At 36.3% G+C, this 57,671-nt stretch carries 57 protein-coding genes and 2 pseudogenes (2 of these 59 cut by a window edge); 35 read left to right on the top strand and 24 right to left on the bottom strand.

The genetic code is table 11. The features are described 5' to 3' along the window. The 6 genes from HMPREF1052_RS06890 to HMPREF1052_RS06865 form a co-directional block, all read left to right on the top strand. Positions 1-1,374: the 3' portion of a DMSO/selenate family reductase complex A subunit gene (locus HMPREF1052_RS06890; protein WP_005760843.1), read on the top strand. It extends 1,053 nt beyond the left edge of the window; only the last 1,374 of its 2,427 coding nucleotides appear in the window; its start codon lies off the left edge, out of view; it ends in the stop codon at positions 1,372-1,374. 9 nt (positions 1,375-1,383) lie between these two features. Then, positions 1,384-2,001 carry a DMSO/selenate family reductase complex B subunit gene (locus tag HMPREF1052_RS06885; RefSeq protein WP_005760714.1) on the top strand — a complete coding sequence of 206 codons (618 nt, stop codon included), beginning with the start codon at positions 1,384-1,386 and terminating at the stop codon, positions 1,999-2,001. Between the two features lies 1 nt (position 2,002). Then, positions 2,003-2,839: a DmsC/YnfH family molybdoenzyme membrane anchor subunit gene (locus tag HMPREF1052_RS06880; protein ID WP_005760836.1), complete on the top strand. Its 837-nt coding sequence runs from the start codon at positions 2,003-2,005 to the stop codon at positions 2,837-2,839. Positions 2,840-2,925: 86 nt separating this feature from the next. Beyond that, on the top strand, positions 2,926-3,531 hold the full coding sequence (dmsD, locus tag HMPREF1052_RS06875; RefSeq protein WP_005760771.1) for a Tat proofreading chaperone DmsD: 606 nt from the start codon (positions 2,926-2,928) through the stop codon (positions 3,529-3,531). Between the two features lie 6 nt (positions 3,532-3,537). After that, entirely contained in the window at positions 3,538-4,068 is a 531-nt protein-coding gene (gene napF, locus HMPREF1052_RS06870) for a ferredoxin-type protein NapF (RefSeq protein ID WP_005760926.1), read from the top strand. Positions 4,069-4,202: 134 nt separating this feature from the next. After that, positions 4,203-5,099 (top strand): mechanosensitive ion channel family protein, encoded by an 897-nt coding sequence (locus tag HMPREF1052_RS06865; RefSeq protein ID WP_005760845.1) that lies wholly within the window; start codon positions 4,203-4,205, stop codon positions 5,097-5,099. Positions 5,100-5,162: 63 nt separating this feature from the next. On the opposite strand, the gene HMPREF1052_RS06860 is transcribed toward HMPREF1052_RS06865, so the two are convergent. From HMPREF1052_RS06860 to rsmD, 4 genes are all read right to left on the bottom strand, one after another. Continuing rightward, positions 5,163-5,558 (bottom strand): DoxX family protein, encoded by a 396-nt coding sequence (locus tag HMPREF1052_RS06860; protein ID WP_005760721.1) that lies wholly within the window; start codon positions 5,556-5,558, stop codon positions 5,163-5,165. Positions 5,559-5,752: 194 nt separating this feature from the next. After that, positions 5,753-6,892 carry an NADH-dependent flavin oxidoreductase gene (locus HMPREF1052_RS06855; protein ID WP_005760872.1) on the bottom strand — a complete coding sequence of 380 codons (1,140 nt, stop codon included), beginning with the start codon at positions 6,890-6,892 and terminating at the stop codon, positions 5,753-5,755. A gap of 126 nt (positions 6,893-7,018) precedes the next feature. Continuing rightward, complete coding sequence (locus HMPREF1052_RS06850) at positions 7,019-8,950, bottom strand: ABC transporter ATP-binding protein (RefSeq protein WP_005760717.1); 1,932 nt, start codon at positions 8,948-8,950, stop codon at positions 7,019-7,021. 47 nt (positions 8,951-8,997) lie between these two features. Further along, positions 8,998-9,615: a 16S rRNA (guanine(966)-N(2))-methyltransferase RsmD gene (rsmD, locus tag HMPREF1052_RS06845; protein ID WP_005760917.1), complete on the bottom strand. Its 618-nt coding sequence runs from the start codon at positions 9,613-9,615 to the stop codon at positions 8,998-9,000. Positions 9,616-9,713: 98 nt separating this feature from the next. Here rsmD and ftsY point away from each other — a divergent pair, with 98 nt between their 5' ends. From ftsY to HMPREF1052_RS06820, 5 genes are all read left to right on the top strand, one after another. Continuing rightward, positions 9,714-11,174 carry a signal recognition particle-docking protein FtsY gene (gene ftsY, locus HMPREF1052_RS06840; RefSeq protein ID WP_005760868.1) on the top strand — a complete coding sequence of 487 codons (1,461 nt, stop codon included), beginning with the start codon at positions 9,714-9,716 and terminating at the stop codon, positions 11,172-11,174. 69 nt (positions 11,175-11,243) lie between these two features. Next, positions 11,244-11,894: a cell division ATP-binding protein FtsE gene (gene ftsE, locus HMPREF1052_RS06835; RefSeq protein ID WP_005760900.1), complete on the top strand. Its 651-nt coding sequence runs from the start codon at positions 11,244-11,246 to the stop codon at positions 11,892-11,894. Between the two features lie 12 nt (positions 11,895-11,906). Further along, positions 11,907-12,842: a permease-like cell division protein FtsX gene (gene ftsX, locus HMPREF1052_RS06830; protein WP_005760755.1), complete on the top strand. Its 936-nt coding sequence runs from the start codon at positions 11,907-11,909 to the stop codon at positions 12,840-12,842. 174 nt (positions 12,843-13,016) lie between these two features. After that, positions 13,017-14,129, top strand: coding sequence for an aspartate-semialdehyde dehydrogenase (gene asd, locus HMPREF1052_RS06825; RefSeq protein ID WP_005760889.1), 1,113 nt, complete (start codon positions 13,017-13,019; stop codon positions 14,127-14,129). Between the two features lie 136 nt (positions 14,130-14,265). Beyond that, the gene (locus tag HMPREF1052_RS06820) at positions 14,266-15,207 is read left to right on the top strand and encodes an alpha/beta fold hydrolase (protein ID WP_005760796.1); all 942 of its coding nucleotides are present in this window, start codon (positions 14,266-14,268) and stop codon (positions 15,205-15,207) included. Between the two features lie 37 nt (positions 15,208-15,244). Here HMPREF1052_RS06820 and HMPREF1052_RS06815 read toward each other — a convergent pair whose 3' ends face one another. Both HMPREF1052_RS06815 and mutS read right to left on the bottom strand, forming a co-directional pair. Next, on the bottom strand, positions 15,245-15,964 hold the full coding sequence (locus tag HMPREF1052_RS06815) for an MgtC/SapB family protein (protein ID WP_005760915.1): 720 nt from the start codon (positions 15,962-15,964) through the stop codon (positions 15,245-15,247). Positions 15,965-15,979: 15 nt separating this feature from the next. Further along, on the bottom strand, positions 15,980-18,556 hold the full coding sequence (mutS, locus tag HMPREF1052_RS06810) for a DNA mismatch repair protein MutS (RefSeq protein WP_005760793.1): 2,577 nt from the start codon (positions 18,554-18,556) through the stop codon (positions 15,980-15,982). A gap of 211 nt (positions 18,557-18,767) precedes the next feature. On the opposite strand from mutS, the gene recA reads away from it, so the two are divergent. Together recA and recX are read left to right on the top strand one after the other, a co-directional pair. Beyond that, positions 18,768-19,832 carry a recombinase RecA gene (recA, locus tag HMPREF1052_RS06805; protein ID WP_005760727.1) on the top strand — a complete coding sequence of 355 codons (1,065 nt, stop codon included), beginning with the start codon at positions 18,768-18,770 and terminating at the stop codon, positions 19,830-19,832. An 89-nt stretch (positions 19,833-19,921) separates the two neighbouring features. After that, positions 19,922-20,383, top strand: a complete 462-nt coding sequence (gene recX / locus HMPREF1052_RS06800) for a recombination regulator RecX (protein ID WP_005760773.1) — start codon at positions 19,922-19,924, stop codon at positions 20,381-20,383. An 11-nt stretch (positions 20,384-20,394) separates the two neighbouring features. Here the strand turns inward: recX and HMPREF1052_RS06795 are convergent, their stop codons facing one another. Both HMPREF1052_RS06795 and narQ read right to left on the bottom strand, forming a co-directional pair. After that, positions 20,395-20,940 carry a GNAT family N-acetyltransferase gene (locus HMPREF1052_RS06795; protein ID WP_005760881.1) on the bottom strand — a complete coding sequence of 182 codons (546 nt, stop codon included), beginning with the start codon at positions 20,938-20,940 and terminating at the stop codon, positions 20,395-20,397. Between the two features lie 8 nt (positions 20,941-20,948). Beyond that, positions 20,949-22,676 carry a nitrate/nitrite two-component system sensor histidine kinase NarQ gene (gene narQ, locus HMPREF1052_RS06790; RefSeq protein WP_005760856.1) on the bottom strand — a complete coding sequence of 576 codons (1,728 nt, stop codon included), beginning with the start codon at positions 22,674-22,676 and terminating at the stop codon, positions 20,949-20,951. Positions 22,677-23,073: 397 nt separating this feature from the next. Here narQ and napF (HMPREF1052_RS06785) point away from each other — a divergent pair, with 397 nt between their 5' ends. The 16 genes from napF (HMPREF1052_RS06785) to HMPREF1052_RS06710 all read left to right on the top strand — a co-directional run bounded on the left by napF (HMPREF1052_RS06785) (position 23,074) and on the right by HMPREF1052_RS06710 (position 35,360). Then, the gene (gene napF / locus HMPREF1052_RS06785) at positions 23,074-23,598 is read left to right on the top strand and encodes a ferredoxin-type protein NapF (protein ID WP_005760739.1); all 525 of its coding nucleotides are present in this window, start codon (positions 23,074-23,076) and stop codon (positions 23,596-23,598) included. Next, positions 23,595-23,879 carry a chaperone NapD gene (locus HMPREF1052_RS06780; RefSeq protein ID WP_005760940.1) on the top strand — a complete coding sequence of 95 codons (285 nt, stop codon included), beginning with the start codon at positions 23,595-23,597 and terminating at the stop codon, positions 23,877-23,879. Before napF (HMPREF1052_RS06785) ends, HMPREF1052_RS06780 begins: the two co-directional genes overlap by 4 nt. Before the next feature lie 33 nt (positions 23,880-23,912). Further along, positions 23,913-26,420 (top strand): nitrate reductase catalytic subunit NapA, encoded by a 2,508-nt coding sequence (gene napA, locus HMPREF1052_RS06775; RefSeq protein ID WP_005760825.1) that lies wholly within the window; start codon positions 23,913-23,915, stop codon positions 26,418-26,420. A 106-nt stretch (positions 26,421-26,526) separates the two neighbouring features. Next, on the top strand, positions 26,527-27,441 hold the full coding sequence (gene napG / locus HMPREF1052_RS06770) for a ferredoxin-type protein NapG (protein WP_005760729.1): 915 nt from the start codon (positions 26,527-26,529) through the stop codon (positions 27,439-27,441). Continuing rightward, positions 27,428-28,321: a quinol dehydrogenase ferredoxin subunit NapH gene (gene napH / locus HMPREF1052_RS06765; protein WP_005760864.1), complete on the top strand. Its 894-nt coding sequence runs from the start codon at positions 27,428-27,430 to the stop codon at positions 28,319-28,321. The genes napG and napH overlap by 14 nt, the downstream gene beginning before the upstream one ends. A 19-nt stretch (positions 28,322-28,340) precedes the next feature. Next, a complete protein-coding gene (locus tag HMPREF1052_RS11250) occupies positions 28,341-28,784 on the top strand; it encodes a nitrate reductase cytochrome c-type subunit (RefSeq protein WP_005760830.1) in 444 nt (147 codons plus the stop codon). Between the two features lie 12 nt (positions 28,785-28,796). Further along, a complete protein-coding gene (locus HMPREF1052_RS11245; RefSeq protein ID WP_005760774.1) occupies positions 28,797-29,402 on the top strand; it encodes a NapC/NirT family cytochrome c in 606 nt (201 codons plus the stop codon). Positions 29,403-29,507: 105 nt separating this feature from the next. Further along, positions 29,508-29,786 (top strand): cell division protein FtsB, encoded by a 279-nt coding sequence (ftsB, locus tag HMPREF1052_RS06750; RefSeq protein WP_005760949.1) that lies wholly within the window; start codon positions 29,508-29,510, stop codon positions 29,784-29,786. Next, the gene (gene ispD / locus HMPREF1052_RS06745) at positions 29,786-30,484 is read left to right on the top strand and encodes a 2-C-methyl-D-erythritol 4-phosphate cytidylyltransferase (protein WP_005760761.1); all 699 of its coding nucleotides are present in this window, start codon (positions 29,786-29,788) and stop codon (positions 30,482-30,484) included. Before ftsB ends, ispD begins: the two co-directional genes overlap by 1 nt. Before the next feature lie 53 nt (positions 30,485-30,537). Further along, positions 30,538-31,014 carry a 2-C-methyl-D-erythritol 2,4-cyclodiphosphate synthase gene (ispF, locus tag HMPREF1052_RS06740; protein WP_005760764.1) on the top strand — a complete coding sequence of 159 codons (477 nt, stop codon included), beginning with the start codon at positions 30,538-30,540 and terminating at the stop codon, positions 31,012-31,014. Then, positions 31,014-32,027, top strand: coding sequence for a tRNA pseudouridine(13) synthase TruD (gene truD / locus HMPREF1052_RS06735; RefSeq protein WP_005760735.1), 1,014 nt, complete (start codon positions 31,014-31,016; stop codon positions 32,025-32,027). Before ispF ends, truD begins: the two co-directional genes overlap by 1 nt. Before the next feature lie 36 nt (positions 32,028-32,063). Then, the gene (surE, locus tag HMPREF1052_RS06730) at positions 32,064-32,804 is read left to right on the top strand and encodes a 5'/3'-nucleotidase SurE (RefSeq protein ID WP_005760901.1); all 741 of its coding nucleotides are present in this window, start codon (positions 32,064-32,066) and stop codon (positions 32,802-32,804) included. A 41-nt stretch (positions 32,805-32,845) separates the two neighbouring features. Beyond that, entirely contained in the window at positions 32,846-33,421 is a 576-nt protein-coding gene (locus HMPREF1052_RS06725; protein ID WP_005760758.1) for a YqaA family protein, read from the top strand. Between the two features lie 11 nt (positions 33,422-33,432). Then, positions 33,433-33,621 (top strand): hypothetical protein, encoded by a 189-nt coding sequence (locus HMPREF1052_RS06720; protein WP_005760870.1) that lies wholly within the window; start codon positions 33,433-33,435, stop codon positions 33,619-33,621. 19 nt (positions 33,622-33,640) lie between these two features. Next, positions 33,641-34,912 (top strand): murein hydrolase activator NlpD, encoded by a 1,272-nt coding sequence (nlpD, locus tag HMPREF1052_RS06715; protein ID WP_005760782.1) that lies wholly within the window; start codon positions 33,641-33,643, stop codon positions 34,910-34,912. Between the two features lie 55 nt (positions 34,913-34,967). Next, a complete protein-coding gene (locus HMPREF1052_RS06710) occupies positions 34,968-35,360 on the top strand; it encodes a hypothetical protein (RefSeq protein ID WP_040596394.1) in 393 nt (130 codons plus the stop codon). Positions 35,361-35,458: 98 nt separating this feature from the next. Here the strand turns inward: HMPREF1052_RS06710 and HMPREF1052_RS06705 are convergent, their stop codons facing one another. The 7 genes and pseudogenes from HMPREF1052_RS06705 to gpt form a co-directional block, all read right to left on the bottom strand. After that, a complete protein-coding gene (locus HMPREF1052_RS06705; RefSeq protein ID WP_005760909.1) occupies positions 35,459-35,848 on the bottom strand; it encodes a RidA family protein in 390 nt (129 codons plus the stop codon). 123 nt (positions 35,849-35,971) lie between these two features. Then, positions 35,972-37,063 carry a lactonase family protein gene (locus HMPREF1052_RS06700; protein WP_005760898.1) on the bottom strand — a complete coding sequence of 364 codons (1,092 nt, stop codon included), beginning with the start codon at positions 37,061-37,063 and terminating at the stop codon, positions 35,972-35,974. Between the two features lie 5 nt (positions 37,064-37,068). After that, a pseudogene (locus tag HMPREF1052_RS11510) lies at positions 37,069-38,487 on the bottom strand (DASS family sodium-coupled anion symporter). Positions 38,488-38,502: 15 nt separating this feature from the next. Then, positions 38,503-39,378 (bottom strand): amidohydrolase family protein, encoded by an 876-nt coding sequence (locus HMPREF1052_RS06690; protein ID WP_005760801.1) that lies wholly within the window; start codon positions 39,376-39,378, stop codon positions 38,503-38,505. 93 nt (positions 39,379-39,471) lie between these two features. Further along, positions 39,472-40,545, bottom strand: coding sequence for an isocitrate/isopropylmalate dehydrogenase family protein (locus HMPREF1052_RS06685; RefSeq protein WP_005760713.1), 1,074 nt, complete (start codon positions 40,543-40,545; stop codon positions 39,472-39,474). Positions 40,546-40,563: 18 nt separating this feature from the next. Continuing rightward, positions 40,564-41,223 (bottom strand): aspartate/glutamate racemase family protein, encoded by a 660-nt coding sequence (locus tag HMPREF1052_RS06680; RefSeq protein ID WP_005760852.1) that lies wholly within the window; start codon positions 41,221-41,223, stop codon positions 40,564-40,566. Positions 41,224-41,645: 422 nt separating this feature from the next. After that, positions 41,646-42,104, bottom strand: coding sequence for a xanthine phosphoribosyltransferase (gene gpt / locus HMPREF1052_RS06675; protein WP_005760744.1), 459 nt, complete (start codon positions 42,102-42,104; stop codon positions 41,646-41,648). Between the two features lie 230 nt (positions 42,105-42,334). Between gpt and HMPREF1052_RS06670 the strand changes: the two genes are divergently transcribed. Together HMPREF1052_RS06670 and HMPREF1052_RS06665 are read left to right on the top strand one after the other, a co-directional pair. Then, complete coding sequence (locus HMPREF1052_RS06670) at positions 42,335-43,000, top strand: CPBP family intramembrane glutamic endopeptidase (protein ID WP_005760785.1); 666 nt, start codon at positions 42,335-42,337, stop codon at positions 42,998-43,000. Positions 43,001-43,137: 137 nt separating this feature from the next. After that, a complete protein-coding gene (locus tag HMPREF1052_RS06665) occupies positions 43,138-44,592 on the top strand; it encodes an aminoacyl-histidine dipeptidase (RefSeq protein ID WP_005760730.1) in 1,455 nt (484 codons plus the stop codon). Positions 44,593-44,654: 62 nt separating this feature from the next. Here the strand turns inward: HMPREF1052_RS06665 and mioC are convergent, their stop codons facing one another. The 3 genes from mioC to glpX all read right to left on the bottom strand — a co-directional run bounded on the left by mioC (position 44,655) and on the right by glpX (position 48,786). Continuing rightward, positions 44,655-45,098 carry an FMN-binding protein MioC gene (gene mioC, locus HMPREF1052_RS06660; protein ID WP_005760794.1) on the bottom strand — a complete coding sequence of 148 codons (444 nt, stop codon included), beginning with the start codon at positions 45,096-45,098 and terminating at the stop codon, positions 44,655-44,657. A 74-nt stretch (positions 45,099-45,172) separates the two neighbouring features. Continuing rightward, positions 45,173-47,602, bottom strand: coding sequence for a DNA topoisomerase (ATP-hydrolyzing) subunit B (gene gyrB / locus HMPREF1052_RS06655; protein WP_005760765.1), 2,430 nt, complete (start codon positions 47,600-47,602; stop codon positions 45,173-45,175). Positions 47,603-47,772: 170 nt separating this feature from the next. Continuing rightward, positions 47,773-48,786 (bottom strand): class II fructose-bisphosphatase, encoded by a 1,014-nt coding sequence (glpX, locus tag HMPREF1052_RS06650; protein WP_005760951.1) that lies wholly within the window; start codon positions 48,784-48,786, stop codon positions 47,773-47,775. 195 nt (positions 48,787-48,981) lie between these two features. On the opposite strand from glpX, the gene zapB reads away from it, so the two are divergent. Continuing rightward, positions 48,982-49,200 carry a cell division protein ZapB gene (gene zapB, locus HMPREF1052_RS06645; protein ID WP_005760797.1) on the top strand — a complete coding sequence of 73 codons (219 nt, stop codon included), beginning with the start codon at positions 48,982-48,984 and terminating at the stop codon, positions 49,198-49,200. Between the two features lie 317 nt (positions 49,201-49,517). Next, positions 49,518-50,408 (top strand): EamA family transporter RarD, encoded by an 891-nt coding sequence (gene rarD / locus HMPREF1052_RS06640; protein ID WP_005760919.1) that lies wholly within the window; start codon positions 49,518-49,520, stop codon positions 50,406-50,408. Between the two features lie 37 nt (positions 50,409-50,445). Here the strand turns inward: rarD and HMPREF1052_RS06635 are convergent, their stop codons facing one another. The 6 genes and pseudogenes from HMPREF1052_RS06635 to rbsK all read right to left on the bottom strand — a co-directional run bounded on the left by HMPREF1052_RS06635 (position 50,446) and on the right by rbsK (position 56,195). Next, complete coding sequence (locus HMPREF1052_RS06635; RefSeq protein ID WP_005760938.1) at positions 50,446-50,628, bottom strand: DUF1232 domain-containing protein; 183 nt, start codon at positions 50,626-50,628, stop codon at positions 50,446-50,448. Positions 50,629-50,755: 127 nt separating this feature from the next. Further along, the gene (locus HMPREF1052_RS06630; protein ID WP_005760826.1) at positions 50,756-51,127 is read right to left on the bottom strand and encodes a DUF2255 family protein; all 372 of its coding nucleotides are present in this window, start codon (positions 51,125-51,127) and stop codon (positions 50,756-50,758) included. A gap of 176 nt (positions 51,128-51,303) precedes the next feature. Next, positions 51,304-52,542, bottom strand: a pseudogene (gene uhpC / locus HMPREF1052_RS06625) (MFS transporter family glucose-6-phosphate receptor UhpC). A 402-nt stretch (positions 52,543-52,944) separates the two neighbouring features. Further along, positions 52,945-53,958, bottom strand: coding sequence for an aldose 1-epimerase family protein (locus tag HMPREF1052_RS06620; protein ID WP_005760737.1), 1,014 nt, complete (start codon positions 53,956-53,958; stop codon positions 52,945-52,947). Positions 53,959-53,968: 10 nt separating this feature from the next. Next, the gene (gene fucP, locus HMPREF1052_RS06615) at positions 53,969-55,264 is read right to left on the bottom strand and encodes an L-fucose:H+ symporter permease (protein WP_005760823.1); all 1,296 of its coding nucleotides are present in this window, start codon (positions 55,262-55,264) and stop codon (positions 53,969-53,971) included. 10 nt (positions 55,265-55,274) lie between these two features. Next, a complete protein-coding gene (rbsK, locus tag HMPREF1052_RS06610; RefSeq protein ID WP_005760943.1) occupies positions 55,275-56,195 on the bottom strand; it encodes a ribokinase in 921 nt (306 codons plus the stop codon). 169 nt (positions 56,196-56,364) lie between these two features. Between rbsK and deoC the strand changes: the two genes are divergently transcribed. Next, positions 56,365-57,039, top strand: coding sequence for a deoxyribose-phosphate aldolase (deoC, locus tag HMPREF1052_RS06605; protein WP_005760726.1), 675 nt, complete (start codon positions 56,365-56,367; stop codon positions 57,037-57,039). Between the two features lie 20 nt (positions 57,040-57,059). Continuing rightward, a protein-coding gene (gene deoR, locus HMPREF1052_RS06600; protein ID WP_005760950.1) for a DNA-binding transcriptional repressor DeoR crosses the window boundary here: on the top strand, positions 57,060-57,671 show its 5' portion. The gene runs 144 nt beyond the window's last position; 612 of the gene's 756 nt are visible here — the first part of the coding sequence; the start codon lies at positions 57,060-57,062; its stop codon lies off the right edge, out of view.

The raw sequence follows: 57,671 nt of genomic DNA, 5'->3' as shown, positions 1-57,671 counted from the left end.
AAAATTACAGGTATTCCTGCTGAGCGTATTGTGAAATTAGCTCGTGAAATTGGTTTAACAAAACCTGCTTGTATTTCACAAGGCTGGGGACCACAACGCCGTAGTAATGGTGAAATTCTTTCTCGTGCGATAGCAATGCTCCCAATTTTAACTGGCAATGCAGGAATTAGTGGAGGGAATACAGGTGCTCGAGAAAGCTCTTATGGAATTCCTTTTGTGCGCATGCCAACTTTGACAAACCCTGTGAAAGCAAGTATTCCAATGTTTCTTTGGACTGATGCAATTATTCGTGCAACAGAAATGACAGATAAAACAGACGGTATTCGTGGTGTTGAGCGTTTAACAGCACCAATTAAAGTGATTTGGAATTATGCGAGTAATTGCTTAATTAACCAACATGCACAGATTAACCGTACTCATGAAATTTTACAAGATGATACGAAATGTGAGTTGATTATTACGATTGATAATCATATGACATCAACAGCGAGATATAGCGATATTTTGTTACCTGATTGCACGACATCAGAGCAAATGGATTTCTGCTTAGATGCTTTCACTTCTAATATGAATTACGTTATTTTTGCTGATCAAGTAGTAAAACCACCATTTGAGTGTCGTAATATTTACGATATGTTAAGTGATTTATCTGAAAAACTAGGTGTAAAAGAGAAATTTACGGAAGGACGTACACAAGAAGAATGGTTACGCTATATCTATGAACAGTCAAGAGATCATCTTCCTGAATTACCAAGTTTTGAAGAGTTTAGAAAACAGGGAATTTTTAAAAAAGTAGATCCAAAAGGTTTTTATATCGCCTATAAAGATTTTCGTGATAATCCAGAAGCAAATCCACTAGCAACACCATCAGGAAAAATTGAGATCTATTCTGAGCGTTTAGTCGAAATTGCTAAAACTTGGAAATTAAATAAAGATGAGGTTATTCATCCACTTCCAATTCATGTGGACAGCTTTGAACATTACGGTGATCCATTAATGGAAAAATATCCGCTTCAGGTATGTGGTTTTCATTATAAAGCTCGTACCCATTCTACCTATGGTAATGTAGATGTATTAAAAGAAGCGAATCCGCAAGAGGTTTGGATTAATCCTATTGATGCTGAGCAAAGAGGTATTAAAAATGGCGATATGCTGAGAATCTTTAATGATCGTGGTGAAGTTCATATCAATGCAAAAGTTACCCCACGTATTATTCCTGGAGTAGTAGCGTTGAGTGAAGGTGGCTGGTATGCCCCAGATAGTAATGGTATTGACCATGGTGGTTGTGTAAATGTACTCACAACACAACGTCCTTCACCTTTAGCCAAAGGTAATCCTCAACATTCTAACTTAGTTCAAGTTGCAAAATTATAGGAGTGAGCTATGGAACAATATGGTTTTTATTTTGATTCTGAACGCTGCACTGGCTGTAAAACTTGCGAGTTAGCGTGTAAAGATTACAAAGATTTAGGTACAGACGTAAATTTCCGTCGTATTTATGAATATGCGGGTGGAAATTGGGTGCAAGATAATAATGGCTGTTGGAATCAAGATGTATTTACTTATTATATGTCGATTTCTTGTAACCATTGTTCAGATCCTGCTTGTACTAAGGTTTGTCCAAGTGGCGCAATGCATAAAAATGAAGATGGTTTTGTGATTGTGGATGAACAAAAATGTATCGGCTGTCGTTATTGTAGTATGGCTTGCCCATACGATGCACCACAATTTAATGTGAAGAAAGGACATATGACCAAATGTGATGGTTGTTATTCTCGCATCAAAGAAGGATATAAACCTATTTGTGTGGAGGCTTGCCCGTTACGTGCTCTCGATTTTGCTCCAATTGATGAATTACGAGCAAAATATGGCAATCAAGCTTCTATTGCTCCTTTGCCACCATCAGATTTTACCAAACCAAACTTGGTAGTTAATTCGAATAAAAATGCTCGCCCAAGTGGTGATACAACAGGGTTTTTAGCTAACCCAAGAGAGGTGTAAGATGAACGGATTACATGAATTACCACTGATTATTTTTACGGTATTAGCACAATCAGTCGTAGGTGCGTGGCTAATCTTCTCTTTTGTTTTATGCCGTAATAATAGTGAAAAGAGTCGAAATTATCTCTATAAAGCAATGTTTGTATTATTAGCCTTATTAGGTGTTGGGTTCATTGCTTCAGTGTTACACCTTGGTTCTCCACTACGCGCCTTTAATAGCCTAAATCGTGTGGGCAGTTCAATGCTTAGTAATGAAATTGCCAGTGGAGCCGTTTTCTTTGCAATAGCAGGTTTATATTGGCTACTGGCTATTTTAGGAAAAATGCCTCTAGCTTTAAATAAAATTTGGCTAATTTTGACCGCACTTTTAGGGCTAGTGTTTATGTATATGATGAATAATCTTTATCATATTAGTACGGTGCCAACCTGGAATAGTACGATTACCTCTTGGTTATTTTACTTAACAGTGGTTATTGGCGGTTCCGCTTTAGGTTATGCACTTGCTTATGGTAATGCTGATAAAGCGTATCAACTACGCTATATTCCTATTTTATATTGCTTAGGTGTGTTTTTATCTGCAATGGTCGTGATTTATCAAGGCTTTGGTTTAACTCAAATTCATAGCTCGGTTCAACAAGCGGTAAATTTAGTACCAGATTTTGCAATTATGCATTGTATTCGCTTTTGTTTATTAGGGTTAGCGGGTTTCTTATTATTCAAGGGTAAGAATCTAGCCATGCTCATTAGTGCGGCATTTATTGCACTCTTTGCAGAAATGATTGGTAGAACTATTTTCTATGGTTTACATATGACAGTCGGCATGGCTGTGGCGGGTTAAATTAACCGCTGAAATTTTTCTAAAACCCACCGCACTTTTAATAAGTACAATCTCCATAAAAGTGCGGTTGATTTTTAAGGAATAGTATGAATAACGAATTACTGCAATGGATTTCTACGAGTGGACGTTTATTAGGCGCAATGTTTTATTATGAGCCTAAAGATCAACGCGTTGCTTCTATCTTAGATTTTTTTAAACAGCCAGATTGGATTGAAGAATGGGCACCTTTGGCTCAATCAGAACAAATTAGTACTTTAGTAAAAAAAGGCTTACAACAGAATTTGTCTGCAGATTATCAATATTTGTTTATTGGCCCTAATGATTTGCCAGCACCCCCTTGGGGATCGGTGTATTTAGATAAAGAATCAGTTATTTTTGGTGATTCATTATTAGCCTTACGAAGCTTTTTGCAAAGCAACCAAATTAATTTTGTGCAGACCTTGAATGAACCTGAAGATCACTTAGGGTTGATGTTGATGTTAGCCGCTTATTTAGCGGAAAATCGCCCTCAATTATTGAATGAGTTTTTGAGTAAGCATTTACTTACTTGGGGATATCGTTGTCTTGATTTATTGATTGAACAACAAAATTTTCCTTTTTATCAAGGAATTGCTCTTCTTGCTCGAGAAACCTTACAAGGTTGGCAACAACAAGCAGATATTCAACCCGCTCAACTACAACTATATCGGTAATTTGCTATGCAAGGCAAAAATGAACAATATTATCAAGCTTATTTAAGCCATCATCATATTTCTCGTAGAAGGTTATTACGTGGCGTTTTCCATCCTGTTGAAAAGGTCGTGGAAAAGCATATTGTTCGTTTAGCTACTCGACCACCTTTTGCTGCTGAAGAAGCGCTTTTTCTGATTGCTTGCACTGGATGTGGCGATTGCGTTTCTGCTTGTCCTCATCATCTTATTCAGATTCAGCAACATAAAGCCGTGCTTGAAATTGATTATATGAGTTGTAATTTGTGTGGCAAATGTGCAGAAGTTTGTGCAAGACATGCATTACATCCTGCGTTTAAAAAAGATACGGAATTACGACCACACTTTTCTAACCAATGTCTTATAAAGCAGCATCAAGCTTGTTCTAGTTGTCAACAACAATGCCCACAACAAGCGATTTCTGTTGATTTAGTCGTAGATAATGAACGTTGTAATGGCTGTGGTGAATGTAAAATATCTTGTTTCCTTTCAGCCATAAACTTGCAACAGATGCCTGCTTAGCTTGCAACCAATAAAAATTTATGTTGTCATACACCAAGTGCGATGAAATTTTTAATATTTTCACCGCACTTTTTATTTAATTAAGATAGAGTAATCATTTTACTCTTGTTTTTATTGGTTAGAGGAAAGACAAAATGTCAGCACAAGAGACAGCGCAAAATTTAGATGTGGCCGCTGAAACAGATAAAATTATTAATAAAGTTAGTAACATGAACTTTGACACCATGTTAAATGAATGGATTCTGCCTTATGGTACTAAACTATTATTAGCCATTGTTATTTTTATTGTAGGTAAATGGATTGCTCATGGATTGAGTAAATTATTGGGTAAAGCAGCTTTTGCTTCAACCAAAGATGATATGTTACAAAGCTTTGTTTCATCCATTAGTTATTTTTTATTTTTATTGATTGTGGTGATTGCAGCGCTTTCTCAATTAGGTATTAATACTAGTTCATTAGTGGCATTAATTGGTGCCGCTGGTTTGGCGATTGGTTTATCATTACAAAGTTCATTGCAAAACTTTGCTGCGGGTGTCATGTTGCTTATTTTCAAACCCTTCCGTAAAGGCGATTTTATTGAAACTAGTGGTCAAGCTGGAACTGTTGAACAAATGGGATTATTAGTGCTTGAATTACGCACGGCAGACAATAAAACGGTATTAATTCCAAACGCTAAAGTATTCTCTGATAGCATTGTAAATAACAGTGCAAACTCAACTCGTCGTATCGATTTTATTTTTGATATTGCATATGATGCAGATATTGCGAAAGCTAAAGAAATTGTGGCTCAAGTATTAAAATCCGATGTGCGAGTGTTACAAAATCCACAACCAACAATTGCAGTGGGTGCATTAGCAGCAAGCAGCGTACAATTATTTGTTCGTCCTTGGGTAAATACTGGTAATTATTGGGATGTCTATTTTAATATTACTGAAAATGTCAAACTTGAATTTGATAAAGCAGGCATTGAAATTCCATTTAATCAGATGGATATTAATTTCCCCACAGAAAAAATTTCACAAATTAAGTAATTAGTAATCAATAAAAAGGCTGAATCAATCATTCAGCCTTTTTGTTTATCTAAATTTTAAATATTATTTATTTCGGTTATCTACAGAAAATTTCCCTGAGCCTGCAAATATAAAAAAGAAAAATACGAAGCAGTAAAGTGCTGGTAATTCACCACCTTTTAATAAAGGTAATAATGGGTTGGCTCCATGTACAAAGAAGAATGCAAAAGCCATCATGCCTGATAATAAGAAGGCCACAGGGCGAGTAAATAAACCGATGATAAATAAGAAGCCACCAACGATTTCAAGAATACCGCCCACACCATATTGTGAGAATAATGGTACTGAGCCATTACCGTTTGTCATTGACATGGGAAATTCAAAGAATTTTGCCGTGCCATGTAATAAAAACATATAACCAATAATGATACGTAATAACCCTAAAACATAGGGAGAGTATTTTTCTAATTTTTCGTTCATAAAGTTGTTCCTAAATAAAATACTAAATAGACAATAATATTATAAAAGACACACATTAAGCAGTGTCTGATAATTATATTTATCTATTTATTGTTAATAAATATAAAAAATATTGAAACATTATCAACTAATAGTAAATCATTAAAACATAAAAACGTGAATAATAAGATCCATTTTCTTAATTTAATATAAGATTAAATATCTAAAGGGCTCCAGTTTTTATCTTTCACTGGAGGCAGCCAAGCACTACCTTTTACACACATTTCCCATAATAATTGCGGAATACCATAATGGTCGGCTTTTTCAGGATCAAGATGTGTAATGATTTCATTTTCACAGCCCTGTTTAATCAAAGTAGCGATATTGGGATTGATCATTACTGTTTTACCTAAACCAATAAATTCTGCCCAGCCTTTTGCGTAAGCATTGATAATTTGTTCTGCTGTGAATAAGCAACCTACGCCAATCAGTGGTAGTTTACCGGCAATATGATCATGTACTAATTGCATACGAGTTAGGTTGGTATCTGCGCCACGACGAGCTTTTTTGTAGAAATCATGTAATGACATATGTAGATATTGCAATGGTTTTTTCACTAATTCATCAATTAATGCAAAGGTATCTTCCATTGTTAAACCTAATTCTTCAGGTTCTTCAGGTGAGAAACGGTAACCGATCATAAAATCATTACGATTAAATTTTGCTCGAGCAGCAATGACAGCATCTACTACTGCTAATGGGAAACGCATACGTTTTTCACGTGATCCACCCCATTCATCGGTACGTTGGTTGGAATGACCTGAGTAGAATTGTTGAATTAAATAACCATTAGCACCATGGATTTCTACCCCATCAAAACCAGCTTGAATAGCTAATTCTGTGGCATAACCAAAAGCTTTTATTAAATCTTCTATTTCAGTTATGGTTAATGCACGAGCGCCTGATTCTTGATCATCAGAAGGTGCTACTTTGTCGTTTCTTTTTAATAAATCCGCCACTGCAGATTTACCGCCATGGTGGATTTGTAAAATCGCTTTTGCGCCCTGTGCTTTAATTATCTCTGCTGTTTGTTTTAAGCTAGGTAATTGCGATACATGAATCGCTTCAGGTTGACCATAAAAAGCTTTGCCGTTATCAGCTACTAGTGTTGCAGCTAAGATAAACATACCAACATCATTAGCACGATTGCCAATAAAGATACGTTCTTCTTCGCTGAGTGTGCCATTTTCATGAGAGGCAAAATGTGTCATCGGTGCTACGGCTAAACGGTTTTTAATTTCCACACCGTTATTTAAACGGTAAGCTTCAAATAAAGGGGCATATTTTGAATTCATAATAGATCCTTGGTTAAGGAGGGATTTTATGAGAGTAAAACAACTTGCTGAATTAATCAATGATTAGATAGTGAGTTTGTTAACTCACTATCTGGATTAAAAGTGCGGTGAGAAATATAAAAATTTTTATGAATTCAGGATTGCTTCCAATTCTTCCTGAGCGGTTAACCATGCTATTTCTATTTCTTCTAACGTTTTTTTCACTTTGACTTGTTCCGCTAAAAGTGCGGTCATTTTATCTTTATTTTCTGCCGTATAAAGTTCGGAATCACCTAGTTGAGTTTCAATATCATTGAGTTGCTGATGGCATTTATCCATGTTTATTTCAAAGGTGCTAATTCGTTTACGTAAAGGAGCTGTTTGTTGGCGTAATTCTGCCTCACGACGTTTTTGCTCTTTGCGATTAGCACTCGTATTTTCATTGGCAGATGATTGTTCAGAAATTTCGGTATTTTTGACCGCACTTTTTCCTTGAGCATTAATTTCATTTAGCCATTTTGCATAGTCTTCTAAGTCACCATTAAATTCTTCTACTTGTTTATCATGTACCAAATAGAATTCTTCTACGGTGTTACGTAGTAAGTGACGGTCGTGGGAAACGACAACTAATGAGCCTTGATAATCCACTAAAGCTTCTGTTAACGCTTGACGCATATCTAAGTCAAGATGGTTGGTGGGTTCATCCAATAATAGTAAATTTGGGCGTTGCCATACGATCAGCGCTAACACTAAACGGGCTTTTTCGCCGCCAGAGAATTGTTTTACTGGATCATTCACTTTATCACCGTGGAAAGCAAAACTACCAAGATAATTACGCAGCTCTTGCTCTGTCTGCATCGGTGCAAGTTTTTGTAAATGCCATAAGGCACTTTCATCAGCACGTAAAGTATCTAATTGATGCTGTGCAAAATAACCTAATTGTACGCCTTTAGCTAATTGCACTACGCCAGAACGAGCCTGCAGTTCGCCTGCTAATAATTTAATTAAGGTAGATTTCCCTGCTCCATTTTTGCCTAGTAAACCGATACGTGAACCAGGCACTAAATTCAGCTTAATTTTTTGTAGAATTTCTGCCGCATTTTTACCTTCACCATAGCCTGCGGAGGCTTTATCAATCATTACTAAGGGATTAGGCAATGAAAGAGGTGCTCGGAATTCAAAAGTAAAAGGATTATCCACATGAGCAGGAGCAATTAATTCCATACGCTCCAGAGCTTTCATGCGACTTTGCGCTTGTTTTGCTTTGGTGGCTTTTGCCTTGAAACGGTCGATATATTTTTGTAAATGAGCAATTTTATCTTGTTGTTGACGATACATTGCACTGTGTTGTGACAGCTTTTCTGCTCGTTGTAATTCAAAAGAAGAATAATCGCCCGTATATTCATTCAGCTTCTGATGTTCAATGTGAATGATTTTATTCACAATCGGATCAAGGAAATCACGGTCATGTGAAATTAATAAGAGTGTACCTTGATATTGTACCAACCAACGTTCTAACCAAATTACCGCATCTAAATCCAAGTGGTTAGTGGGTTCATCGAGTAACAGTAAATCTGAAGGGCATAACAATGCTTGTGCTAAGTTTAAACGCATACGCCAGCCCCCCGAGAAAGATTTCACCGAATGTTGCAATTCTTCCTGTGAGAAGCCTAAACCATGTAATAAGGCAGCGGCACGAGCTTGAATTGTCCATGCATCAATGGTATCTAATTGACCGTGAATACGGGCGATAGCATTACCATCATTACATTCATTGGCATTCGCTAATTCTTTTTGTAAACGACAATATTCACGATCACCTTCAATGACATAATCTAGGGCTGAAATTTCTAAGGCTGGGGTTTCTTGATTTACCCAAGATACCGCCCAATTAGCAGGATAAGTAGCATTGCCACCTTCAGGTTGCATTTCTTTTTTGAGTAAAGCGAATAAGGTGGATTTTCCGCAACCATTTTTACCTACCAGCCCGACTTTTTGTTTAGGATTGATGCTAGCGTTTGCTTCTTCTAGAAGGACTGTTTGACCACGTTTTAAAGTTAAATTAGAGAAAAAAATCATGCTGTTTTGAGTTTATAAAATTGAAATAAGGTTTTAATCTTTAAGAATTAGTTAACTTGATATAAGCGATAACTGACTAACCCTGTGTTTTTTTCTTTGAGTAAATGCCAATGTGCTGGTGCCGAAATAGTCTTAGCCAGCTCAGTTTCCACATAAACTAAGGCTTTTGTTTTGAGCCACTGATTTTTATCTAGTAGAGCAATGGCTTGTTCTGCCAAATCAAAATGGAACGGAGGATCCAAAAAGACTAAATCAAATTGAGGCTGAGCAGGCTTTTGGCTTAAATAACTTAAGCTGTTTTGATTGATGACTTCCGCTGATTCTTTAGCACATTTTAGGGTTTGTAAATTTTGTTTGAGCTGTGTTGCCACAGACTTTTCTAATTCTAAAAAAGTAACATGTTTAGCTTGGCGGGAAAGAGCTTCAAAACCTAAGGCACCACTGCCTGCAAATCCATCTAAACAGACGCTATCTACAATGTAAGGCATTAGCCAATTAAATAATGTTTCTTTGACTCGATCACCTGTTGGCCGCAACCCTTGTGAATTTAGTACAGGAAGTTTTCGCCCTCGCCATAAACCAGCAATAATTCGTACTTCACCTTTAGCTTGGTTTTGTTTAGTTGGTATCAGCTTTAAAGTGCGTTGATTTGTATTTTTTTTCATAGAGGATTTGCAAATAAATGTTACACTATGGGAAATTAAATGTAGTGTAACAAAATTCAGGTTTTTTGACCAAACCTTAGAGGAAATGAGAGCAATTTATGGCAAATGAACAGAAAAAAGGCGGTTTTTGGTCTTGGTTAGGCTTAGGTAACAAAAAAGAACAAGAAGAGCAAATCGCTGACTCAGAAGCCCAATCTGAATTATCAGAACAAGTGGAAGAATTGGTTGATGATGTTAAAGATAAAATTGAACAATTAGCCGAGAAAGCAGAAGATATTACTGACCAAGTTGAAGAGAATATTGATCAGCTTCAAGCACATGTGGAACAAAAAACAGATCAATTTGAAGCTCAACTTAAACAATCGGTTTCTGAATTTTCACAGAAGTTTGAAGATTTTGAGCATAAAATTGATGATAATTTACAAAACCTTAAACAAGATGCTACGGCTTATATTGAACAAGTGAAAGCGGAATTTTCTGAAAATGAACCGCACTTTGAAGACAAATCCACAGATAAGCTAGAACATGAAAGTGCGGTAGAAAATTCAGAAATTTCTGCTCAAACTGCGGTGACTCATAGTACTGACCTTGATGTTAGTCAAGTGGCTATTCAAACTCAAGAAAAACCAAGTGAAGGTGGTTTCTTTAGTCGTTTGGTAAAAGGGTTATTAAAAACTAAACAAAATATTGGTGCAGGTTTCCGTAGTTTATTTACGGGTAAGAAAATTGATGATGAGCTATTCGAGGAGTTAGAAGAACAGTTATTGATTGCCGATATCGGTATGCCAACCACCACTAAAATTATCAGCCATCTTACCGAACATGCCAGCCGAGCTCAGTTGAAAGATGCCGATATGCTTTATCAACAATTGAAAGTAGAAATGGCAGAAATTCTTAAACCTGTTGAGCAGCCCTTAGTAATTGATAGTAGTAAAAAACCTTATGTAATTTTAATGGTGGGAGTCAACGGCGTAGGTAAAACAACCACGATTGGTAAATTAGCCCGTCAGTTCCAACAACAAGGAAAATCGGTGATGTTAGCCGCTGGTGATACTTTCCGTGCTGCTGCTGTTGAACAGCTACAAGTATGGGGCGAACGTAATAATATTCCCGTGGTAGCTCAAAGCACAGGTTCTGATTCTGCTTCAGTAATTTTCGATGCAATGCAATCAGCCGCCGCTCGTAACATAGATATTTTGATTGCTGATACCGCAGGTCGTTTACAAAATAAGAATAATCTTATGGACGAATTGAAAAAAATCGTACGTGTGATGAAAAAATATGATGAAACGGCTCCCCATGAAATTATGTTAACCCTTGATGCAGGCACGGGTCAAAATGCTATTAGCCAAGCTAAATTATTTCACGAAGCAGTGGGTTTAACAGGAATTAGTTTAACGAAATTGGATGGAACAGCCAAAGGCGGTGTAATTTTTGCTATTGCGGATCAATTTAATTTACCCATTCGTTATATTGGTGTGGGCGAAAAAATTGAAGATTTACGCCCATTCCATGCAGAGGAATTTATTGATGCGTTATTCACCCATGAAGAAGCTTAAGGATAACAAGGTAAAGTGCGGTTAATTTCGGCACTTTTTATCAAATACAATAATTAGAGATATAAAAAGATGATACGTTTTGCAGATGTAAGTAAAGCTTATATGGGAGGAAAACCAGCATTACAGGGGCTGACTTTCCATTTACCTGTAGGCAGTATGACTTATTTAACAGGGCATTCGGGTGCCGGTAAAAGTACCTTATTAAAATTAATTATGGGTATGGAACGTGCTAATGGTGGACAAATTTGGTTTAATGGCCATGACATTACCCGCCTTTCAAGTTATGAAATTCCATTTTTGCGTCGTCAAATTGGGATGGTTCATCAAGATTATCGCTTATTACCTGAACGTTGTGTAGTCGATAATGTGGCGTTGCCATTAATTATTGCTGGCTATCGCCCGAAAGATGCAGAAAAATATGCGCTTGCAGCATTAGATCGTGTCGGTTTACGTGATCGTGCTAATCATTTACCAATTCATTTATCTGGCGGTGAACAACAACGTGTGGATATTGCTCGTGCGGTTGTGCATAAACCACAATTATTATTAGCCGATGAGCCAACAGGGAACTTAGATATTAATCTATCTATGGATATTTTTAATCTTTTTGAAGAATTTAATCATATGGGCATGACAGTATTAATCGCCACTCACGATTTATCTTTAATTCAACAAAAACCAAAACCTTGCTTAGTATTAGAGCAAGGTCATTTACGTTAAGGTCGGTGTTCTATGAGTTCAATGAATAGCGCACCATTTTGGGTGCAAATGCAGTATGTGTTACGTAATGTATGGGCCGATCTTGTGAAGCGTAAATATGGCACTTTGCTGACTATTTTAGTGATTGCCGTTTCATTATCTATTCCTACCGTGAGTTTTTTATTGTGGAAAAATACCCATCTTGCAGCCACTCAGTTTTATCCTGAAAGTGATATTACGGTTTATTTGCATAAAAATCTTAGTGAAGACGATGCGAATGCTGTGGTGGAAAAAATTCGTCAAGTTGAAGGCATTGATAGCCTTAATTATATTTCTCGCCAAGAAAGTTTAAATGACTTTAAAACTTGGTCTGGCTTTAATGAAGAGTTGGATATTTTAGATGATAATCCATTACCTGCGGTAGTGATGATTCAGCCCACTAAAGAATTCCAAGACTCGAAAAAACGTGAACAATTACGGGCTAATTTAGACCAAATTAAAGGTGTACAGGAAGTGCGTTTAGATAATGATTGGATGGAAAAATTCACTGCGCTTACTTGGTTGATTGGTCATGTAGCAATCTTTTGTGCCGTGTTAATGACCCTTGCAGCCTTCTTAGTGATTGGTAACAGTATTCGTTCTGATGTATATAGTAGCCAAGCAAATATTTCTGTGATGAAATTATTAGGTGCGACAGATCAATTTATCCTTCGACCATATCTTTACACTGGAATTATTTATGGATTCTTAGGAGGGTTCTTTGCATGTTTCTTCAGTAGTTTATTGATTGGTTATTTTGCTAATGCAGTGAAATATGTGACAGATGTTTTTGCAGTGAAATTTGAACTAAATGGGTTAGCATTCGGAGAAGTGTTATTCCTGTTAATTATTTGTTCTATTGTCGGTTATGCATCGGCTTGGATTTCAGCCACTCGTCATATTCGGATGTTAGAGCGTAAAGTAGGATAATTATTTCATTTGATGAGAAAGGCTATTTTTAAGTAAATAGCCTTTTTTAATTTGCAGACAGGGTAAAATATATTTTATTCCATTTTTTTAGCAAAAAAACTTGCTTTTATTTAGCGTATCTAGTAATTAATTAAATCTAGTCAAACACACATAATTAACTTAAGGAAACAAAATATGAAAAACGTAGGATTTATTGGTTGGCGTGGCATGGTAGGTTCCGTTTTAATGGATCGTATGATTCAAGAAAACGATTTCTCAAATCTTAATCCAATCTTCTTTACCACTTCACAAGCGGGTCAAAAAGCACCTGATTTTGCAGGTAAAGATGCTGGCATTTTAAAAGATGCATTTGATATCGAAGAATTAAAGAAACTAGATATTATTGTTACTGCACAAGGTGGTGACTACACTTCAGCGGTTTATCCAAAATTAAAAGCAACAGGATGGGATGGTTACTGGGTTGATGCAGCATCAACTTTACGTATGGAAAAAGATTCAATCATTGTATTGGATCCTGTAAACCAACATGTTATTTCTGAGGGTTTAAAAAATGGCATTAAGACTTTCGTAGGGGGAAACTGTACGGTAAGTCTAATGTTAATGGCTATTGGTGGCTTATTTGAAAAAGATTTAGTGGAATGGGTTTCTGTTGCAACTTACCAAGCAGCTTCTGGTGCTGGAGCAAAAAATATGCGTGAATTGCTTTCACAAATGGGTCAATTAGAAAGTGCTGTATCAGCTGAATTAGCCAATCCCGCTTCTTCAATATTAGAAATTGAACGTAAAGTTACCGCACAAATGCGTTCGGTAGAATTTCCAACAGAAAACTTTGGCGCTGCATTGGGCGGTAGTTTAATTCCTTGGATTGATAAATTATTACCAAGTGGTCAAACTAAAGAGGAATGGAAAGGTTATGCAGAAACGAACAAAATTCTTGGTTTAAGTGATAATCCAATTCCTGTAGATGGCTTGTGTGTACGTATTGGTGCATTACGTTGCCATAGCCAAGCTTTCACAATCAAATTAAAACGTGATATTCCATTAGAAGAAATAGAGAAAATCTTAGCATCTCATAATGAATGGGTGAAAGTAATTCCAAATGACAAAGAAACCACATTACGTGAATTAACACCTGCGAAAGTAACAGGGACATTAAGTGTGCCAGTGGGTCGTTTACGTAAATTAGCGATGGGTCCGGAATACTTAGCTGCATTTACTGTGGGTGACCAGTTATTATGGGGAGCAGCAGAACCTGTACGTCGTATTTTAAAACAGTTAGTGGCTTAACCAGTTGAATTAAATATAAAAGTGCGGTGATTTCCACCGCACTTTTTGTTTATAATGAAAAACCTTGTTGTAAATCTATTGGAAATTATTTTCCTTGTGATATTTGATATTTTTTAGCAAACTCTCTAAAACCACTATGCAAAATCGAGAACCGCACTTTAGTCAATTTGCACTTTCTGAGTTAATGCCCTTTGCTGAGCGTTTTCCATTAAATTATGTGAAAGGTAAAGGCAATATTGAAATTGCTTATCGTCATTTTACCCATCAACAAAATGGAAATGGACGATTAGTGATTTTAGTCAATGGTCGTGCAGAAAACTTATTAAAATGGACTGAAGTTGCTTTTGATTTTTATCATCATGGATATGATGTTCTAACCTTTGATCATCGTGGACAAGGTTATTCAGAACGATTATTAGCTGATAAAGACAAAGGTTATATTGATGAATTTCGTTTTTATACGGAGGATATGGCAAGGGTCATTCAAGAAGCTACAGATAAATGCGAATATAAAAGTTTGCATTTAGTGGCTCATTCTTTAGGGGCTTTAATTAGTAGCTATTATTTAGCTAATTATGATCATCAGATCCAGAGTGCCGTACTTTCTTCACCTTGTTATGGCTTACCGCTTAAACATCCCATTCGAGATCAATTATTGATTAGTTTAATGATGCTATTTGGGCAAGGTGAACGTTATGTACCAGGTAAAAAAGGTTATCAGCCAGCTAACTTAAATAGTAATGAATTAAGCTTTTGTAAAACTCGAATGAAATGGATGAATCGGATTAATCGTAACCATCCTGATATTCATTTAGGTGGGCCGACTTTTCGTTGGGTTCATCTTTGTTTAAGTGCTATCAAGGGATTGCCGTCGGTGATTCCACGGATAGAAATTCCGATGATGATTTTATATTCAGATAAAGAAAAAATTGTCGATAATAAAAATTTAGCAAAATTGACCGCACTTTTTCCTCAAGCTAAATTGGTAAAAATGGAAAATACCAAGCATGAAGTTTTGTTTGAAGGTGATCAACTGCGGCATTGTGCAATTACAAAAATACTTGATTTTTTTGAGTAAGTTTAGATAAAAAACCCCACTTTGTGGGGATTTTTGATTATGTGGTTTCCATATGTACGGCTAATACACCAGGTTGCATTTTTGCAAGCACATAGATATTTTGTAATTCATGAGATTCTTCAATTTCACATTGTAAAATGAGGTTAATTTCGCCATTGTATAAATCTTTAATGGAAATATCTTCAATTTTACAGTTGTTTTTCTTAAATAGTGCAGTGACAGCGCTAATAGTTTGAACTGAATTCAAATGTAAGGTAAAAGTCGCTTCTACTTCTTTTTCTGGTGGACGGCGATTATGAGCCAATTTCATTACATAAGGACTTAAACGGATTGCTACTAGAATCATTAACGTTGCAATAACCGCATCGAAGAAAAAGCCTGCCCCAGTGGCAATTCCAATGCCAGCAGCAGCCCAAATAATAGCGGCGGTTGTTAATCCTGAAATGGCATCATTATTTTTTCGTAAAATCACCCCTGCGCCGAGGAAACCAATACCACTGATGACTTGTGCCGCAAGACGCATGGGATCAGTTCGAATGTTATCAGAAACACCAGCATAATATTCTGCAGATTGAATAGATACAATTGTTAGAATGCAGGTGGTAATCGAAATAATGACACAGGTTTTGACCCCAACAGGTTTGTGTTTTAATTCTCGTTCTAAACCAATAAAAGCGCCTAAGCACATAGCCACTGATATTTTAATCAGAATTAAGATTTGAGGTGAGGTGATCACCTGATTCAAAAAGTGATTCATAAAAGAAAAATCCTACTAAACTAATTTTTTTAATTGATATAAATAAGCTAATGCCTGTTTAGGGCTAAGATCATCAGGATCTAGTTGATTAAGCATTTCCATGATGGCATTTTTACTATCATCTTCTTCTAGAAGATTAAGTTCGCCTTGCGTCTGATTCATAGCACGTAAGTCTTGAATTTTTTGATCTGCATTTTGTTGTGACAAACGTTCTAAGTTAGAAAGTTTTTGTTTCGCTAGTTTAATCACATGCTGTGGAACGCCAGCTAATGCAGCAACGGCTAGCCCATAACTTTTACTAGCTGCACCATCTTGTACCGCATGCATAAAAGCAATAGTATCGCCATGTTCTAGCGCATCTAAATGCACATTAGCAGTGCCTGCAATTTGTTCAGGCAAAATCGTTAATTCGAAATAATGTGTTGCAAATAAGGTTAATGAACGTAATTTTTTAGCTAACCATTCTGCGCAAGCCCAAGCCAATGAAAGTCCATCATAAGTTGAGGTACCACGCCCTATCTCATCAATCAACACTAAACTATTTGCTGTTGCTTGATGTAGAATATTTGCCATTTCTGTCATTTCCACCATAAAGGTTGAGCGTCCAGAAGCTAAATCATCAGAAGCTCCAATGCGGGTAAAAATACGATCAATAGGGCCGATTATGGCACTTTCAGCAGGTACAAAACTACCCATATAGGCCATTAAAGTAATTAATGCAGTTTGACGCATATAAGTACTTTTTCCTCCCATATTGGGCCCTGTAATAATCAATAAGTGGCGTTGTTGGTTGAGATTGACTGGGTTAGCAATAAATGGCTCTTTGAGCACTTGTTCTACTACGGGATGACGGCCATTTTCAATATATATGCCCACATTGTCGCTAAATGTAGGTGCCACATAATTTAAGGTTTCTGCCCGTTCTGCAAGATTAGTAAGGACGTCTAATTCAGAAAGTGTTAGGCTTGCTAATTGTAATGCTCCTAAGTGCGGTAATAATTGGTCAAAAAGTTCTTCATACAGTTGTTTTTCTAAAGCCAAAGAAGCACCTTTTGCTTTCAGAACTTTATCTTCATAGGTCTTTAACTCAGGAATAATAAAACGTTCCGCATTCTTTAGGGTTTGACGACGAACATAATGCATTGGTGCCTTATGTGCTTGACCTTGACTAATTTGGATGTAATAACCATGAACCGCATTAAAACCTACTTTTAAGGTATCAATGCCTGTTGCCTCACGTTCACGTAGCTCTAAGTCTTCTAAATATTTAGTTGCGCCCTCAGAAAGCGAACGCCATTCATCTAGTTCAGCATTATAACCTTCAGCAATGACTCCACCATCACGAATCAATAGTGGTGGAGTTTCAATAATAGCACGCTGTAATAAACTACAAAGCTCATCAAAATCGCCTATATGAGTTAAAAGTGCGGTGAAATTTCCAGAAATTTTTAGAATTTCTTTGATTTCAGGAATTTGCTCTAAGGCGGTACGTAAACGGGTTAAATCACGTGGGCGAGCCGTTCTTAATGCTACACGAGCTAAAATACGTTCCATATCTCCCACTTGTTGAAGATAAGGTTGTAATTCTGCAATTAAATCTTGTGCTAAAATATGCGTAATAGTTTGTTGACGGTATTTTAATTTTTCCACTTGGCGGATCGGTTGATGAATCCAACGTTTTAATAAACGGCTACCCATGGGTGTCACACATTTATCAAGCACTGATGCTAAAGTATTTTCTGTACCGCCAGAGAGATTTTGTGTCAGTTCTAAATTACGACGAGTTGCAGCATCTAGCTGAATATTTTCATTATTTTCAACTAAGGTAATGCTTTGAATATGAGGTAATGCAGTACGTTGCGTTTCTTTAGCGTATTGCAATAGACAACCAGCAGCACATAATCCAAGAATGGCTTTTTCTACCCCAAAACCACGTAAGTCTTTAGTTCCAAATTGACGATTAAGCAATTGCACAGCTGTGCCTAGTTCAAACTCCCAAATTGGACGACGACGTAAGCCTTTTGCATGTTCAATCAATGACATATCTGCAAAATCTTCGCAATAGAGTAACTCTGCTGGCGACAGCCGTTGTAATTCTGCTTTAAGGCTTTCTCGATCGGCTGGCTCAGCGATTTGGAAACGACCTGATGTCATATCTAGTGTTGCTAAACCGAAGCGATCTTTTTCCTGATAAACCGCAACAATGAGGTTGTCTTGACGTTCAGGTAGAAGATTTTCATCACTCACTGTACCAGGTGTCACAATGCGTACAATCTTACGTTCTACAGGGCCTTTACTAGTGGCTGGATCACCGATTTGTTCACAGATAGCAACAGGTTCACCGAGTTGAACTAATTTCGCTAAATAGCCTTCTACCGCATGATAAGGGACGCCAGCCATTGGAATGGGTTGCCCGGCAGATTGTCCTCGTTTGGTGAGGGAAATATCCAACAACGCTGCGGCTTTTTTAGCATCATCATAGAAAAGTTCATAGAAATCTCCCATACGATAAAACAATAGAATATCGGGGTTTTCAGCTTTTAATGCTAAATATTGGCGCATCATTGGCGTATGTAGATCTAGGTTTTCCATGAGGTTCCACTCGTTAATTAATCAAAACAAATAATTATTATACTGAATTGGTTTAAGGATTTCGAATATTCGCTTTTATTTATTTTTGTGAAGTAGATCGAAAAAAATTTAGGTGTAAATAAAAAGATCAAAAATTCACTTGATACTGTATATTATAACAGGTATTATATTGAGCAAATTTAGAAATAAATGCTTACTTTTGAGGTAGAAAATGGCGACGAATGATGAAAAATCCAAAGCTTTAGCGGCAGCACTAGGTCAAATTGAAAAACAATTTGGTAAGGGTGCTATTATGAAACTAGGTGATACTCAAGCATTAGATGTAGAGTCTGTTTCCACTGGTTCTATTGGTTTGGATGTGGCATTAGGTATTGGTGGTTTGCCAATGGGCCGTATCGTTGAGATTTTTGGACCTGAATCTTCAGGTAAAACAACCTTAACACTTTCAGTGATTGCGCAAGCACAAAAAGCAGGTAAAGTTTGTGCTTTCATTGATGCTGAACATGCCTTAGACCCGATCTACGCAGCAAAATTAGGTGTTGATGTTAAAGAATTATTAGTTTCTCAACCAGATAATGGGGAGCAAGCCCTAGAAATTTGTGATGCATTAGTGCGTTCAGGTGCAGTAGATGTGATTATTGTAGATTCTGTAGCAGCCTTAACGCCAAAAGCAGAAATTGAAGGCGATATGGGTGATTCTCATGTTGGTTTACAAGCTCGTTTAATGTCACAAGCATTACGTAAATTAACAGGACAGATCAAAAATGCTAACTGTCTTGTTGTGTTTATTAACCAAATCCGTATGAAGATTGGAGTGATGTTTGGTAATCCAGAAACAACCACGGGGGGTAATGCATTAAAATTCTATTCATCTGTGCGTTTAGATATTCGCCGTGTAGGTTCAGTAAAAGATGGCGATGAAGTGATTGGTAATGAGACTCGTGTAAAAGTAGTAAAAAACAAATTAGCAGCTCCTTTCCGTCAAGTGGACTTCCAAATTCTTTATGGAGAAGGTATCTCTAAGAATGGTGAATTAATTGAATTAGGTGTTAAACACAAATTTGTCGATAAATCAGGCGCTTGGTATGCGTACAATGGTGATAAAATCGGTCAAGGTAAAGCCAATGCGATGAAATGGTTGGCAGATAATCAAGCCGCAGCCGCAGAATTAGAAGGTAAAATTCGTGCTGAGTTGTTAGCAAATCCAGAACAAGCACTAATGGCTGATATTGAAGCTAATGATAAAGATGAATTTGATGGCGAAGATTTTGAATAAGCCATATTAAGAAAAAGTGCGGTAGATTTACCGCATTTTTTCTATTTAATTTTTACTCTTTTTATTTAGACTGAAATAAGGAATGTTAAATGTCTTCTCTTGCCTTTAGTTATGTTGTTAATTTGCTGGCTCGCCGAGAATATAGTGAGTTTGAGATTCGTTGTAAAATGCAAGAAAAAGCTTTTTCTGAAGAAGAAATTGATCAAACTATTGGACAGTTACAACAAAAGAACTGGCAAAGTGATAAACGTTTTACAGAAAATTATTTTCGAGCAAGAGCACAACGTGGTTACGGCATTAACCGTATTAAACAAGAGTTACGTCAACTCAAAGGTGTGCAATCTGAAACTATTAATGAGGTGTTAATAGAAACAGAAATTGATTGGTCTGAAGTGGCATTATCTGTATTATCAAAAAAATTTCCTGATTATCAATCTAAACAAGATCAAAAAACAAAACAGAAAATTTGGCACTATATGCTCTCTCATGGTTTTTATGCTGAAGATTTTAGTGATTTTTTAGGTCGTGGTGGAGATGAGGAATTTTACTAAAATTTTCTAAATTAATACCGCAGTTTTTCTGTGAGATTATTTTCTATCCCAGTTTGATAACCATACATTAAAAAAGTTTGGTAACTATCCCCCATATTAGCAATGTTTGGATAACGTCCCCATTGTTTAAAACCTTGTTTTTCAAAAGTTTTACGGCTAATAATATTTTCTTCAATCACATAAGCCATTAAGGTATTAATATCACGAGAAAGCATTTGCTCTTTCATAAATTGTAGAATGTGCGAGCCATAACCATGCCCTTTCGCATTATTATCTAAGTAAATACTAATTTCTACAGTATTATCAAAAGCTGCTCGTGGATAGAAAGGTGAGAAAGTACACCAACCAAGAATTTGAGGTTCTTGATTTAATTGAATAATATTATCCAAAACCCAAATGGGATATTTATCACTATTTAAATGAAATTCAAACCAACCTAAGCGACTTTCTTGGGTAACAGGTTCTAAATCTGCCGTGATTCGTCTAGTCGGAATGGCTTGGTTATAAATATCAATAATTTGTGGATAATCTAATTTATTGGCAACTCTTATAATCATATTTTTCGTTAGGATAAAGTATTAGATAGAATAATTTTTACTTCTGTGCCACCAGTATCTCGGTTGTGGATACTGAGTCTGGCATTTAACTGTTGGCTACGTTCTTGCATAATATTCAAACCATAATGACCATCTGGTTCATTTAAGCTTGGGATACCAATTCCATTATCTCGTACTAATAATTCTTGTTCTCCATCTTGATTTACGTGTGCAATTATCTCGATTAAGCTTGCTTTTGAATGTTTAATTGCATTAAGTGTTGCCTCTCGAACAATTTGTAATGCATGAATTAATTGCTGTGGTGTAAAGGTCTGTGATGGCAATGTACAATCAACGGTCATTTGAATATTCGTTTGATTACGTAATGAATCAATGACTTGTTCAAGTGCTAATTGTAAATTAGCTTCTTGTACGGTCAAGCGGAAAGTTGCTAATAATTCTCGCAATTGAATATAGCCATCACTTAAAGCTTGTTCGAATTCCTTAATAATATTTAAACTTATTTGCTTAGATTCAGGTTCATTTTTATGCAAATTATGTTTAAGTAAGGTGAGTTGAATTTGTAAAAAGGATAATACTTGTGCTAGAGAATCATGCAATTCTCGGGCAATAATTGAGCGTTCCTCCATTAACAGCAATTGTTGTTGCTGACGTTGGTTTTGATTTAAATAAAGTGCGCGCCCTAGTAATTGTGCGATATTTTCCATTCCACGAGGATCAGGGCAAGGTAAGCCTGCTTGCCAACGCAATACACCTAATTTATTGCCTTCGCTTCCAATAGTTTGTTCTTGCCAGCTTTGTGTCATTGATGCTTCACCAAGCTTAATATTCCATTGTGAAGATTCAATTAAATCTAATTCAAATGCACGGAGATGTTCAGTACCCATGACATGTTTTAGGACTTGCAATAGTTTATTGCGATTAATGTCATTTGTACTTAATTCTTGTGAGCAATGATATAACATGGCTAAAGAGCGGTTAATTTGATTTAACTTTTGAGTTTTTTCTGTAACTTTTTCTTCTAGGTTTGAATAGAGTTTATTCAGTTCGGCAGACATATGAGTGAACGACTTAGCTAAACGCCCCAATTCATCATTTTTATTTATATCTAGGGGAATGTGGTTGAATTGACGCATTTCCACTTGGATACTTGCACGTATTAATCGGTTAAGCGGATAGACAATTTCTTTATTGGTGTACCAGATTAAATAAGAGGCTAATATTACAATTAATAGCATGGAAATAATAAAAATTAGAACGGCAAACATAACCTTTTTTTCAGCAAATTTCTGCAATGCCAATACAAATTGATCTACTTGATCAACATAGCTAGTAATTTGAGACCGATAAGCTTGTTGCTTATTCTGTTGTGCATAAGTTTCCATTTCTTGCCAGCGACGCACTAAATTTGAATAGGCTTGTTTAACTTCTGTTGGTGTTAAAATGCTATGACGAATATTTACTAAGGAATTTGAATGGAGGCTAACACGGTATTGTCGTAGTCCTAAATCTAGTTTTTCAGGTTCATATTCCATGGTGTAAATAAGGCGATAGCTCTGCATACGTAGTGAGCCTGCTACATTAATTAATTCAGCATCAGATTCATTGCTCTGCATAATAGCGAAGCTAAATGATGTAATCACTCCTGCTAATGTGATAATAAGTAATAAATAATGTGCAATTCGAGTAGTGACAGATTTCTTTTTAATTTTTACTTTTCTGATTAAATCTTTCATTAGTTCTGTGCCTGTAAAGCATGGAAATAACCATTATGGAATATTGAGTAGAGCTAAATCATCATCTTTTTAATCAAGATAACTATTCCATAAACATTCATTTTTTGTGTACACAATATAAACTATGGTATCGCTTAATGCGAGTAGTGATAGTCAAATATATTTATATTTTTAGCTAATGCTATAAAAACAAATGTGACAAATTAGGAAAAAAATAGGAGGTTATTTATCAGTAATGTTAAGCGTTTGTAAAATAAAATAGTATTTATTGTTTCATATCAAAAAATATATTGATTTATCTGTATAAATACCCCTTTCGGGTGGTTCTTTATTGATGATATGCGGTCGATAATGCACCATCTGAGAAAGGTATCTCATGTAAATTAAGGGATATGGAATGATGGAAAAAGAGTTACCTCGTCGTCAATTTTTACGAGGTGGTTTTTTAAAATCATTACAGTCTGAAGCGATAAAACAACAAGGGTTTCAGGGTGTAAGACCACCTTGGGCAGTGGCTGAAGAGCAATTTATCACAAGTTGTACAAGGTGTGGCGATTGTATCCATGTATGTGAAACCAAGATTCTGGTGAAAGGTGCGGGGGATTATCCTGAGATCCAGTTTAGTCATGGTGAATGTACTTTCTGTATGAAATGTGTGGAAGTTTGCCAACAACCTATTTTTAGACCTAGAGCAGAATCTGCTTGGAAACATAAAATAGAAATTCAATCAGGTTGTTTAGCCTTGAATCATGTGGAATGCCGCACTTGTGAAGATAACTGTGAAAGCCGAGCGATTCGTTTTAAGCGTCAGCTTGGCGGTATTGCCACTCCAGAGGTTCAATTAGATAACTGTAATGGTTGTGGGGCTTGTATTTCAGTTTGTCCTGTACAAGCAATTAAACTTTATTATGAAGAGCAATGAAAGACGTAGAAAAGTTAAATATTATCAATAATCAAGATAATTGGTATGTTTGTAGTTTAATCGTGCAGGCACGTCCTGAGAAAATGGAGCAAGTTAAGAAAGCTATTCTTGCATTGCCTGGCACAGAAATTCATGCTGAGAAAATCGAAGATGGTAAGTTAGTGGTTGTCATGGAAGCCTCTCATCAACCGGAGCTAGCAAACAAGATTGATAAGGTGAAAGATATCTCTGGAGTGATAGTGGTATCTTTAATTTATAACTATTTAGATGAACAGAATTAACTGTATTTAAAATTAACTAACGTGGGGTATGTTATGGAACTCAATCGTAGAGAGTTTGTAAAAGCGAATGCTGCTGCGGCAGCGGCTGCTGCTGCAGGGATTGCGATTCCTGTAAAAAATGTATATGCCGAAACCGATGATTCAGGTATCCGTTGGGACAAAGCACCATGCCGTTATTGTGGTACGGGTTGTAGTGTACTTGTAGGGACTAAAGATGGTCGGGTAGTAGCAACTCAAGGTGACCCAGATGCAGAAGTAAACCGTGGTTTAAACTGTATTAAAGGTTACTTCCTATCTAAAATTATGTATGGTGCTGACCGTATGCAAACACCAATGTTGCGTATGAAAAATGGCAAGTTTGATAAAGAAGGTGATTTTACACCAATTTCTTGGGATCAAGCCTTTACCATTATGTCAGATAAAATCAAAAAAATTATTAAAGAGAAAGGCCCTAACGCAGTTGGCATGTTCTCTTCAGGTCAAACAACTATTTTTGAAGGTTACGCAAAAGTAAAACTTTGGAAAGGTGGTTTCCGTTCTAATACTATTGACCCGAATGCCCGTCACTGTATGGCATCAGCTGCGGTTGCATTTATGCGTACATTTGGTATGGATGAACCAATGGGCTGTTACAACGACATCGAAAAAACCGATGCCTTTGTACTTTGGGGTTCAAACATGGCTGAAATGCATCCGATTTTATGGTCACGTATTTCAGATCGCCGTTTATCAGATAACAAAGTTAAAGTTGTGGTTATGTCAACATTCGAACATCGTTCATTCGAATTAGCGGATACACCAATTATCTTTAAACCACAATCAGACTTAGCAATTTTAAACTACATTGCTAACTACATTATCCAAAATGATAAAGTTAATTGGGATTTCGTAAACAAACACACTAAATTTAAACGTGGTGAAACGGATATCGGTTATGGTTTACGTCCAGAACATCCTTTACAACAAGCGGCTAAAAATGCGAAAACTGCGGGCAAAATGTATGATAGTGATTTTGAAGAATTCAAAAAAATTGTTTCTGAGTATACATTAGAAAAAGCCCATGAAATTTCAGGTGTACCAAAAGAACAACTTGAATTATTAGCAAAAATGTATGCAGATCCTAACCAAAAATTAGTGTCTTTCTGGACTATGGGATTCAACCAACATACACGTGGTGTATGGGTGAACCAAATGATGTATAACGTACATTTGTTAACAGGTAAGATTGCTATTGAAGGTTGTGGACCATTCTCATTAACAGGTCAACCATCAGCTTGTGGTACTGCCCGTGAAGTCGGAACATTTATTCACCGTTTACCTGCAGATATGGTTGTTACTAATCCTAAGCACCGTGCAACGGTAGAAAAATCTTGGGGATTACCAGAGGGTTTCATCTCAGATCAATTAGGTTTCCATGCGGTTGCTCAAAGCCGTGCCTTAAAAGATGGCAAACTTAATTTCTTATGGCAAATGTGTACTAACAACATGCAAGGTGGTCCAAATATTAATGAAGAAATTTTCCCTGGTTGGCGTAATCCAGATAACTTCATTGTAGTATCAGACCCTTATCCATCAGTATCAGCAGTATCGGCAGATTTAATCCTTCCAACTTGTATGTGGGTTGAAAAAGAAGGTGCTTATGGTAATGCAGAGCGTCGTACTCAATTCTGGCGTCAACAAGTTAAAGGCCCTGGTGAATCTCGTTCAGATGTATGGCAATTAGTCGAATTCTCTAAATATTTCAAAACTGATGAAGTATGGCCAGAAGAATTGTTAGCGAAAGCGCCAGAACTTCGAGGCAAAACCTTATATGAAGTCCTTTATCGTAACGGCAAAGTTGATAGTTATAAAGTGCCTACAAATGTTCCTGGATATATCAATGATGAAGCAGATCACTTCGGTTTCTACTTACAAAAAGGTTTATTCGAAGAATATGCGGAGTTTGGTCGTGGTCATGGTCACGATTTAGCATCATTTGATACTTATCACCAAGTTCGTGGTTTACGTTGGCCTGTAGTGAAGGATGAAAAAACTGGCGAATATAAAGAAACATTATGGCGTTATCGTGAAGGTTATGATCCATATGTAAAAGCTGGCGAAGAAGTTAAATTCTATGGTAATCCAGATGGTAAAGCGGTGATTTTAGGGGTGCCTTACGAAAAACCTGCTGAAAATCCAGATGAAGAATATGATTTATGGTTATGTACAGGTCGTGTACTTGAACATTGGCATACAGGTACGATGACACGTCGTGTTCCTGAGTTACATAAATCCTTCCCAAATAACTTAGTATGGATGCATCCTGAAGATGCGAAGAAACGTGGTTTACGTCATGGTGATCAAGTGAAAGTAATTTCTCGTCGTGGTGAAATGATTTCTCATATTGATACACGTGGTCGTAACAAAACCCCAGAAGGTTTGGTTTTCTCAACATTCTTTGATGCGGGTCAGTTATTAAATAAAGTTGTACTTGATGCAACAGATCCAATTTCATTTGAAACCGACTATAAAAAATGTGCGGTTAAAGTGGTGAAAGTGTAGTTATGTTAGTGGGTGGGCGACTTTGCCCATCCAACTAAAATAAATAATTACATGAAAAGTGCGGTGTTTTTTTAACGAATTTTACCGTTCTACTAAGGAAACCACTATGAAAATGGATCCAAATCGTCGTCAATTCTTAAAAAATGCTACCCGTACTGCTGCTGGTGTGTGTGGTGTTGGTGTTATTTTAGGATTGCAACAGCAACAAAGTGTTGCCAGAGAGGGCGTAGCATTACGTCCACCTGGTGCATTACCAGAGAAAGATTTTTTAGCTGCTTGTACTCGTTGTGGACAATGTGTGCAGGCATGTCCTTATGACATGTTGCACTTAGCATCTTTACTTTCTCCTATGGAAGCCGGAACACCTTATTTCATTGCTCGTGATAAGCCATGTGAAATGTGTGTGGATATTCCTTGTATGAATGCTTGCCCTACGGGTGCTTTAAGTGAAGAGCTTAAAGATATCAATGATTCAAGAATGGGTTTAGCTGTATTGCTTGACCATGAGACTTGTTTGAACTGGCAAGGGTTGCGTTGTGACGTATGTTATCGTGTTTGTCCATTAGTGGATAAGGCGATTACATTAGAAAGAATACATAATGACCGTACGGTAATTCATGCAAAACTTATTCCAACTGTACATTCTGATGCTTGTACAGGCTGTGGTAAGTGTGAACAAGCTTGTGTATTAGAAGAAGCTGCAATTAAAGTGTTACCGATGGATCTTGCGAAAGGTTTATTAGGCCGTCACTATCGTTTAGGTTGGCAAGAAAAACAAAATGCGGGTAAATCTCTGGTTGAAGACGTTCATCCAGATGGTTTCCGTTCTTTTGATGCTCGTATGCCTGAGGGTAAGGTTGAACCAACATATCAACCTATGCAGGTTCAGCCAAACCAACGAGTGGCAACACCTAGTCGTGCAACCCAAGACTATGTGCCTAATTCAACTACAGTGGATGCGCCAGAACATTTCCCTAATTTAGATCTCAATCTTAAGGGGTTAAAAGATGGCACAAAATAATACTTTTAAAGCAAATTCTCCTAGAGATGTCGGACTTGAAGCTCGACAAAAATTAGGCTGGTGGCATGCCTACCGATTCATTATCCTACGTCGTTTAAGCCAATTAAGTATTATCTTAATGTTCTTAAGTGGCCCATTTTGGAATGTATGGATTTTGAAAGGAAATTATAGTGGTAGTTTATTGTTTGATACAGTTCCTATGACTGATCCATTAATGACTGCCGAAGTGCTTTCAACAGGTTATTTACCTGAGTGGAAAATGTTGATTGGTTCACTGATTATCGTTGCATTTTATGCAGTGGTAGCAAGTAAGGCCTTTTGTTCTTGGGTTTGCCCATTAAATATGGTGACTGATACCGCAGCATGGTTACGTCGTAAATTAGGTATTCGCCAATCGGCTAAAATTCCACGAGGATTACGTTATGCCATCCTTGTGATGATTTTAGTGGGGAGTGCAGTATCTGGAACTTTATTATGGGAATGGATTAATCCAGTTGCTGCTTTAGGTCGTGTGTTTGTATATGGATTAGGCGCAACATTATGGTTAGTAGCAGTAATCTTCTTCTTTGATTTACTGGTTGCTGAACATGGTTGGTGTGGTCATATTTGTCCAGTGGGTGCGGCTTATGCATTAATTGGTGCAAAAAGTGTAATTAAAGTGGGCGTTATTGATCGAGATCGATGTGACCGCTGCATGGATTGCTATAATGTCTGCCCAGAACCACAGGTTTTAAGAACACCATTACATGGTAATCCTGATGATAGCACAATTGTGTTATCCAAAGATTGTATTACTTGCGGACGTTGTATTGATGTCTGCCCTGAACATGTTTTTGAGTTTACCTCTCGTTTTGCGAAACAAGGTAACAGAATTATTTAATTACTATACGGAGTGAATTATGAGAAAGTATCTCATTATATTACTTACAATGATGGCTGGATTTGCATTTGCTGAAAGTAATATTGTAAACCAAACCGAAGTGCCTTCAAGTATTGAGGGAATCTCAGAAAAAGTTGAGCCTGCGTTTCAAAACCCACAAAAAAGTCGCAGTAATATTCCTGTGACTTTTATTAATCAACCTCCTCTTGTGCCACATAGTATTCGCGGTTTGCAAGTGACTAAAAATGTTAATCAATGTTTAGGTTGCCATGGTTTAGATTTTTATAAAACTACAGGTGCCCCACGTTTACCTCAAAGTCACTTTATTACTCGTGATGGTGAAGTGAAAGAAGGAGAATCACCACGCCGTTATTTCTGTTTACAATGCCATGTTCAACAAACTGATGTGGATCCTATTGTACAAAATAAATTTGAAACTATTAAACGTACTCAAAATAAATAATCGGGGTGATTTATGAAAGCATTAAAATCTTTTTGTAATTGGTTTAAATCACCAAGTAAAATGGCGGTTGGTGTTGTGGTTTTACTTTCTGCAATTGCGGGTGTTTTATTATGGGGTGGTTTTAATTTAGCAATTGAAGAAACGAGTACTGAAGAATTCTGTTCTCAATGTCATATGAATGATGTGGTGCCAGAATATCGTCAAACTATCCATTATACTAATCATAGTGGGGTGCGTGCCGCTTGTGCAGATTGTCATTTACCACATGAATTTATTCCTAAATGGGTTCGTAAAGTACAGGCTGCAAAAGAAGTATATAGTTATTTCATGGGGCATGTTGATACGAAAGAAAAATTTGAAGCTAAACGTTTAGAAATGGCACAAAATGAGTGGAAACGTATGAAAGCGAATAACTCTCAAGAATGCCGTAACTGTCATAACTTCAATTCAATGGACTTCTCACAACAAAAATCTGTTGCAGAGCGTATGCATACTGCTGCAATGGCTGAAGGCAAAACCTGTATTGATTGTCATAAAGGAATTGCTCACCAATTGCCAGATATGCACGGTGTTAAATCAGGTTTCTTGAGTGAAGATGCTAAAAAAGAAGAAAAATAATAAAATCTTGTGAAAACAGACCGCACTTTTTATAGGTGCGGTCTTTTTTTATCCCTCATTTTCCCCTACACTATAGACATTTTCAGTCCATATAAAAAGAATCAAATGCGCTTATTAATTTTAACTCTTACTGTGGTGCTTTTATTATTCCAATATGATTTTTGGTTTGGCAAAAACGGCTATTTAGATTATAAAGAAACCGCCAGTGAAATTGCTGTTCATAAAGAAGAAAACACTAAGCTTTCACAACGTAATCAAGTGGTTGCCGCGGAGATTAAAGATTTACGTGAAGGGGTGGATGCAATTCAGGAACGTGCACGGTTACAATATGAATTAGTGAAGCCTAATGAAACTTTCTATCGCATCTCAAAAGAAAATAAATAATGGCTGAATCTCGTTCAATTATTGCCGTCGTTCCTGCTGCTGGTGTGGGAAGTCGTATGCAAGCAGATAAACCAAAACAGTATTTACAGTTATTAGGTAAAACTTTATTAGAGCATACCTTAGATGTTTTATTGAGTTATCAACCTATTCAACAAGTAATTATTGCAGTTGCCGAAAATGATCCCTATTTACCTCAGTTAGCTATTACTGAGCATCCTAAAATTAAAGTGGTAAAAGGAGGGGCTAACCGAGCCGATTCTGTATTTAATAGCTTGCAAGTAATTACTGATAAAAGGGCTTGGGTAATCGTTCATGATGCAGCACGCCCTTGTTTAACTCATGAAGATTTAGATAAATTATTACAAATTACCGATGAGCAAGGTGCTATTTTAGCCATTCCCGCTGTGGATACCATTAAACGTGCAACATCACAGCTACAAATTCAAAAAACCGAAGACCGTAGTCAATTATGGCTAGCTCAAACTCCTCAATTTTTTCGTGTAGATCTATTAAGTCAAGCACTACAGTATGCAAGTGAACAAGGTTTAGTGGTAACGGATGAAGCTTCTGCTATGGAATTTTCTGGTTTTCGACCGCACTTAGTGGCGGGGCGTAGTGATAATTTAAAGGTCACCCGTCCTGAAGATCTTGCTTTGGTGGAGTTTTATTTAAGCCGTCGCTCAAATGTAATATATTAATTATCACGCTGGGCTTTGAGGCTCATTGGTGATTTAAAAGGAAAGGAATAGATATGATTCGAATTGGTCATGGTTTTGATGTGCACGCTTTTGGTGAATCTCGTCCATTGATAATTGCAGGTGTGGAAGTGCCTTACCATACAGGTTTTATTGCCCATTCTGATGGCGATGTCGCATTACATGCATTGACTGATGCCCTATTAGGTGCGGTTGCTTTAGGGGATATTGGTAAATTATTCCCTGATACTGATATGCAATTCAAAAATATAGACAGTCGTATTTTATTACGTGAAGCCTTTCGTCAAGTGCAAGAGAAAGGTTATAAAATTGGTAATGTGGATGTCACTATTATTGCTCAAGCCCCTAAAATGCGTCCTCATATTGATGCTATGCGTACTGTGATTGCCACAGATTTACAATGTGATTTAACGCAAGTGAATGTAAAAGCTACGACTACTGAAAAACTCGGTTTTACTGGTCGAGGTGAAGGCATAGCCACTGAAGCTGTAGCATTATTGGTAAAAGTCTAATGTTAGCCCTTGCTTATTTACAAACTCCACCAAAACAGACCGCACTTTTAAAGTCAGAATGTGCGGATTTTATTGTGAAAGAAGAACTTGGCTATGAAATGTCAGGTGAGGGAGAGTTTGTCGCAGTTAAAGTACGTAAAACAAATAACAACAGCATTTATGTGGGTGAACAATTAGCAAAATTTGCGAGAGTTCCTCTGCGCAATATGGGCTATGCAGGATTAAAAGATCGTAAAGCTATTACTGAACAGTGGTTTTGTTTACAAATGCCAGGTCAAGCAACACCTGATTTTAGTCAGTTCAAAATGGATGGTGTGGAAATTTTGCAAGTAACAAGACATCATCGAAAAATTCGTATAGGCAGTTTAGTTGGTAATTATTTTGAAATCTTACTGCGTAATATTGTAGAAACTGATGAACTAAAAGTGCGGTTAGAAAAAATAAAAAATTTTGGATTTCCTAATTATTTTACTGAACAACGCTTTGGTAAAGATGGTCATAATCTTACTCAAGCTATGCGTTGGGCAAGAGGTGAAATTAAAGTTAAAGATCGTCAAAAACGTAGTTTTTATTTATCTGCAGCTCGTAGTGAAGTATTTAATTTGGTCGTGTCTGAACGTATCCAACAAGGTGTGGCAAACCAAGTATTAGCTAATGATATTCTGCAATTAACAGGCTCACATAGTTGGTTTGTGGCAGATGAAAATGAAGATTTAGCGATTTTGCAAAACCGTTTAGCACAACGAGATTTACAACTGACCGCCCCTCTTATTGGGGAAACCGCTCAAGTTGCTTGTCAACTTGAAAATCAAATAGTGGGGCAGCATCAAGAGATCATTCACTTGATGAAACAGCAACGTATGAAACCAACTCGCCGTCCAGTTTTAATGCAGCCACAAAATTTTCAATGGGCATTTGGCAAAGATGGACTCACCTTAAAGTTCTACTTACCTGCGGGGAGCTATGCTACCGCTTTAGTACGTGAATTGGCGGTGGTGGATGAAACAATTTAATAATTGATTAGATAATATAATTTTTCGGATAATAAAATGAATATACTCCTTTCTAATGATGATGGTTACCATGCAGAAGGTATTCAAACTTTAGCAGTAGAACTGCGTAAATTGGCTGATGTCACTATTGTTGCACCAGATCTCAATCGTAGTGCTGCCTCAGGTTCATTAACCCTTGTGGAACCTTTACGTCCTCGTCGTTTAGATGATGGAAATTATTGCGTCAATGGAACGCCTGCAGATTGTGTTCATTTAGCACTCAATGGTTTTTTATCTGGTCGTATAGATCTTGTGGTTTCAGGTATTAATGCAGGGGTAAATTTAGGTGATGATGTTCTCTATTCAGGAACAGTTGCGGCAGCATTAGAAGGCCGCCACTTAGGTTTACCAGCAATTGCAGTATCATTAGATGGTCGTCAGCATTATGATACTGCGGCACGTATTGTATGTGATCTCATTCCTAAATTACATACACAGCTGCTTAATCCTCGAGAAATTATTAATATTAATGTTCCAGATCTTCCTTATGAACAAATTAAAGGAATTAAAGTTTGTCGGTTAGGATATCGAGAATCAGCAGCGGAAGTAATTAAACAACAAGATCCTCGAGGAGAAAATATCTATTGGATTGGGCCAGCAGGACTGCCAAAAGATGCTTGTGAAGGGACTGATTTCGATGCGGTAGCAAACGGATATGTGTCAATTACCCCAATTCAGGTTGATATGACCTCTTATCCTTCAATGAAGGCTTTACAAGACTGGTTAGAAAGTGAATAATTAATCAGTTCTATGCACAACTTATAGTTAAGGGCATTATTTTGAAAATTTTCGGTGCAATGTATGATAAAACGATGGAGTGGTCAAAACATCGTTTTGCAACATTTTGGTTATGTTTAGTCAGTTTTATTGAAGCTATTTTTTTTCCTATTCCGCCTGATGTGATGTTGATTCCAATGTCAATGTCAAAACCGAAAACAGCGATCAGATTAGCACTTTATACAGCTATTGCATCAGTTATTGGTGGTATGATTGGTTACGCTATCGGTTATTATGCCTTTGATTTTGTGCAAAGTTATATTATTAAATGGGGTTATCAACAACATTGGGATACTGCGATTTCTTGGTTTAAAGAATGGGGTATTTTAGTTGTTTTTGTGGCAGGATTCTCACCGATCCCTTATAAAGTTTTCACCATTGCTGCTGGTGTGATGCAAATGGCTTTTATTCCATTTGTGATTACTGCTTTTGTTTCACGGGCAGCACGTTTTTTATTAGTCGCTAAATTAGCTGCTTGGGGCGGTGAACGTTTCGCAGCTAAACTACGTAAGTCAATAGAAGTGATTGGCTGGGCGGTAGTTGCTTTAGCAGTGATCGCATATTTGATTTTAAAATAGGGTTGAATAAAATGAAAAAATTAGCAATTTTGTTGTCTATGATTGCAGCGTTGTCTGCTTGCTCGTCTGCTCCAGAAGTAAAAGATGAGAATGCTTTACCAAATGGTATTATGCAACCTGTAGAAGGAACAGGAGCCGTTGCAGGCGGTAGTTTTATGCCTGAAGTTCAGCAACAAAGCATGCCTGCAAATATGAAATAATTAAAGGAACATATAAATAATGAAAAAATCATTTTTGTTATTACCTATTGCTATTGCAGTTTTATCTGCTTGTAGCTCTTCGTCAAATTCACCAGCACCTGTAGAAAGTGTAGATGGTTCGTTAAGCCCAGGTATAATGCAACCTGTCGATAATAGTTCTTCTGGATCCTGGCAACCTGAAGTACAGCAGAGTTCAATGCCTGCAACAATGAGTGGTCCTGTGACTACAACTCCAACTATGCCAGCATCAATACCAAGTGCACCAGTAGCCACTCAGCCTGCGGTGCAAACCTCTGTTACGCCACAAACCAAAACAGTGTGTAAAACTGTGACGAAACAAAAACCAAAAATAGACAAATCTGGTGCAACATCAAGTAAGAATTTAGAGATTCCTCGTAATTCAACAACGAATGCTCCTGATTATAGTAAGATTGATAAAGGCTTCTATAAGGGTAGCACTTATACGGTGAATAAAGGCGATACAATGTTTTTAATCGCTTATATTTCTGGTATGGATGTAAAAGAATTAGCCGCATTAAATGGCATGTCAGAGCCTTATAACTTAAAAGTTGGTCAAACATTGAAGGTTGCTAATGGTTCAGCAGCTTCAAGTAAAACTGAGACTCAAACAGTGACAGAACAACAATGTACAGAGGTGCCAGTTGAACCATCAATTACATATACTGCAGGGGCTAATGGTACGCAATATGGTTCTGATGGAACAGTCACTGGACCAGTTAAAGCCTCTGCTGGTGCTGCTGCACCTACAGTTAATACTACAGGACCAATTGTGGCAAGTGCGGGTAATGCAGTAGCTAATCCAGGTGTAACAGCAGGAACTGCAGGAACAATGACAGCTACTGCAACCACCGGTGGTGTGATAGCTGGTACTGCATCAAGTACGCCAGCGCCAGTTTCTAATATTGCTTGGAAATGGCCAACCACAGGTAAGGTTATTCAAGGCTTCTCTGATTCCGATGGTGGTAATAAAGGGATTGATATCAGTGGTTCAAAAGGTCAACCAGTTTATGCCGCTGCAGCTGGTCGAGTAGTGTATGCAGGTAATGCATTACGAGGTTATGGTAACTTAATCATTATTAAACATAATGATGGCTTCTTAAGTGCTTATGCTCATAATGATAGCATTTCTGTAAGCGATCAAGAAGAAGTGAAAGCGGGTCAACAAATTGCGAAAATGGGTAGCTCTGGTACGAATAGTACTAAGTTACACTTTGAGATTCGTTACAAAGGTAAATCAGTGGATCCAACCCGTTATTTACCAAGACGTTAATTTAGGTTGATGGAAAAGCTGATCTGTTGGATCAGCTTTTTTATTGGAGAATAAAATGAAATTCAAATTATTCGTAGGAACTATGGTTATGGTTTTATCGGCTTGTTCTACAGCTGAATCAGAAACACTACTAGTGGGTGCTGATCGTGATGAACATAATTGTATTTCTTCTGCTGGCTATAGTTGGTCGGAACTAAAACAACAATGTATTCGGCCTTTTGATATTGCAGATATTAAATTAGCAGATCCAGATAATCAAACTTTGGCAATTTATGTCATCTTATCAGAGGATAAAAGCCAGGCAGAAATCTTGAAATCTGACCTTAATCCTAGTCAAAAAATTTTTGATGTAGTGAAAGGGGGATATATCTCAAAAGATAATTCAATGCGTTTAATGAATACCAAACAAGGTTGGAAGTTTTTCAAAGAGATTAAGAAAATTTTTTAAATTTTGACCGCACTTTTGATAAGTCTGGTATAAGTTTTCCATATATAAAAGGCAGAAGATTAATTTATCTGCCTTTTATTTTTTAGTTGTACTATAAGTTATTTACGCACAGCAATAGCTTCAATTTCTAAACCAACATCTTTGGGTAAACGAGCGACTTCTACGCAAGAACGTGCTGGAAAATTAGGGTGATTATTTTCTTTAAAGAAGCGTTCATATTCCGCATTGACTGTGCCAAAATCATTTAGGTCTTTTACGAATACAGTAGTTTTTACAATATCACCAACGGTTAAACCTGCCTGTTCAATAATGGCTTTTACATTTTCTAATGATTGGCGTGCTTGTGCGGTGATATCTGTAGGGACTTCACCTGTAGCAGGATTTACTGGAATTTGTCCTGAAGTCATTACTAAATTACCTAAATCGACAGCTTGTACATAAGGACCAATTGCAGCAGGGGCTTTTTCTGTATGAATAACTTTAGTCATCATTTTCTCCTTTTATGATAAATGGTAGGATTTTATTTTACACCGCCAAGTTGCAAAAACAATGAAAAAAGACCGCACTTGGAGTCAAAGTGCGGTCAACTTGTGGAGAATTTTATGATTATTTTAAATAAAACAGATAAAGGTTGGGCTTTTGTTTGCAATAATAGTCCCTGTGGGTTCTAAATAACCATTATCAGGATTAACTTTTAACTGAACGATATTATCACTATCTTCGTTAGCAATATAAAAATACTTATTATCTGGTGATAAAGTCGTGAATCTTGGAGTTTTTCCGCCTGATTCAAACCATTTCTGTAATTTTAATGTGCCATCTGTTTGTACATAAAATAGTGAAATACTGTTATGAATACGGTTAGAAACGTATAAAAATTTACCATTTTGATGTAATTGAATTTCACTAACATCATATTTGCTATTGATATCTAAGGTTTTAATTTCTTGTAATTGTTTTAATTCCCCTGTTTCATCATTAAAAGAGAACACTGTAACTGTACAATCTAATTCATTTACACAATAAATGAATTTATTGCTTGGATGTAAACAAATATGGCGAGACCAACAGCCCTCTGTAGTTATAGCGATGTGTACTAGTTGATAGTCATCTCCGACGATTTTATACACTTGCACCATGTCAATACCATTTCCAGCTTTACGACCTTGATTTGGCACTAACATAAATTTGCCAGAATTATCAAATAAGGTTTGATGTGGGCGAGATAAACTTTTATCTTGATAGCTTGGATCTTGTTTACCAGGTATAAAAATAAATTTATCTGTTGACACCACATTGTTATCTACATCGAAATTTAATATGGCAATATTTCCGCCTTCATGATTAGCAATAAGTAAATGTTGTGCATCAGGCGTTAAACAAGAACATACGGGATTATTACGTCGTTCTGGTTGTAAGTCTTTATTAGGATGACGAGGGCCTGTTGTTACTGAATTTATATAACTTAGTTGACCATTTTGTTTGTTAAATTTAAATTGGCTGACTTTTTCTCCATCACCATAAATCACGTAAAGTTGTTGGCGTTTGTCGTCAAAGGTCAGCCAAGAAGGATTATCAAAAGGTACAGACATGGTATAAAGATGTTGCCATTGATTATTGACAACTTCATATACTTCAATACCTTTGCCACGAGCATTACGGAACTCTGAGGTGCGACAACCTGTTAATGCATATTGTTTCATTATGATTATCCCCATAGTCCTAAAATATTCCACCACATTGGGCCGACTAATGCGTAGATAATTAAGTAGATAGCTGATAATACGAAACCAATAATCCACCAAGTTCTTAAGCTGGTATATCCTGAACCAAAGTAAATTGGTGCACAACCCATTGAATAATGAGTTAAACCTTGGAAAATAGGGGCAATAAAGCTAAAAGTTAATACAGCTAATATTGGAGGAACACCAGCGGAAATAGATACCGTTACGAATGGAATATACATTGCCACTACGTGAGCTGTGCCACTAGCAAAGGCATAATGTGAGTACATATACACAATAGCAAGAGTTGCAAGAATCATAGGCCAGGAAAGACCCGTTAAGTGACCAGATACTGTTGTAGCAAACCAAGGTACAAGTCCAAATTTTGTTAATAAACCAGCTAAACCGATAATTCCACCCATCCATACAAAAGTATCCCAAGCCGCACTATCAGTACAAGCATCTTTTTTCCAATTAATTAGGCCTGTTATTACAGAAAGTACAACCGCTAACATTGCAATTGCAGTGATATTGAAGCCTGTCAATGAAGCAGTTGACCATAAAAGAATTGCTAATAGGAAAATAGTTAAAGTTAATTTTTCTTGGAATGTTACTGGACCACATTCAGCCAAACCTTTTTCTGCAAGATCTCGAGCTAAAGGGGTTTTTTTGATGCTTGGTGGTGATAATTTATAAATTACAAATGGAGTTACAATAATTGCAATTAAGCTTGGTAATAATGCCGCTAAGAACCAAGTTCCCTAAGAAATACTAATATTGAAAGATTCTTGTGCTAACGAAAGTGAAAGTGGAACCCCTGCCATGGCGGTCATAAATACCGCAGAGGTTACACAGTTACCTTGGAATTCACATTGCATTAAGAATGAGCCAAACGAACGGTTTTCATTTTCTGGTGTAGAATTGAATGCATCACAAAGGCTACGTACAATCGGATAAATTGAGCCAGCACGTGCAGTATTAGAGTCCATTGCAGGACTGAGAATTAAGTCTGTGACGACAATAATGTAGCCTAAAGACAATGAGCTTTTCCCAAAATATTTGATGAGTAAATAGGCAATGCGAATGCCTAACCCCGTTTTAATAATCACTTTAGAAAATAGAAAAGCTGAAAGTACCAACCATACGGTACTGCTGTTATATCCACTAAGTGCTTCACCTAATTTTAATACTCCAGTAAATACTGCAATAGGTAATGAAATCAGTACGGTTGTACCCATTGGGAATGGTTGGAGAATAAAACCTAAAATCGTTGAAACGAAGATCGCAAATAAATGCCAGGCTTTCGGTTGTATGCCTTCAGGAATTGGGGCAAACCAAATGAGTATTCCTATAGCAACACAAATAAGCGCATTTACGAAATTTTTATTTTGTAAAATACTCATATAATAACTCCGCTATTATTTAAAAAAGAATGTTGTTGGGTTATCGACAAAAATTTTTTGCCGCATGGCATCACTGCCTAACCAGGAATTAAATAATGCAAGAAAATATCTATCATCAGGCATATTTTTGTGTGATGAAGTTAAATTAGGGTGAGGCCAATCTGATCCCCACACTAAACGTTCAGGCGCAATTCGAAGAAATTCTTTCGTAATTTGCTCTAAATCTGAGAAGTCTGTTTTTGTAGAGGTATGATAAGGGCCGGATAATTTAACCCAACAATTTTGTTGATCAATTAGTTTTAATAATTGCTTCCAGAATGGATGTTTGAAAGCTGTTGGCTGTTTCAATTGTGCATAATGATCAAAAATAATTGGATTTTTAATTTTAGTTAAAAGTGGGTAGAGTTCAGATAATTGATCAGCTTTTGCATGAATTTGAATATGCCAATTAAATTCATGGACTCTTTCAGCTAAAGTTAGTAAATTGTCTGCGCTCGCATAATTACCCGCACCAAAGTTAAACCGAATTCCAACGACACCTTTATCAGCTAAATCTTGTAATTGTTTGTGAGTAAAGCTTTCGTCAATTACCGCTTCCCCACGACAAAGTTTACCTCCTTTTTCTAGAGCATCTATTAAGCAGCGATTATCTACACCATAAGAAGATGGTTGAACCAAAATATGTCGTTCTACCCCCATATATTTTTTGAATTGGACAAAATCATCCATTGTTGCATTGGGTAAATCACGAGTATCTTCAGGTGTATATGGAAAATTGCGATTGAAAATATGATGGTGGCAATCGCATGTATGGTTAGGTAATTTAAAATTTTGCTCAATTACATTTTTAAATTGAAAAGATGTGAATTTGATATCAGTTTCATTAGTCATAAATAAGACCTCTATAATAGAGGTTATTTATAACCTCTATTATATTCATGCATAGTTTCAGTTAGCACCTGAGTGCTAACTGATTCACTATAATTAGAGATTTTTAACAATTTTCGCAACAGCTTCACTAAATGCGGAACATGTTGATTTACCACCAAGATCAGGGGTTCTTGCGCTTGGATCTTCTAATACTTTATCCACGGCTTCTGTCATTGCTTTAGCTGCTTTTATTAATTCAGGTTTGTTATGTTTGTTACCCATCCATTCGACCATCATGGCTACAGATAAAATCATTGATACTGGGTTCGCCTTATCTTGCCCTGCGATATCTGGAGCAGAACCATGTTGTGCTTGAGCACAGCAATATAAGTCACTTGCCATAATTGAACCTGCAAGACCAAGACTACCAGATAATTCACTGGCTAAGTCACTGATAATATCGCCGTAGAAATTAGTTGCGACTAATACGTCAAAACGTTCAGGAGTTCTTACTAAGTGGGCTGTTGATGCATCGACTAATAAATCATTTAATTCAACTTCTGGGAATTCTTTAGCTACATCACGAACTGCTTCTAAGAACAAGCCATCAGTCATATGGAAACTGTTTGCCTTATGAATTGCAGTAACTTTCTTACGACGAGTCATGGCTAATTCAAAAGCTTTACGTGCAATACGTTCACTACAATGGCGAGTAATTTTACGAATTGAAAGAGCCATATCTGGAGACGGCATTACTTCCCCCCAACCTTGGGTCATGTTGCGATCTGGATAGAAGCCTTCGGTTGCTTCACGCATGATCACTAAATCAATACTTTTACCTGGGCTCATATTTGTTGGTAAGAATGGGCGAGAGCGTGCTGGACGTACGTTTGCATATAAGTCTAAACCGATACGGAAGCCAGCTGAAACATTACGACCACCTTTTTCGGGTTTTGGATAATCAGCATGTGATTGAGTACCCAAAATAATTCCATCATAGGTTTTAGCTTTTTCTAATGTTTCTTGGCGAAGGGTCGTGCCATACTTTTCTAAACTAGGAAAACCGACTTCTTCATAATCAAAATGAAGATCTAAATTGTATTTTTCATTAGCAGCTTGTAGTACTTTTACTGCACCAGCTGTAATTTCAGGACCAATACCATCGCCAGGTAATACGATAATTTTCATAGTAAAACTCCTATTATTTTATTTAAGATTTGCTAATTTATTTTTAAGTAATTCCACCGCACTTTGAGGACTAGTTAAAATAGGTTTAGTCGTCATTGTAGAGGCTAATGACAATGCAGTTGATGATGAAAAATGTGCTAATAATAGAATATCTTCATCAGTAAATTGCTTGGCTGCTTCAGCCATGAGCTTGTCATGTAATCTAATATCACCTTGATTTAAGGCTTCTTTTGCTTCAGTTACACAAACTGTACGAATCGTTGCTTGAGGATTGATTTCTTTAGCAAGTTCATAGAATTCTTCTTCCATTCCTGCTACAGCAGGCTGAAATGAAGCGATCATTCCAATCTTAGTTCCTTTTTCTAGAGCCAAGCGAAACATGGCTTCATTAGGCTTTAAAACAGGAACTGGAGAATTTTTTGTGGCTTGTTCAATAGCATCACCAAAAGCGGAACAAGTAAACAATATGCCATCAGCCTCTTTACTGATCGCATACTGTGTGAGGTCTAAAATTCGTTGTGTTAATTGAGGGGTTAATTGTTTAGATTTTGCCCGATCATCAGAAAGGGTTTCATCTAGAATATTTAAAACTTTTGCTTCAGCCCAATTTTGTTTAAAGGCTTGTTTAACAGGATCCATTGCTGCAGTAACAGCATGAATTAAAATAATTTTAGGCATATTCATTCCTTGGAGAGGTGGAAAATAACCTGATAGGTATTGATATGGGCTAATTATTATTCATTTTTTGATGAAAATCTGAGATCTGTATCATAATATTTAACAATGGTGTTAAATATTGTTTGGTGTTTTATTCTTTATGTTTACGAGTAAATTAAGTGATAAATAATCTATAAATTCTTTTAAATTATATAGTTATATAAATTTATAAGTCATTTATCTATTTTTTTTAAAATTATTTTTCTATAAAAAGAATTATCTTGTGAATATTTGTGATATTTGTTTTAAACAGAACAAACGATTGTTATAAATTTTAATAAAAAAGACCGCACTTTTAGACTAGTCAGTAGGAATTAAATATTAGAAAATGATTTGAATGAAAAGGGGGACTGATATCCACCCTTTTACAATATGAGAAGAAATTATTTACGAGCTAAAGGTGGAACAAAAGTGATACCTAAATCCCAAGGTTGTTCAATCCAAGTGTTTTGTGGAATATCAATTACGTAATCATCCACTAATGATGCTCCTGCTGGTTTTGCAAATACTGTAACAAATTTTGCTTTAGGATACATTTTGCGAATTTCACGAGCGGTATTTCCCGTATCGACTAAATCGTCTATCACAATAAAGCCTTCTCCATCGGTATTCGCTTTGTGGATTACTTTTAATTCACCTTGTAAATCATGATCATAACTTGCGATACACACGGTTTCTACATGACGAAGACCTAATTCACGTGCTAATACTGCTGCTGGGAATAAACCACCACGGCTTACCGCAATGATGCCTTTCCATTGGGATGCTGGAAGTAAACGTTCTGCTAATTTGCGTGCGTGCATGTGGAACATATCCCACGTAACAACATATTTTTCGCTCATAATAAAATATACCTTTGTTGCATAATTAATAAAATTGCATAAGGATAACTCGAATTACACTTTTATGCTATTATTTTTAAGATATCAATGACATTTCAGCGATAAATTTGGTATTTTTTAAGCAAAAATGATATGAATAGATTATAAATGCAAGGAGAAAGCTCAGTTAAATATACGATATGATAACAGTAATTATGGATGATTGTTTTAACTAGATATAAAGGATGATGATGAAAAAAACGACACTTAATTTAATAGATATTTTACTATTAACCCTAATCTTTTTTGGCAGCTCAATTTATGCGTCTTTAGAGCAGTACCTTTCATTACAACAGGCGGGGCTTGAATCACCTACAGACTTGAACTTAAATTCCGAAGATAATTATTCATTGTTGGTATTTGAGCTTTTCTCTTTATGTATTGCATTTGCTTATTTATGGTGGCGTCATTTTGATTTTAAGCAACTTAATTTTTCTATCAATAAACTGACATTGCCTTTAGCGTTATTATTTATTTTATTAGCTGGAGGAATAGATCACTTATTTTATATGTTGATATTTCCTACTGAAAATAATGTTGATGTTTCATCATATGCAGAGTTACAACCTTATCTTTCTTTTTCTTTAATTGCAGCTGCTATACTAAATGGATTTTATGAAGAACTTTATTTTTTAGGACTTATGTTTACCGTTCCTAAAAAATGGTTACCTTATGTCATTATTTTCGGACTAGTTATTCGCTTTTTATTCCATACGTATCAAGGTTTATTTGCAGCCACTACTGTTACCTTATTTGGTTTAATATTTGTATTATTAAGGTTACGATTCTCAACATTATTACCTTTTATGCTTGCACATGCCTTTTTTGATGTTTTTGGGTTAGGCTTACCTTTTTAAAATATTTTAAGGAAGCTTATTGAATCGACAAATGTAAGATTTAGGCTTGTTATAATTTATGTTATGCTATCTGTATGATAAATAGATACCTAAACATGGTATTTAGATAAGTTAACTTTTTAAATAAGGTGTGATTTATGATAACAACATTACAACCCACATTGCTTTGGAAATGGTTTGATAAAATTTGTTCAATTCCCCATCCTTCTTACCATGAAAATACATTAGCTGAATTTATTGTTGATTGGGCAAAAGGAAAAGGTTTTTATGCTGAACGTGATGAAGCAGGTAACGTATTAATTCGTAAACCTGCTACAGCGGGTATGGAAAATGCTCAGCCAGTCGCTTTACAAGCACATTTAGATATGGTGCCACAAGCTAATGAAGATACACAACACAATTTCGAAACTGATCCTATTCAACCTTATATTGAAGGAGAATGGGTCACTGCAAAAGGCACAACCTTAGGTGCAGATAATGGTATCGGTATGGCATCAACGCTAGCGATTTTAGATAGTGATGATTTAGTTCATCCTGATTTAGAAGTGCTACTGACTATGACTGAAGAAGCTGGTATGGAAGGGGCGATAGGATTACGTGCAAATTGGTTAACCTCTGAAGTTATGATTAACACTGATACGGAAGAAAATGGTGAAATCTATATCGGTTGTGCTGGTGGTGAAAATGGCGATTTAACCATTCCTGTAGAATGGAAAACCAATCATTATGAACATACTTATAAATTGGTTTTAAAAGGCTTACGTGGCGGTCATTCAGGTTGTGATATTCATACGGGGCGTGCAAGTGCAATTAAAACACTTGTTCGTTTCTTAGCAAATTTACAGCAAAAACAACCGCAGTTTAGTTTCTCATTAAGTGATATTCGTGGTGGTTCTGTACGTAATGCTATCCCTCGTGAAGCCTTTGCAACGATAAGCTTTAATGGTGATGTTACGGTCTTAACTCAAGCAGTTGCAGAGTTCGAAAGTTTATTAAAAACTGAATTAGCTTTAGTTGAACCTAATTTAACATTCTTTATTGAAAAAGGTGAAAATGCTGTACAAGTTTTTAGTGAAAGTACCACAATGAAAGTCATTCATTTGCTAAATGTATTGCCAAATGGGGTAATTCGTAATAGTGATGTTGTTGAAAATGTGGTAGAAAGTTCATTGAGTCTTGGGGTATTAAAAACCACAGAACAATCGATAAAAGGTACGATTTTAGTTCGTTCACTGATTGATAGCGGTACAGATTATATTAATAGTTTATTACTTTCTTTAACTTCATTATCAGATGCAACGATCACATTCTCTGGACGTTATCCAGGTTGGGAGCCTCATGCAGAAACTCCAATTCTTAGTTTAACTAAGGATATTTATGCTGAATTGTTAGGCTATCCTCCTGAAATTAAAGTGATTCACGCTGGTTTAGAATGCGGTTTACTGAAAAAAATCTATCCTGCATTGGATTTTATTTCTATTGGACCAACTATTGTTAATGCTCATTCACCTGATGAAAAAGTGCATATTCCAGCCGTCCAAACTTATTGGCAATTGCTCACAAAAATTTTGGCAAGTATGCCGAAAAAATAATGTGATAAAAAAGGCAGATGGTAAATTCTGCCTTTATTTTTTGTGAAAAGTTAGCTTGAGTTTTATAGTGCATTTACAAAATTAGGTAACCAATCTTCGGCGGCTTGTTCATGGTCTTCAATAGTAAGTACATCAATACGTAATGAGTTACAGATTTGTTTAGCTCCTTGTTTGCTTAGCGCTGTTTCCACCTTGTTTACTGCTTGGCAGAACGTATCATAATCTGAATTGCCTAAACCAACAACGGCGAAACGTACTTCTGACAAATCAGTATTGTTATCTTTAATTTCTTGGAAAAGTGGTTTTAAATTATCTGGTAATTCACCTGCACCATGAGTTGAAGTCACCACTAGCCAAAGCTTTTGCCCTTCAATATTAGCTAATGATGCATGATTTTCTACTTGCGTAGTAAAATCTTGTTGTTCTAATAAATCACAGAGGTGATCACCGATATATTCCGCACCTCCTAAAGTGCTACCCGTAATAATACAAATTTGTTGTGCCATTGTTCTTTCCTTTTAAAATTAGGATTAACCTATAATATAAAAAAGGCTTAGAAAAACTAAGCCTTTGATGTTAATTAGATATCTAAGTTCGCTCGTAGTGCATTACTTTCGATGAAGTCACGACGAGGTTCTACTTCGTCACCCATTAAGGTTGTAAAGAGCTGATCAGCTGCCACAGCATCTTTAATCGTTACTTTTAACATGTGGCGGGCATCAGGGTCCATAGTGGTTTCCCAAAGTTGTTCAGGATTCATTTCTCCTAGCCCTTTATAACGTTGTACAGTTAAACCACGACGAGATTCTTTCACTAACCAATCAATAGCTTCTTCAAATGATGTGATTTCTAATTGGCGTTCACCACGAGTAACATAAGCTCCCTCTTCCAGTAATCCTTTTAATTGATTACCTAATTTTATGATACGAGCATATTCGTTACCATTTGCGAAGTTATGATCTAGGCTGTAATTGTTATCTACACCATGAGTACGAACAGTTAAAATCACTTCACTTAATTGACGTTCAGGATTATTTACTATTTGGTATGAATAATGGTTACCGTGAGTATCTTTTTCAGTTAGTTGACTAATTAAAGTTTTTGCCCAGTTTTCAACCGCAGTAACATCCTTCATTAATTCAGTAGTTAATTGCGGATAGTAAATTAGCTCTTTCAACAAGGCTTCTGGATAACGGCGATGTAAACGATCGATCATTTGATTTACATTATTATATTCAGCCACTAAGGTTTCTAATGGTAAACCTGTCATTGCAGGTGCATTTTTATTTACATAAAGGGCAGCATCTTCTAAGGCAATGGCTAATTCATATTGAGTCATTGCAGGTTCGTCTTTAATATATTGCTCTTGTTTACCTTTTTTCACTTTATAAAGTGGTGGCTGTGCAATATATACGTAACCACGTTCAATAATTTCAGGCATTTGACGATAGAAGAAGGTCAATAATAATGTACGAATATGGGAACCGTCCACATCCGCATCGGTCATGATAATGACTTTATGATAACGCATTTTGTCTGGATTATATTCATCACGACCGATACCACAACCTAATGCAGTAATTAATGTTCCAACTTCTTGAGAAGAAAGCATTTTATCAAAGCGTGCTTTTTCTACATTTAGAATTTTACCTTTCAACGGTAGAATCGCTTGATTTTTACGGTTACGCCCTTGTTTTGCAGAACCACCCGCAGAGTCCCCTTCCACTAAGTATAATTCTGAAAGTGCAGGGTCTCGTTCTTGGCAGTCTGCTAATTTACCAGGCAATCCAGCGATATCTAATACGCCTTTACGACGAGTCATTTCACGAGCTTTACGGGCAGCTTCTCGAGCACGTGCCGCATCAATAATTTTACCTGCAATGATCTTCGCTTCATTAGGATTTTCATCTAAGTATTCTTGTAAACGCTCATTCATTGCAGATTCAACCGCACCTTTCACTTCTGAAGATACGAGCTTATCTTTAGTTTGAGATGAGAATTTTGGATCAGGTACTTTCACTGAGATAACCGCCACAAGTCCTTCACGAGCATCATCGCCTGAAGTGTCGACCTTGTCACTTTTCCCTTTTTTGTTTAAACCTGATTTATCCATATAGGCATTTAAGGTACGAGTTAATGCACCTCGGAAGCCCGCTAAGTGGGTGCCACCATCACGTTGAGGAATATTATTGGTAAAACAGTAAATGTTTTCGTTATAACTGTCATTCCATTGCAATGAAATTTCCACACCAATACCGTCTTTTTCAGTACTAAAATAGAATGGTTTTTGGTGAATTGGTGTTTTATTTTGGTTTAAGTATTCAACGAATGCTTGAATACCGCCTTCATAATGAAAGTGGTCATTTGTGCCATCACGTTGATCAAATAATTTAATAGAAACGCCAGAGTTCAAGAAAGATAATTCACGTAAGCGTTTCTTCAGAATTTCATATTCAAAAACAGTTTTTGTAAAGATTGATGGGCTTGGCCAGAAACGAACAGTGGTTCCTGTTTTATCAGTGTCACCAATTTGTGTCAAAGGTGCTTTAGGTTCACCAAGATTATAGAATTGTTCATATACATGACCTTGGCGGCGAATTGTTAGTTGTAATGTATCTGAAAGCGCATTTACGACAGATACACCCACGCCATGTAAACCACCAGATACTTTATAGGAATTATCATCAAATTTACCACCTGCGTGTAGTACAGTCATAATTACTTCTGCCGCAGATACGCCTTCTTCAGGATGAATATCAACAGGAATGCCACGACCATCGTCTTGCACAGATACTGAGTTATCTTCGTGGATAGTGACGATAATATCTTTACAGTAGCCTGCTAATGCTTCATCAATAGCATTATCTACAACCTCAAACACCATATGGTGCAAACCTGTGCCATCATCAGTATCGCCAATGTACATACCAGGACGTTTACGTACAGCATCTAAACCTTTAAGGACTTTAATGCTACTTGCACCATAATTTTCTTGTGGATTTTCTGACATAATCTTTCTCTGTTTTTACTCTGAAAAAATTATGTCAATTATAGCAAATTTTGCTAGAAATAGCACCTTTTAATGCAGAAAGATTGGCGTTTAGAGAAAGAAAGTGCGGTCTAAAATAAAGAAATTTTTTATAGTGGGCCTAAGCTGACCCACATTAAAATTTATAGAAATTATAATCCGATAGACTTATATAAGTCTGGATCTTTACCATCTAAATAATGCATAGATTGAATACGACGAATAGTGTGAGATTGACCACGAATCATCAAGGTTTCTGTGGTTGCAAAACTGCCTTTAATTTGTATGCCTTGTAATAAATCGCCATGGGTGACTCCAGTTGCCATAAACACCAGGTTATCATCACGAGCAATATCTTCAAGATGTAAAATTTCATTCACTTTTACACCCATTTCGTGACAGCGAGCAATTTCACTTTTGGCTAATTGAATATTTTCAGGGGTATCGCCTTTTACTTGATTACGTGGAATTAAGCGAGCTTGCATATCTCCTCCTAAAGCACGTACTGCGGCTGCAGTAATGACGCCTTCTGGTGCACCACCAATTCCATATAAAACATCTGCTTCTGAATCTGGTAAGCATACTTGTACTGAAGCAGCTACATCACCATCTGGAATCGCTAATACTTTTGCACCTAAAGCTTGAATTTGTTTAATTACTTCATCGTGACGAGGTTTAGCTAGCACCATGACCACTAATTCAGACATTAATTTACCTTTACGTGAAGCCACTCGGCGTAAGTTTTGTTCAATAGGTAAATTTAAATCAATCATGCCTTTAGCTTCACCATTTACCACTAATTTTTCCATATACATATCAGGTGCTTTGATAAAGGTATTACGACCACCCGCTGCAAGTACTGCTAAGGCTCCAGATTGGCCCAAAGCCGTCATTCTTGTGCCATCAATAGGATCTACAGCAATGGTGATTTGTTCACCTATACCAGAGCCGACTTTTTCACCGATATAAAGCATGGGTGCTTCATCAATTTCACCTTCACCAATAATAATTTCGCCGTCCATATGGATACGATTAAGCATATAACGCATTGCTTTGACTGCGGCATCATCTGCTGCATTTTTGTCACCACGACCAATCCAGGCATGGGCAGCAATAGCTGCAGCTTCGGTCACTCTTGAAAATTCAAGGGATAAGGATCTATTCATTTTGATTAACCTTTTTCACTGTAATGGGTTAAGATTTATTTTATCACTCAGCAAACGATTGCGATAGAAAATTGTCTGAATACTTGTAAAAATTGAACAAATATACAGGAAATTTTTATTTCACCCTTTAATATCAAGACCATTCAATATAGAATAGAGTCATATTTCGAACATTATTTATAAGAGGAATTTTTTATGTCTTTAGAAATTTTAGATCAGTTAGAAGGTAAAATTAAACAAGCGGTTGAAACTATCCAATTACTTCAATTAGAAGTGGAAGAATTAAAAGAAAAAAACAACCAAGTTCAACAAGCAAATGAATCATTACGTAGTGAAAATGAACAACTTAAAGTTGAACATAATAACTGGCAAGAACGTTTACGTTCATTATTAGGTCAAATTGATAACGTTTAATTCTGGACATAAAAATAAGTAAAGGATAGTAAGACTATCCTTTTTTAGTACTTAATTTTTAAATTTATGCCTTATGTCAGGTACGTCATCTTACTATTCTTAGTGATAGTTAAAAGTATTATTCTAATAATTAATGTTACCTGCGAGCTAATGTTAGTTAGCGCCACTTTCAGGGTTAATCGAAAGTGTTTCTTCATGTAAATAGCAAGTGCAAAGTGCGGTTATAATCTGAAAAATTTATATATTTTATCTGTCTAGCGAATCTTCATCTTTCAGTGTAAACATATAATCTGTATTTTAAATAAGGAAACCAATAGATGAAAATTTCAGAGAAATTGAAGGGTTGGCATTATGCCTTTCTATGTTATTTAACTTGGGGCACATTCCCGATTTATTGGTATCCGATTAATCAATCTGCGATGCCAGCGGATCAGATTTTGGCACAACGCATTGTGTGGTCTGCGATTTTTGCGGTACTTTTGCTATTGGTATATCGACAAGGTCGTACGGTTTTAAGAGCTTTTAAACAACCACGTGTGCTTGGCGTATTTTTTATTACCGCTTTTTTGATAGCTTTGAATTGGTTAGTTTATTTGTGGGCAATTACTAACGACCATATTTTAGATGCTAGCTTGGGCTATTTTATTAACCCCTTATTAAATGTCTTTTTAGGTTGGTTTTTTTTAAAAGAAAAAATTAATAATGCACAATTACTTGCCTTGATTTCAGCAACTGCAGGGATTTTATGGCTTGCCATTCCTGCAGGGCAGATTCCTTGGGTAGCCTTGATATTAGCCGCAAGTTTTGGTTTTTATGCTCTGATTCGTAAATTAGCACCCATGGAAGCTTTAGCTGGATTAGCACTCGAAACCATTATTCTTTCTCCTTTTGCCTTGTTATATTTAATTTATTGTTATAGCCAAAATACTTTGATTTTTAGTGAATTGAATGGATTGCAAATGGTTGTATTATTAGGTTCAGGTGCTGCAACAACGATTCCTTTATTATGGTTTGCTATTGGTGCACGTAAGATTTCTATGTCATTACTGGGCATGTTGCAATATATTTCTCCAAGTTTGCAATTTTTATGCGGGGTATTAATTTTTAATGAAAGCTTATCTATGGAGCGAATGATAGGTTATGTTTTGGTCTGGGCGGGGGTTATTATTTTCTTATTCGGAATGAGAAATAAAGCCAAAAAAGTTTAAATTTTTCATTTTTTGACCGCACTTTTTAGTAAAAATCCTATTTGGTTAGAATTGTTTTGATTAATAAGGCTATCGCTGCTGCATCATCCACTAATCCTAATGGGTCTAGTAAAGCTTCAGGTAAAATATCAAACGGGCTTAATAAATAAATCAAAATAATCACGATTTTTAGTAATTTCGCTTTATTCATATTCATTAAAGTTAAATATAATTTGTTCATTTACTTTCCTTTATTTAATAAAAAGGTTTTATCGTTAGCTGGTAATTTAAGTGAACACATAAAAGTGCGGTATGTTATTTGTAAATTTTTCAGTGAGATACCGCACTTTAGCCACACCTTTGAGTAATTATTCACTTAATAATATTTCAATGGTTGCATTTCGTGCTCTTGGGCTAATCATTTCTTTCATGTATGGGCTATCGGCATATTTTTGGCGATAAGCCTCATCAATTTTTTTATTAAGTTCTTCATCTGTTATTGATGCAAAAACAACATTAAATACATCTCCAATACTGTGGATGTGACCAGCTTTTTGTTGTGACGCCGCTTGATACCAACAAGAACTTTTTCCATTATAAGCACGGGCAAATAAACGATTATCCACAATAACCTCCCAAATCCAAGTCGGTGTGCCAGTGGTTTCCATGTCAGTATGAAATGGTGCAATTCTTAAATCATCAGCTTGATTAATTTGTTGTAGTTGATCTAAATTCCACATTTTGTTTTCTCCACAATTAATAATAATTAAGGACGCTTGTTAGACAGTCGATTAGGGGAAAAATTCTTAATAATAGAAAATAGCTGAGAGGTGTTTAGTTATGGGGCATAAAAAATCTGCATCTTATTTTAGGATTGCCTGTAAGATGCAGATTGGATATTAATTTTGAGGGTTCATTATGAACATTTCATTTTGTTGCGATGGCGTTGCAGGATATAGACTAATATCAACAATAATGCACAAACAAGAGAAATAATGAATAATGAACCAAAGAAACCATTCCAGTGGAATTTTTCAATGATTAATGAAAGTGGTAATCCTGCGACAGCGGCTCCAATATAAGCAAATAAGCTCACAAAACCTGTTGATGCGCCTGAAGCATATTTATGAGAGTTTTCTGCGGCGGCCATGGCAATTAGGAATTGTGGACCAAAGATGAAGAAGCCCATTAGGAAGAATAGAATAGACATTAATAGGCTACTATCGCTTGGTATAAACCATAATGCTAAGGCAACAGAGATAATTCCTACGACATAAATAATATTCATTTGGGTACGGTTACCGTTGAAGAATTTATCTGATCCCCAACCTGCAAATAAAGCACCTAAGAATCCACCTACTTCAAAGAAGGCAACAGTTGCGTTTGCTTCAAGTAAATTATAACCGTGGGTTTCTGTTAGGTAGAGATTACCCCAGTCATTAATTCCTGTTCTTACGATATAAACGAGGCCATAAGAAATAGCAAGCGCCCAAATAATATTATTTTTGAACACATATTCTTTTAGAATTTCCCAGGTAGATAACCCAATTCCTTCACTTTCATGTTCTTTTTCTGCAATATCATTACGCCATTCACCCACTGTCGGTAATCCCATGGAGGCAGGACGGTCTCTTAATAGAACACAAAGTCCTAAACCGACTACAACAGCAATAATACCAGGAATAATCATGCCATATCGCCAACTTAAAGCAAGTGTCACGGCACCTGCAAGTAATGGAATCAGTGCACCACCTAAGTTATGTGAAGTGTTCCAAATAGCCCACTATAATCCACGTTCATTACGAGAATACCAGGTATTTAGAATTTTAGAACAAGGAGGCCAGCCCCATCCTTGGAAGAACGCATTAATCATCCAAAGTGTTACAAACATAAAGATAGAGGAACTCATACCAAATAAGATATTTACAATCCCCGTTGCCATTAGCCCCAATCCCATAAAATAACGAGGATTTGAACGGTCACCGATAACGCCTGATAGGAATTTTGATGCGCCATAGGTTAAATAGAATGCTGTGCCCATGATACCGATGTCTGCTTTTTGCAATCCAAGATCGGTTAACATGGCTGGCATTACAAAGTTAAAACCTTTGCGTGTAAAATAGAATACTGCGTATCCTAAATAGCTAACAATCATTAAATGTAATCACCAATATCGGTATGTTTTATCAATTTCTTCTTTGGATTTTGTTATTGGTAAATCAGGTGCTTCTTTAAAGATTCCCATAGACGCCTCCTTACAGCGATTTATAAAATGTGATAAAAATAACAAAGTTAATTTTAAGATTATAAATAAAATATGATGTTAAAAAAGTGACATAAATCATAAATTCAATATTTTTTTATTATCAAGAATCATTTTTATACGCTATAGCATAAAAAACATACAAGTGTTTTAATCTAATATGGATTAATGAGTAAAAGAGAATATTGCTGAATGTGTTAATATGATGTCGGATAAGTTATTGATGATATTTAAATCGCGTTAATAATACCGAACCTTAAGGCTCGGTATTATTTTACAGAACAATTGCAGGTATTATTCAATCCCTGTTGTTACACTGAAGCGACGTGTTTCATACGGTTTCATCATTATTAATGAACCCGCTTTTTTAGCCGCTAAATGTCCTTCAGGTCGACAGGTTGCAGGAAGCACAAATGCTCCAACTTGTTGATCTGCATTATATAGAATCCAACGGGTAGCATAATTAAATTCCTGTGATGAGAATGTTGTGAGATAACAATGCCCTTTTGGTGAATGCATACGATATTCAAGCTGTGTTTGATATTGTTGTAGATTATCCATAAAGAAGACGATTTCTGGATTATACATCTCATCGTTTTCTAATGATGAAAGTACATATTTTCCTTGTTTAATTTCCTCATTGAAGGCTAACCATTGCGGTGTTGGTTTCACATGCGCAGGAATGGTTTGGCGTAATTTTACTGCACTATCAGGGATGTTTTGGCTAAAACTTGCACCATGTTCATAGCAATAATTCATATGGCACATATATTGTAATGGCATTTCTACGCTAGCTAAGTTAGTCACTTGCATATTGATATCGAATAATGTGCTGTCTGCTTTCAAAACGACTTCAGGTTTTGCTAGATAATGATCGCCAAAGCCTTTTACATATTCAACTTCACCACTAATAGCAAGACTATTTTCATCAATAATCAGCCATGCCTTATCCATTTGTGCACAAGGCATTTCACCATGCAATGGATGATCATCTTCGGGTGCTGGGCAACCATTACGAATTAAACCTGAATGAAAAGCAAAACAGCCATAGGTATCAACAATAGTTGTACCAATTTTAGGTTCACTATACATGTTTTTCATTTTTAAGGTTTGACCATTGAATTCTGCGTCCCAAATAATTTGTCCGTAGAAAGGTAATACGGTGACGAAGCCTTTACTGTTAATTAGTTTAATAGCTTCAATTCCAGAATTGTATTTAAAACTGACCGCACTAAGTTGGTCATTTTCAAAAATAACACGTTCTTCATGACTAAATTGCTCTTTGCAAAGATAAATAACACTTTTCATCATTTACTCCTTATTTTCCTTCGCTCGTTTCTTTTAATTTTCCATAGAAATAGTAACCAACGTAGGCAAAGCAGAATAATGGCACAATAAAGGCAAGTTGTAATGAACCAATAGTATCAGATACATAGCCATGAATTGCAGGTACAACTGCGGCGCCAATAATTGACATAACGACTACTGCTCCACCGACTTCGCGGTGCTCTTGTGATACGGTTCCTAACACGGAAGCATAAATAGTCGCCCAGCATGGTCCAAATAATACACTAGCAAAAATAGCTGCATAAACAGCAGAGAAATCATGGACAAATGCAGTATAAGCCAAGGTGATCACGCCGAGAATGGAATACCATAATAGAACTAAATCAGATTTAAATTTGGTCATCAGGAAATTAGCAACGAATTTACCTACGAAGAAACCAATAAAGCTATAAATCATGAAGTTAGAGGCATCACGTTCGTTCATATTACTTAAGTTTAAGGCTAGACGAATGGTGAATGACCATACTGCAACTTGCATCCCAACGTATAAGAATTGTGCCACAATCCCTTTTTTGAATTTACTATTAGTGGCTAAATATTTTAAGGTGTCAGTAAATTTGACTTCTTCTTTGCCGGCTTCGGTAATCGCTTTGCATTTTGGATATGAGGTAATGAGGAATAAGAACATCACAGCCAATAATACGAAAATTAAATATTTGTAAGGTTGTAGCGTATGTTCAAGTAGTGACAATTTGAATGCGTGTAATTGTTCAGGATTCATTGTTGCCATTTGTTCATTTAAACTTGCACCTTCTTGGAAGATTAAATATTTACCTAACAAAATGCCCGAAATCGCCCCGACAGGATAGAATGTTTGGCTGATATTTAAGCGTAGTGTAGCGTAATCTTTATGACCAATCATTGAACTATAGGTATTCGCTGAAGTTTCTAAAAAACTTAAACCAATAGCAATAGAGAAAATAGCCGCTAAGAACATTGTATAAGTTGCCATATGTGATGCTGGATAAAACATTGAGCAACCGCCGATATACAAAGTTAATCCGATTAAAATAGCAATCTTATAACTGGTTTTTTTGATGATTAATGAAGCAGGAATAGCAATTAAGAAATAACCACCATAGAATGCACTTTGCACTAAAGCACTAGCAAAATCACTTAATGTAAATACACTTTTGAATTGTGTAATTAATATGTCATTTAAACTTGCAGCGGCCCCCCAAAGAGGGAATAAGCAAGATAATAAAATAAATTGGAAAATTGGTGTCTTATTGAGATAGCCATCGGGCATTTGTTGAATATCTTTCATAATATATTCCTTATTTCATAGATTGTAAGAATTGTTCAAACTGTGCTTTATCTGGATAAGAAGACTGTGTACCTTGTCCTGTTACACTATAAGCAGAATAAGCTGATGCCATAGTCATGGCATGTTTTACATCATTGGTCGCAATGTAATAATGTGCAAAGCACCCAATAAAGGCATCACCTGCACCACTAGTATCAATAGCATTCACTTTATAAGGTTTAATATGAGTCATTTGTGTATCATGAAACCATACAGAACCTTTTTCACCTAAAGTGACGATCAAATTTTTCAAACCTTTATTAAACAAACTATTTGCAGCGTCTTGAATTTGCTCCATGGTATCTACTGGCATACCTGTTAAAATTTCAAGTTCAGTTTCATTTGGCATAAAGAAATCGCATTTGCATGCGTAGTTAATATCTAGATCTTTACGGGCTGGAGCTGGGTTTAGAATGACAGGAATATGATGTTTCTTGGCAAAATCAATGGCGTAGTAAACAGTTTCCAATGGAATCTCTAATTGCAAAATAAAAAGTTTGCAATGTTTTAATTTTTCTTCTGCTCGATCAATATCTGCTGGTTTTAAATATTCATTTGCGCCTTTAATGATCAAAATACGATTTTGTGATGATTTATCCACAAAAATCGGTGCGACACCACTAGAAACGCCTTCCACTTTTTCCACAAATTCTGTATTTACTCGGAATTTCTGGAAATTATGAATGGTGTTATCGGCAAATACATCATTACCTACTTTTGTCATCATCATGACAGAGGTACCTAATTTTGCAGCCGCTATAGCTTGATTGGCACCTTTACCACCACAACCCATTTTAAAATCAGGGGCCTCTAAGGTTTCTCCCATTTTTGGCATATCATTAATATAAGCGATTAAATCAACCATATTGGAACCAATTACCGCAATATCCATATATATCTCCTAAAATAATAGTGTTAAAATTGCAACATATTTGACTTAATCAAGTGTATAATACTTAAAATGTTAAAAAAGTGACAAAAGTCACAGTTTTAAATTTTTTTTAATGTATGATATAAAAAAGTTAAAATAATCACATTTTCTGAGATAGGAGAGATTTATTATGAAAGGAAATGAAATAGCAAAATTTATTGATCACACTGCATTAACCGCAGAAAAAACAGAACAAGACATTCTTCAATTATGTGATGAAGCAATTGAAAATGGTTTTTGGTCTGTATGTATCAATTCAGGTTATATTCCATTAGCAAAACAAAAATTAACAGGTTCCAATGTAAAAATTTGTACTGTAGTCGGTTTTCCACTTGGTGCAAATTTATCTTCTGTAAAAGCGTTTGAAGCTAAAGAGGCGATCAAAGCTGGTGCTGAAGAAGTGGATATGGTGATTAATGTTGGTCTTATTAAATCAGCACAATGGGAAAAAGTTGAAGCGGATATTAAAATCGTTTTAGAAGCTTGTCAAGGTGGATTATTAAAAGTTATTTTAGAAACTTGCTTACTTAGCAAAGAAGAAATTGTTAAAGCTTGTGAAATTTGTCGTGATTTAAATGTAGGTTTTGTCAAAACCTCAACAGGCTTTAATAAAGGCGGTGCAACCGTTGAAGATATTGCTTTAATGCGTAAAACTGTAGGTGCTAATATTGGTGTGAAAGCATCGGGTGGTGTACGTGATACAGAAACTGCTCTTGCGATGATTAATGCGGGTGCAAGTAGAATTGGTGCAAGTGCAGGTATTGCCATTATTAAAGGTTTGAAGGACAATAATAGCACTTATTAATTACCATCAATGAGCCTGTTATGGACACTAAAGTACAATCACGCATTCATAAATTAGAATTTTTACTCAAACAGATGGATAAAATTCATCTGCGAGATGCCGCTGATATTTTGAATGTGTCGGAGATGACTATTCGTCGTGATTTGAATACCAATACAGGCTCAATTGTTTTACTTGGTGGCTATATCGTGAAAGATCCGCAAAAAAGTAACGAGAATGGCTACCAAATCTTTGAACAAGAAACTAAACATATTGCGGAAAAAATGCACATCGGGCGTCTTGGTGCGGAGTTAGTCGAGGAAGGTGATGTGGTTTTTTTTGATTGTGGTTCGACTATCCCATTTATTGCCTCTCAAATTGATTCTTCCATAAAATTTACCGCACTTTGTTGCTCAATTAATACCTTTATGGTGCTACAGGAAAAGCCAAATTGTGATGTGATTTTATGTGGTGGTAAATATTCACGTCATAATTCTTTTCTTAATTCTATTCAAGTACATAATGAACTTGAGGCAATTTGTACAACAAAAGCATTTATTTCTGCCGCAGGTGTTGATGCCAAGCGAGGTGTTAGTTGCTTTAATTTTGATGAAGTTAAAACGAAGCAACGTGCAATGGCAAAAACCCAGCAA

It is taken from the genome of Pasteurella bettyae CCUG 2042 (assembly GCF_000262245.1).
Lineage (GTDB): Bacteria > Pseudomonadota > Gammaproteobacteria > Enterobacterales > Pasteurellaceae > Basfia > Basfia bettyae.
Note: the sequence above shows the minus strand (reverse complement) of the source record. Positions and strands in the feature narration are given on the sequence as shown.

Coding starts and splice junctions, on each gene's coding strand:
- HMPREF1052_RS06815 (WP_005760915.1), bottom strand. CDS start 15,964: ATGAATCACTTTTTGAATCAGGTGATCACCTCACCTCAAATCTTAATT.
- nlpD (WP_005760782.1), top strand. CDS start 33,641: ATGAAAAAATCATTTTTGTTATTACCTATTGCTATTGCAGTTTTATCT.
- rarD (WP_005760919.1), top strand. CDS start 49,518: ATGAAAATTTCAGAGAAATTGAAGGGTTGGCATTATGCCTTTCTATGT.
- ftsE (WP_005760900.1), top strand. CDS start 11,244: ATGATACGTTTTGCAGATGTAAGTAAAGCTTATATGGGAGGAAAACCA.
- asd (WP_005760889.1), top strand. CDS start 13,017: ATGAAAAACGTAGGATTTATTGGTTGGCGTGGCATGGTAGGTTCCGTT.
- HMPREF1052_RS06865 (WP_005760845.1), top strand. CDS start 4,203: ATGTCAGCACAAGAGACAGCGCAAAATTTAGATGTGGCCGCTGAAACA.
- ftsX (WP_005760755.1), top strand. CDS start 11,907: ATGAGTTCAATGAATAGCGCACCATTTTGGGTGCAAATGCAGTATGTG.
- dmsD (WP_005760771.1), top strand. CDS start 2,926: ATGAATAACGAATTACTGCAATGGATTTCTACGAGTGGACGTTTATTA.
- ispF (WP_005760764.1), top strand. CDS start 30,538: ATGATTCGAATTGGTCATGGTTTTGATGTGCACGCTTTTGGTGAATCT.
- HMPREF1052_RS11250 (WP_005760830.1), top strand. CDS start 28,341: ATGAGAAAGTATCTCATTATATTACTTACAATGATGGCTGGATTTGCA.
- HMPREF1052_RS11245 (WP_005760774.1), top strand. CDS start 28,797: ATGAAAGCATTAAAATCTTTTTGTAATTGGTTTAAATCACCAAGTAAA.
- HMPREF1052_RS06710 (WP_040596394.1), top strand. CDS start 34,968: ATGAAATTCAAATTATTCGTAGGAACTATGGTTATGGTTTTATCGGCT.
- napG (WP_005760729.1), top strand. CDS start 26,527: ATGAAAATGGATCCAAATCGTCGTCAATTCTTAAAAAATGCTACCCGT.
- ftsY (WP_005760868.1), top strand. CDS start 9,714: ATGGCAAATGAACAGAAAAAAGGCGGTTTTTGGTCTTGGTTAGGCTTA.
- HMPREF1052_RS06880 (WP_005760836.1), top strand. CDS start 2,003: ATGAACGGATTACATGAATTACCACTGATTATTTTTACGGTATTAGCA.
- HMPREF1052_RS06855 (WP_005760872.1), bottom strand. CDS start 6,892: ATGAATTCAAAATATGCCCCTTTATTTGAAGCTTACCGTTTAAATAAC.
- gpt (WP_005760744.1), bottom strand. CDS start 42,104: ATGAGCGAAAAATATGTTGTTACGTGGGATATGTTCCACATGCACGCA.
- rbsK (WP_005760943.1), bottom strand. CDS start 56,195: ATGGATATTGCGGTAATTGGTTCCAATATGGTTGATTTAATCGCTTAT.
- HMPREF1052_RS06670 (WP_005760785.1), top strand. CDS start 42,335: ATGAAAAAAACGACACTTAATTTAATAGATATTTTACTATTAACCCTA.
- HMPREF1052_RS06630 (WP_005760826.1), bottom strand. CDS start 51,127: ATGTGGAATTTAGATCAACTACAACAAATTAATCAAGCTGATGATTTA.
- deoC (WP_005760726.1), top strand. CDS start 56,365: ATGAAAGGAAATGAAATAGCAAAATTTATTGATCACACTGCATTAACC.
- ftsB (WP_005760949.1), top strand. CDS start 29,508: ATGCGCTTATTAATTTTAACTCTTACTGTGGTGCTTTTATTATTCCAA.
- recA (WP_005760727.1), top strand. CDS start 18,768: ATGGCGACGAATGATGAAAAATCCAAAGCTTTAGCGGCAGCACTAGGT.
- HMPREF1052_RS06795 (WP_005760881.1), bottom strand. CDS start 20,940: ATGATTATAAGAGTTGCCAATAAATTAGATTATCCACAAATTATTGAT.
- napH (WP_005760864.1), top strand. CDS start 27,428: ATGGCACAAAATAATACTTTTAAAGCAAATTCTCCTAGAGATGTCGGA.
- HMPREF1052_RS06620 (WP_005760737.1), bottom strand. CDS start 53,958: ATGAAAAGTGTTATTTATCTTTGCAAAGAGCAATTTAGTCATGAAGAA.
- ispD (WP_005760761.1), top strand. CDS start 29,786: ATGGCTGAATCTCGTTCAATTATTGCCGTCGTTCCTGCTGCTGGTGTG.
- HMPREF1052_RS06780 (WP_005760940.1), top strand. CDS start 23,595: ATGAAAGACGTAGAAAAGTTAAATATTATCAATAATCAAGATAATTGG.
- mioC (WP_005760794.1), bottom strand. CDS start 45,098: ATGGCACAACAAATTTGTATTATTACGGGTAGCACTTTAGGAGGTGCG.
- HMPREF1052_RS06685 (WP_005760713.1), bottom strand. CDS start 40,545: ATGAAAATTATCGTATTACCTGGCGATGGTATTGGTCCTGAAATTACA.
- HMPREF1052_RS06820 (WP_005760796.1), top strand. CDS start 14,266: ATGCAAAATCGAGAACCGCACTTTAGTCAATTTGCACTTTCTGAGTTA.
- narQ (WP_005760856.1), bottom strand. CDS start 22,676: ATGAAAGATTTAATCAGAAAAGTAAAAATTAAAAAGAAATCTGTCACT.
- glpX (WP_005760951.1), bottom strand. CDS start 48,786: ATGAATAGATCCTTATCCCTTGAATTTTCAAGAGTGACCGAAGCTGCA.
- mutS (WP_005760793.1), bottom strand. CDS start 18,556: ATGGAAAACCTAGATCTACATACGCCAATGATGCGCCAATATTTAGCA.
- surE (WP_005760901.1), top strand. CDS start 32,064: ATGAATATACTCCTTTCTAATGATGATGGTTACCATGCAGAAGGTATT.
- napF (WP_005760926.1), top strand. CDS start 3,538: ATGCAAGGCAAAAATGAACAATATTATCAAGCTTATTTAAGCCATCAT.
- HMPREF1052_RS06885 (WP_005760714.1), top strand. CDS start 1,384: ATGGAACAATATGGTTTTTATTTTGATTCTGAACGCTGCACTGGCTGT.
- zapB (WP_005760797.1), top strand. CDS start 48,982: ATGTCTTTAGAAATTTTAGATCAGTTAGAAGGTAAAATTAAACAAGCG.
- HMPREF1052_RS06720 (WP_005760870.1), top strand. CDS start 33,433: ATGAAAAAATTAGCAATTTTGTTGTCTATGATTGCAGCGTTGTCTGCT.
- HMPREF1052_RS06665 (WP_005760730.1), top strand. CDS start 43,138: ATGATAACAACATTACAACCCACATTGCTTTGGAAATGGTTTGATAAA.
- HMPREF1052_RS06850 (WP_005760717.1), bottom strand. CDS start 8,950: ATGATTTTTTTCTCTAATTTAACTTTAAAACGTGGTCAAACAGTCCTT.
- truD (WP_005760735.1), top strand. CDS start 31,014: ATGTTAGCCCTTGCTTATTTACAAACTCCACCAAAACAGACCGCACTT.
- rsmD (WP_005760917.1), bottom strand. CDS start 9,615: ATGAAAAAAAATACAAATCAACGCACTTTAAAGCTGATACCAACTAAA.
- HMPREF1052_RS06680 (WP_005760852.1), bottom strand. CDS start 41,223: ATGCCTAAAATTATTTTAATTCATGCTGTTACTGCAGCAATGGATCCT.
- gyrB (WP_005760765.1), bottom strand. CDS start 47,602: ATGTCAGAAAATCCACAAGAAAATTATGGTGCAAGTAGCATTAAAGTC.
- napF (WP_005760739.1), top strand. CDS start 23,074: ATGATGGAAAAAGAGTTACCTCGTCGTCAATTTTTACGAGGTGGTTTT.
- HMPREF1052_RS06690 (WP_005760801.1), bottom strand. CDS start 39,378: ATGACTAATGAAACTGATATCAAATTCACATCTTTTCAATTTAAAAAT.
- recX (WP_005760773.1), top strand. CDS start 19,922: ATGTCTTCTCTTGCCTTTAGTTATGTTGTTAATTTGCTGGCTCGCCGA.
- HMPREF1052_RS06700 (WP_005760898.1), bottom strand. CDS start 37,063: ATGAAACAATATGCATTAACAGGTTGTCGCACCTCAGAGTTCCGTAAT.
- HMPREF1052_RS06635 (WP_005760938.1), bottom strand. CDS start 50,628: ATGAACAAATTATATTTAACTTTAATGAATATGAATAAAGCGAAATTA.
- HMPREF1052_RS06860 (WP_005760721.1), bottom strand. CDS start 5,558: ATGAACGAAAAATTAGAAAAATACTCTCCCTATGTTTTAGGGTTATTA.
- HMPREF1052_RS06705 (WP_005760909.1), bottom strand. CDS start 35,848: ATGACTAAAGTTATTCATACAGAAAAAGCCCCTGCTGCAATTGGTCCT.
- napA (WP_005760825.1), top strand. CDS start 23,913: ATGGAACTCAATCGTAGAGAGTTTGTAAAAGCGAATGCTGCTGCGGCA.
- fucP (WP_005760823.1), bottom strand. CDS start 55,264: ATGAAAGATATTCAACAAATGCCCGATGGCTATCTCAATAAGACACCA.